Genomic DNA, 55,800 nt, shown 5'->3' with positions numbered 1-55,800 from the left:
GGCGCTCGCCGTCGAACCCGAACTGCTGATCATGGACGAGCCGATGGCGGGCGTGGACCTGGGCAACCAGGAGGTCCTGGCGAAGGCCGTGCGCCGCCAGGTGGAGGCCGGGACCACCGTCCTGCTCGTGCTGCACGAGCTGGGCCCGCTGGAGCCCCTGATCGACCGGGCCGTCGTCCTGCGCGACGGCTGCGTCACGCACGACGGCCCGCCCCCGGAGGCCGTGGGCCAGCACGCCCTGCCCGGGCACGACCACGTACACCCCCACGCGGCGCACGACGCCGAGCCCCTGCGGACGGGACTGCTGAGCTGATGGACCTCCTGAACTACGCCTTCATGCAGCGGGCGCTGATCGCGGCCGCGCTGGTGGGCATCACCGCGCCCGCGATCGGCACGTACCTCGTCCAGCGCCGCCAGGCCGTCATGGGCGACGGCCTCGGCCACGTCGCCATGACCGGTGTCGCGCTGGGCTTCGTCCTGCGGACCAGCCCCGTGTGGATGGCCACCCTGATCGCCGTGGTCGGCGCCGTCGGCATGGAACTGATCCGCTCCCGCGGCAAGACCAGCGGCGACGTGGCCCTCTCGATGCTCTTCTACGGCGGCCTGGCCGGCGGCGTGATGATCATCAACGTCGGTGGCGGCTCCACCACCAGCCTGCTCAGCGCCATGTTCGGCTCGATCACCACCGTCGCGCCCGAGGACCTCACCGCGATGGCGATCCTCGCCGCCTTCGTCCTCGCCGTCACCGTCGGCATGCGCCGCCAGCTCTTCGCCGTGTGCCAGGACGAGGAGTTCGCCCGCGTCACCGGCCTGCCGGTGCGCGCGCTGAACCTGCTGCTCGCCGTCACCGCCGCCGTCACGGTCACCGTCGCCATGCGCATCGTCGGCCTGCTGCTGGTCAGCGCCATGATGGTGATCCCCGTGGCGGCCGCCCAGCGGATCACGCGGGGCTTCGCCGCCACGCTGGGCCTGGCCGTCGCGATCAGCCTCACCGTCTCCCTGGCGGGCACGGCCGTCACGTACGAGATCGACGCGCCGTCGGGCGCCACGATCGTGCTGCTCGCGATCGGCGTCTTCATGGTGATGACGGCCCTGTCCGCCCCGCTGGCCAGGCGCCGCGCGCGGGCCTCCCGGGCCTCGGAGGAGGTCTGCGTCCAGGACGACGTGAAGGTCTAGGGCGGGCGGCCGCCTGGCACAATGGCGGCAGGCCGAAACGAGGAGGAACCGGTGGCGACTGCGCCTGGCGAGACGAATACCGCGCCAGTACGAGGGCGATCCACCCGGCAGCGGGCCGCCGTCGCGGCGGCGCTGGACGAGGTGGACGAGTTCCGCAGCGCCCAGGAGCTGCACGACATGCTCAAGCACCGCGGTGACTCCGTGGGCCTGACCACCGTCTACCGCACCCTCCAGTCCCTGGCGGACGCCGGCGAGGTCGACGTCCTGCGCACCAGCGACGGCGAGTCCGTCTACCGGCGCTGCTCCACGGGCGAGCACCACCACCACCTGGTCTGCCGCAAGTGCGGCAAGGCGGTCGAGGTGGAGGGCCCGGCGGTGGAGAAGTGGGCCGAGTCCATCGCGGCCGAACACGGCTACGTGAACGTCGCCCACACGGTGGAGATCTTCGGCACCTGCGCCGACTGCGCGGCCGCCGGCTAGCTCACGGCAGGCCCTCGGCGCGGACGGCTCAGCCCCAACGGGTCAGGTTCCGGTCGAAGAGCGATCGGATCCGGTCGAGATCGTCGGGCTCCTGGGCGTCCCGCTTGGGCACCCAGCCCAGGTCCCCGTTGATGAACACCAGGACGAACAGGCCCCGGGTCTCGGCCCAGCCCTTGTACTTGTCCCATCGGTAGGCCACCGCCGTCCCGTCGGGACGGTGGTTCTGGATCCCGAGCCCGGTCACCACCAGCCTGTACTCGCGGTGCTCCGAGGCCCACCGGTACATCCGGCGCGCCGTCCGCCACCGCTCCAGCCAGAGGCAGAGCGCGCCCAGGGCCAGCCCCACCCCGCCCGCGAGGGCCAGGGAGGCCGGGTCCACCGCCCGGCCGTGCTGGGCCACGACCAGCGCGGGCGCCACGAGCGGGAGCAGCACCAGCCACAGCAGCAGCTCCTTGCGGCCGGCGGGCACCTTCACCGCACGCCAGCGCAGCACTTCCCACGCGTCGCGGCGGGCCGCCCGGTAGTACAGCTCCACCGCCCGGTCAGTCATGTCCATGGCGGTGGAGCCTAGTGGAGGGATCAGCTCGCCGAGCCCTCGGGCTGGTTCGGGACCGCGCCGCCGAAGCGGCGGTCGCGCTGCGCGTACTCCAGGCAGGCCGCCCAGAGGTTCCGCCGGTCGAAGTCCGGCCACAGCACGTCCTGGAAGACCATCTCGGCGTAGGCGCTCTGCCAGAGCAGGTAGTTGGAGGTGCGCTGCTCGCCGCTGGGGCGCAGGAACAGGTCCACGTCCGGCATGTCCGGGTAGTAGATGTACTTGGCGAAGGTCTTCTCGTTCACCTTCGACGGGTCCAGCTTGCCGGCCGCGACGTCCCGGGCGATCGCCTGTGCCGCGTCCGCGATCTCCGCGCGGCCGCCGTAGTTGACGCAGAAGTACAGGGTCATGGCGTCGTTGTCGACGGTCTGCTCCTGCGCGATCTGGAGCTCCTGGACGACCGACTTCCACATCTTCGGCATGCGGCCGACCCAGCGGATCCGGATGCCCAGCTCGTTCATCTCGTCGCGGCGGCGCCGGATGACGTCGCGGTTGAAGTTCATCAGGAAGCGGACCTCGTCGGGCGAGCGCTTCCAGTTCTCCGTCGAGAAGGCGTAGAGGGAGAGGTTCTTGACGCCCATCTCCAGGCAGCCCTTGAGCACGTCGAGGACGACGCCCTCGCCCACCTTGTGCCCCTCCGTGCGCGGCAGGCCGCGCTCCTTGGCCCAGCGGCCGTTGCCGTCCATGACGATGGCGACGTGGTTGGGGACCAGCTCACCGGGGATCTTCGGCGGACGCGCACCCGACGGGTGCGGCTCCGGAACCTTGTACTCGCGGCGAGAGCGTCCCAGAATCCCGCGTCGTGCCATGTGCCCAGCTCCTATTTCTCGACGTATCGCAGGGAGCGTAGCCCGCGCTCCAGATGCCAGTGCAAATAGGCGGAGACCAGCCCGCTGCCCTCCCGCACGTGACGCGCCTCGCAGGCGTCGGCATGCCCCCAGTCGCCCGTCAGCAGCGCGCTGAGGAGGGCGATGGCCTCCGACGAGGGTACGACGCTGCCGGGCACCCGGCAGTCCCCGCACACCACCCCGCCCGCGGCGACGGAGAAGTGCCGGTTGGGGCCGTGGATCCCGCACTTCGCGCAGTCCTCGAAGCTGGGCGCGTAGCCGTTGACGGCGAGGGAGCGCAGCAGGAAGGCGTCGAGGATCAGGTGCGGCTCGTGCTCGCCGCGCGAGAGCGTGCGCAGGGCGCCGACCAGCAGCAGGTACTGCTGTACGGAGGGCTCGCCCTCGTTCTCGGTGAACCGCTCGGCGGTCTCCAGCATGGCCGTGCCGGCGGTGTAGCGGGCGTAGTCGGTGACGATGCCGTTGCCGTAGGGGGCGATGATCTCGGTCTGGGTGCACAGCGGCAGGCTGCGGCCGATCAGCTCGCTGCCGCGGGCGAAGAACTGCACGTCGGCGTGGGAGAAAGGTTCCAGCCGGGCGCCGAACTTGGACTTCGTACGCCGCACCCCGCGGGCGACGGCCCGGACGCGGCCGTGGCCGCGGGTGAGGAGCGTGATGATGCGGTCCGCCTCACCCAGCTTCTGGGTGCGCAGCACGATGCCGTCGTCGCGGAACAGACTCATGGCCCCATTGTCCCCTGAGCGCGGACAGCACCGACCCCCGTCCGGGACCGGAGCCCGGACGGGGGTCGGCACCCCTTGGGAGGATCAGGAGGCGGGCGCGTCGCCGGCCTTCACGGCCGCCTTCGCGCCGGCCTTCTCGGCGCCGTCCGGCGCCGCCGCCGGCTGGGCGGGGAGCCCGGCCAGGGCTTCGGACCCGGCGGCGGGCTCCGGCTCGTCCTCGGCGGCTGCCTCGTCCTTGGCGGCGGTCACCGGCTCGGCCACGGTCTCTGCCTCTGCCTCTGCCTCTGCCTCGGTGGCGGCCTCGGCCTCGGGCTCGGCAACGGCGTCATCCGCAGGAGCGGCAGCGGCCTCAGCGTCCTCCGCGGAAGCGGCCTCGGCAGCGGCCTCGGTCCCGGCACCGGGCTCGACGGCCCGGATCGCCGTCTGCACGGCCGGCTGGGTCGCCGTCCGGACGTCGTCCGCGGCCATGCCGTTGAACACCAGGTTGAGCACGATGGCGGCCGTGGCACCGAGGGTGACACCGCTGTTGAGGAGGGAGGACAGGTCCGGGTCCATGTGCTTCGAGAAGAGGACCGGGACGGTGGCCGGGAGCAGGGCGAAGGCGAGGGAGACGCCGACGACCAGCGCGTTCTTCTCCTCCTTCAGGTCCACCTTGCCGAGGGTCTGGATACCGGCCAGGGCGACCATCGCGAACATGACGGTGGCGGCGCCGCCGAGCACTCCGTGCGGGACGGCGGCGACGATCGCGGCGGCCTTGGGCAGCAGACCCAGGATGATCATGAAGACACCCGCGGCGACGACCACGAAGCGGCTCTTGACCTTGGTCATCCGCACCAGGCCGACGTTCTCCGCGAAGGCCACGTACGGGAAGGAGTTGAGGATGCCGCCGAGGGCGGTCGCCGCGCCGTCGGCACGCAGGGCGCGGGCCACGGTCTCGCTGTCGACCTCCTTGCCGACGATGTCGCCGACCGCGTAGGTGTCACCGGTCGTCTCGACCATGGTGATCAGCATGACGATCAGCATCAGGACGATCGGGAACCACTCGAACTTCGGGACGCCGAAGTGGAAGGGGGTGCTGACGCCGATCCAGCCCGCGTTGCCGACGTCGCCGAACTTCGCGTCGCCGAGGGCGAACGCGGCGGCGGTGCCGACGACCAGGCCGAGGAGGATGGAGATGCTGGACAGGAACGGCTTGCCCAGCTTCATCAGGACGAGGATGAAGAGCATCGTGCCGCCGGCGTAGGCGAAGTTCTTCGGCTCGCCGAAGTCGGGGCTGCCGAGACCGCCGGCCGCGTCGTTGAGGCCGACCGGGATCAGGACGATGCCCAGCACCGTGATCACGGTGCCGGTGACCACCGGCGGGAAGAGCCGCATCACCGTCCGGAACGCCTTGGCGGGCAGCCAGGCGAAGGCGAAGGTGGCGAGGCCGGCCGTGATGACCGCGCCGTAGATGACCAGCAGCGCGGCGGTGCCGCCGCCGGCGCCGAGGCCTATGGCGATCATCGGGGAGACGGCCGTGAAGGTCACGCCCTGGATCAGCGGCAGCCGCGCGCCGATCCGGCCGATGCCCCAGGCCTGGATGATCGAGGCGATGCCGCAGGTGAAGAGGTCCGCGTTGATCAGGTAGACGAGCTGTTCAGGGCTCAGCTTGAGTGCGCTGCCCACGATGATCGGGACGATCACCGCGCCGGCGTAGAAGGCGAGTACGTGCTGGAAGCCGTACAGCGCGAGCTTGGGGAGGGGGAGCACCTCGTCGACCGGGTGCGAGCTCTGCTCTCCGTTGGCGGAAAGCCGGGCGGCGACACGTGCCATCTCTGCCTTGCCCTTCAATGAGGTAGGTAACTGAGAGGAATCTGGGGGCCCTGGTCGGAGTGGGTCGCTAACCCGTTGGTCCGCCGGGGTCGTCCGTACGAATACGCGGAGCGAAGCGCCCGGATGTTTCCGGCGGCGTCTCCTCGTGTGACCGGAATTGAACGCCTGTGGAAGTGCTCACAGATATCGTCGACTTCTACAAAGAGTTGACGCACAGGGGCCCTCGATCTAGAGCTTCCTCCAGTGGCGGACCCGCCCGCAGCGGGGGTATGGGCGGAGGATCGGCGATGCGGCTTGCCTGCTGCGCAGCTGCGAAGTTTCCCGCCCAGACGCGCCCCTACCGGGTTCACACGTATTCGGCCACGCAAATCCGAGGGCCCATTCCGGCTGTCCGAAATGCGGAACTTTTGTACGGAAGAGCGGGCTCCACACCCTTGCACGGATGCGGGGGCGTCCCGGTTCACCCCCGTGAGGCCGGATCGTTACCTCCCCCGCGCCCCTTTCGGGCCGGTTTCGGCGCCCGGAACGCGGCCGGGCCCGGCGAAATCCCGCCGGGCCCGGACCTCCGTACGCGTTCCCCTTAGGGCGCCCGGACCGCCGACAGCAGTTCCGCCACCTCGTCCGTACCCATCCGCAGCGCCGCGCCGACGGTGGCCAGCACCTCGCGCTCGGCCGGGATGTACGGCCCGTCCGCGAGGGCGATCCGCGCACCCTGGAGCAGGATCGATTCCCGCCCCGGCCCCGCCAGGTGCGGGGCGAGCGGCTCGAGCGCCTCGTGGAGCTCGATCGACAGCGCGGCCCCGCAGCACTCGGGCCCGTCGTACAGCCCCAGCCGGCCCTCGTCGGTGGCCAGCGCGTCCACCAGGGACTCCAGCTGCTCCGCGGTGCAGTCCGTGAACCCGGCGGCCCGTACGGCCGACACGGCGGCCTCCAGCGCGCTGCGCGAGGCGGTGCCGCCCGCCGCGAGCACGGCCAGCGCCACGGTGTGCACGGCGTCGCGCAGCAGCGCCGAGAAGCGGGTGGTGGTCAGGTGGTCCAGCACGTCGGTGTCGAAGCGCTGCCGGCAGCCCTGGCATTCGACGACGGGCCCGGCCTGGCCGCGCGGCAGCAGCGGCACGCCGAGCACGGTGAAGCGCCTGCGTCCGGTGCGCCGGCGGTAGTTGCGGTCACCGCCGCACCCGGGGCAGAAGAACTCCCCGTCGCCCACGGTGCTCCAGGTGGTACGGATGCCCCAGACCGTCAGCTTCCGGCCGTCCCCACCCCGAACTGGCAGCACGTCGCACCTCCGTAGCTCCCCCGTGGCCCTGCGGGCACGGGCGGGACCCCCACCGGCAGCACCGCCGGGTGGGCGTGATGTTAGCCACATCGGTGAGGCTGCGTCAGTCGTGCGACAAGACAACATCGTGCGGGGGCGCGAGTTGGCCGAAGTGCGCCCCCGCCGCCGCCCCGGCTTCCCCTCCCGGTGGAGCGGGCGGCCCACGGGATCCGCGTCAACGCGGTGGCCCCCGGGACCATCCGTACGGAGCGGGCGCCGGCCCTGGAGACGGCCGCCTGGCCCGCCGAGCGGCCCCGGGAACGGCGGAACCCCGCCCCTCCGGAAGGAGGGGCGGGGTTCCGGTGCGCGCGGTCAGCGGCCGGCGCGGTTGACGGCGGAGATGACCGCCTTCAGGGAGGCGCGGGTGGTGTTGGCGTCGATGCCGATGCCCCACAGGACCCGGCCGTCGATCGCGCACTCGATGTACGAGGCGGCCACGGCGGAGGCTCCCTCGCTCATCGTGTGCTCGGTGTAGTCCAGCAGGCGGGCGTCGACGCCGATGCCGGCCAGCGCGTCGAAGAAGGCCGAGATCGGACCGTTGCCGGTACCGTTCAGGACCGTCTCCACGCCGTCCACGACCGCCTCGACGGTCAGCGTGTCGGTGCCGTCCTTGTCGGTGGCGGTCGAGCCGGAGCGCAGCTGGATGCGGCCCCACGGGTTCTCGGGGTTGGGCAGGTACTCGTCCGAGAAGACGTCCCAGATCGCCTTCGGCGTGACCTCGCCGCCCTCGGCGTCGGTCTTGGCCTGGATGATCCGCGAGAACTCGATCTGCATGCGGCGCGGCAGGTCCAGCTTGTGGTCGTTCTTCAGGACGTACGCGATGCCGCCCTTGCCGGACTGCGAGTTGACCCGGATGACCGCCTCGTAGGAGCGGCCGACGTCCTTCGGGTCGATGGGCAGGTAGGGGACCGCCCACTCGATGTCGTCGACGGTCTTGCCCTGGGCGGCCGCGTCGGCCTCCATGGCGTCGAAGCCCTTCTTGATGGCGTCCTGGTGGGAGCCGGAGAAGGCGGTGTAGACCAGGTCGCCCGCGTAGGGGTGGCGCGGGTGGACCTCCATCTGGTTGCAGTACTCGCTGGTGCGGCGGATCTCGTCGATCTGCGAGAAGTCGATCTGCGGGTCGATGCCCTGCGAGAACAGGTTCATGCCCAGCGTGATCAGGTCGACGTTGCCGGTGCGCTCGCCCTGTCCGAACAGGCAGCCCTCGATGCGGTCGGCGCCGGCCATCAGCGCCAGCTCGGCGGCGGCGACGGCGGTGCCGCGGTCGTTGTGGGGGTGCACGGAGATGCAGACGTGCTCGCGGCGGGTCAGGTTGCGGGCCATCCACTCGAAGCGGTCCGCGTGCGTGGAGGGCGTCGAGCGCTCCACGGTGGCGGGCAGGTTCAGGATGATCTCGCGGCCCTCGGCCGGCTGCCAGACGTCACAGACGGCCTCGCAGACCTCCAGGGCGAAGTCCAGCTCGGTGTCGGTGAAGATCTCCGGGCTGTACTGGTAGCCGAAGACGGTCTCGGGGCCCAGCAGCTTGTCGGCGTACTCCATGACCAGGCGGGTGCCGTCGACGGCGATCTGCTTGATCTGCTCCTTGGAGCCGCGGAAGACGACCCGGCGGAAGGTCGGGGCGGTCGCGTTGTACAGGTGCACGGTGGCGCGCTTGGCGCCGACCAGCGACTCGACGGTCCGCTCGATCAGGTCCTCGCGGGCCTGGGTCAGTACGGAGATGGTGACGTCGTCCGGGATCGCGCCCTCTTCGATGATGGAGCGCACGAAGGCGAAGTCGGTCTCGCCGGAGGACGGGAAGCCGACCTCGATCTCCTTGTAGCCCATGCGTACCAGCAGGTCGAACATCTCGCGCTTGCGGGCGGGGGTCATGGGGTCGATCAGCGACTGGTTGCCGTCGCGCAGGTCGGTGGAGAGCCAGCGCGGGGCCTTGGTGACGCGGGCGTCCGGCCAGGTGCGGTCCGGGATGTCCACCTGCTCGTACCGGCCGTACTTGTGGATCGGCATCCCGGAGGGCTTCTGGGTGTGGGTCGCGTTGGTGATGGGCGTGGGACGACCGACAAAAGGCTGCTGGCTCATGGCGTTGGGCTCCTCGCGTGTCCGCGTGTAGTTCGCTGAACGGCCGACGGCGGTCGTAAAAACCGCAACACCAAACTCCGCGGGGAGGGGGCCGGCCTACGACTACAGACCCTCGCCGCGGCAGCTAAGGAGAAGCAGCCCGAAACGCATGATGGGCCGAGCCTAACCGAGCCGCGCCGTATCGCGAGGACCTGTTTCAGTATGCAAGACCCGAGGGTCCGATTTGCACCCTTTGTGGCCTATGACTCTTTCACCGCGTCCAGGTCAGGGTGATCCGTCAACGCGGCGCCGCGCATTTGAGACAACCGAATGAATCATGGTTGCAGGTAGTGACAGCGTCATGACCCACTGCCACATTTCGTCCATGAATGCCTTCCTTTCCCCAGGCCACAGCCCTAACCGCCCCGTCCTGTGCACGGTGGTGCCGCCCCACCTGCTGCGCAAGGCCGCCCAGTCCCCGGACCCCGCGCGGGCCGATGCCGCCCTGCGGACCCTCGAGCACGACGGCGCCCTGCGCGTACGGCGGCAGGTCAGCGCGCTGCGGGGCATCGTCCCCGATCTCGCCGACGCACCCGCCGAAGGGCCGGCGCGGACGGTCTACGACGCCCAGCACCGCACGCGGCTGCCCGGGAAGAAGGTCCGCGGGGAGGGCTCCGAACCGGTCGGGGACGCCACCGTCAACCGCGCCTACGCCGGGCTGGGAGCGACGTACGAGCTCTTCCTCAAGGCCTTCGGGCGGCACTCCATCGACGACTCCGGCCTGCCGCTGGACGCCACCGTCCACTACGGCGAGGACTACAACAACGCCTTCTGGGACGGCCGGCAGATGGTCTTCGGCGACGGTGACGGCGACCTGTTCCTCGATTTCACGGTGTCGGTGGACGTCATCGGACACGAGCTGGCCCACGGCGTCACCCAGTACACGGCCAACCTCGACTACCACGGCCAGTCCGGAGCGCTCAACGAGTCGATGTCGGACGTCTTCGGCTCGCTGATCAAGCAGTACTCCCTCGGGCAGACCGCCGACCAGGCGGACTGGCTGATCGGAGCGGGGCTGCTGGGGCCCAACGTGACCGGGGCCGCGCTGCGCTCGATGAAGGCGCCCGGCACCGCGTACGACGACGACGAGCTCGGCAAGGACCCGCAGCCCGCGACGATGGACGACTACGTCGACACCACGCGCGACAACGGCGGCGTCCACATCAACTCCGGGATCCCCAACCACGCCTTCTACATCGCGGCGACCGAGCTGGGCGGCAAGGCCTGGGAGCGGGCCGGGCAGATCTGGTACGACACGCTGACCGGCGGGCAGCTGGGCGAGAGGGCGGACTTCACGGACTTCGCCCGGCTGTCGGTGGCCGCGGCGGTCGCCCGGTACGGGGAGGGCGGCGCGGAGCACCGGGCGCTCCAGAAGGCCTGGTCCGCCGTCGGCCTCGGCTAGGCCGACGGCGGGCCTTGGCCGGCGGCGCGGTTGCGGGTAGAAGGGGCACCATGCGGATCGAAGTGGTGCGGACGGGCGGTTTCGCGGGGATCGAGCGCCGGGCCGAGGTGGACACCTCGGGCCGGCCCGACGAGGAGGAGTGGCAGGCGCTGGCCCTGCTGGCCCTGCGGCCCGATCCCCGGGCCGCCCAGGGGCACGACGGGGTGCGGGACGGGTTCGCGTACCGGATCACGGTGGACGGGCGGACGGTGTCCTGCCACGACCCGCACCTGTCGGACGCCCAGCGCGACCTGGTCTCGCGGGTGCTGAAGGAAGGCGCCTAGGGGGCCGGGCCCGGGGCAAACCACGTGCCGCTTCGGGGCGGCTTTGCTTTGATGGCCGGATGACCTCAACGATCTTGGCCGCCCTGGAGCAGTACTACGACACCGTCCCCCGCAGGGGCGGGGCGCGGAGCGAGGACTTCGGGCCGCTGACCCTCTTCGTACAGGAGGGGCTCGGCTGGCAGTACTACGCACGGCCCGCGCTGGGCGGTGCCTCCGGTGCGACCGCCGCGGACGTGCGGAAGGTGCTGGAGAGGCAGCGGGAACTGAAGGTGCCCGAGTCCTTCGAGTGGGTGGCCGAAACCAGCCCCTCACTGCGGGCCGTCGTCGAGGAAGCGGGCCTCCACGTGCACGCGCACCCGCTGATGGCGCTCAAGGAGGACGCCGAACCGCTGCCGCCGCATCCCGAGGTGCGGCTGCTCGGCGCCGACGACCCGCTGCTGCGGGCCGCCGTGACCGTGCCGGCGCTGGCCTTCGGCGAGCCGGGCACGGCCCTGGGCGCGGCGGGACCGGCGGAGCTCGCCGCGGCGCTGGAGGACCCGGCGTCCGAGGAGCACCGGGCCCGGGTCTCGGCGATGCTCGCGGACGGGCGCACCGCGATGGCCGCGGCCGTGCGCGACGGGCTCGTGCTGTGCTCCGGCCAGTACAACCCGGTCGGGGACGTCGCCGAGGTCGTCGGCGTCGGCACCCTGCCCGCGGCGCGGCGCCAGGGGCTGGCCCTCGGGGTGACGGCGGCGCTGGTCGCCGAGGCCCGCGCCCGCGGGGCCCGCACGGTCTTCCTCTCCGCCGGGGACGAGGACGTGGCCCGGATCTACGCCCGGGCCGGCTTCCGCCGGGTGGGGACGGCCCTGATCGCCGAACCGGCGGCCTGAGGCCCGGCGGGTTTGCCGGAACGGCAACGGAAGTTGCCCGGGCGGTGGGCGCGGAGCAGCATCGGCCGGGCCGGCGGACCCGTAGCCGTGCCGGCGGACCCGTAGAGGAAGAGGCCCCCATGTCCGGACACCACCACCAGGACCAGCCCGCGGGCGAGGAGTTCTGGGACGCCCGCTACCGCGAGAGCAGCCGCATCTGGAGCGGCAGGGCCAACGAGGTGCTGGTGCGCGAGGTGTCGGGCCTCACCCCCGGCCGCGCCCTCGACCTCGGCTGCGGCGAGGGCGCCGACGCGGTGTGGCTGGCCCGCCGGGGCTGGCACGTCACCGGGACCGACATCTCCGGGGTGGCCCTGGAGCGGGCGGCCGAGCACGCCGCCGAGGCGGGGATCGCCGGCCGCGTCGCGCTGGAGCGGCACGACCTGGCGGAGTCCTTCCCCGGCGGGGAGTTCGACCTGGTCTCCGCGTGCTTCCTGCACTCCTACGGGGACTTCCCGCGCGAGCGGATCCTGCGCAGGGCCGCCGCGGCCGTGGCCCCCGGCGGGGTCCTGCTGGTCGCGGGCCACGCGGGCGGGCCGTCCTGGGACCCGGACGCGCACCGCGACCTGCACTTCCCGACCGCCGAGGAGGTCCTCGCCGGGCTGGAGCTGCCGCGGGGCGGCTGGGAGGTGCTGCTCGCGGCCGAGCACGTCCAGGCCCTGACCGGCCCGGACGGCCGGCCGGGGACCCGCCCGGACAACGCGCTGAAGGTACACAGGCTGCGCTAGGGGGTGTCCGCAAAGTCCCGCCTGCCCTGCGACGCCTGGCACCGCACCTCGCCGCGTTGTCGGGCCCGCCCGAGTACGTCCAGTACACGGGCGGCCCTCCGCCTTGCGATGCACGGCACCAGACGCCGCAGGGCCCGCCCTTCGGGCGGCCGGCGCTACTGTGCGGACACCCCCTAGAAGCCGAGCTTGCGGAGCTGCTTGGGGTCGCGCTGCCAGTCCTTGGCGACCTTCACGTGCAGGTCGAGGAAGACCGGCGTGCCGAGCAGCGCCTCGATGTGCTTGCGCGACTTCATGCCGACCTCCTTCAGGCGGGAGCCCTTCGGGCCGATGATGATGCCCTTCTGGCTGGGCCGCTCGATGTAGACGTTGGCGTGGATGTCCAGCAGCGGCCGGTCCGCGGGCCGGTTCTCGCGCGGGATCATCTCCTCGACCACGACGGCGATGGAGTGCGGCAGCTCGTCGCGTACGCCTTCCAGCGCGGCCTCGCGGATCAGTTCCGCGACCATCACCATCTCGGGCTCGTCGGTGAGGTCGCCCTCCGGGTACAGCGGCGGGCTCTCGGGCAGCAGCGGTGCGATCAGGTCCGCCAGCAGCTGGACCTGGGTGTCGCCGACCGCCGAGACGGGGACGATCTCGGCCCACTCGATGCCGAGTTCGGCGCCGAGCTGGTGGACGGCGAGGAGCTGCTCGGCGAGGGCCTTGGACTCGACCAGGTCGGTCTTGGTCACGATGGCGATCTTGGGGGTCTTCTTGATCCCCGCGAGCTCCTTGGCGATGAACTTGTCGCCGGGGCCGAGCTTCTGGTCGGCGGGCAGGCAGAAGCCGATGACGTCGACCTCGGCCCAGGTGGTCCGCACGACGTCGTTCAGCCGCTCGCCGAGCAGCGTGCGCGGCTTGTGCAGGCCCGGCGTGTCGACCAGCACCAGCTGCGCGTCCGGGCGGTGCACGATGCCGCGGACGGTGTGGCGGGTGGTCTGCGGCCGGTTGGAGGTGATCGCGACCTTGGTGCCCACCAGCGCATTGGTCAGGGTCGACTTGCCCGCGTTGGGGCGGCCGACGAAGCAGGCGAAGCCCGCGCGGTGCGGGGCGGTGGGCTCGGGGGAACGATCGCTCATACGGGCCATTCTCCCCGATGCGGCCCCCGGCGCCGACCAGCCCCGCCCCGGGGGCCCTCCCGCGCGGCGGCGGCCCCCGCCGCGGGAGCCGTCAGCGGGCGGCCTCCGTCGCCCGGAAGGTCCGCCGGTAGGACGTGGGGCTGACCCCCAGCGCCGCCTGCACGTGCTTGCGCAGCGACTGCGCCGTCCCGAAGCCCGCCTCCCGCGCCACCGCCTCGATCGGCAGCTCCGTCCGCTCCAGCAGCTGCCGGGCCCGCTCCACCCGCCGGCCGGTGATCCACTCCCCGGGGCTCACCCCGCACTCCTCGCGGAACCGGCGCGTGAAGGTCCGTACCGACATGGCCTCCTGCCGGGCCAGGTCGCTCAGCCGCAGGGGCTCGTGCAGCCGGTCCAGCACCCAGGCCCGCGCGGCCGTGGTGCTGGACCGCTGCGGCTCGGGCACGGGCCGCTTGACGAATTGCGCCTGCCCGCCTTCGCGGTGCGGCGGTACGACGGTCCGCCGGGCGGTCTCGTTGGCGATCGCCGCACCGTGGTCGCGGCGCACGATGTGCAGGCACAGGTCGATGCCCGCGGCGACTCCGGCGGAGGTCAGCACGTCCCCGTCGTCGGTGTAGAGCACGTCCGCGTCGACCCGGACGGCGGGGAACAGCCGCTGGAAGTGTTCGGCGGAGGCCCAGTGCGTGGTCGCCGGGCGGCCGTCCAGGTACCCCGCCGCGGCCAGGACGTAGCCGCCCGAGCAGATGGACACCAGCCGGGTGCCGGGCCGGATGTGGGCGAGGGCGGCCGCCAGCGCCTCGGTCAGCCGCCCCTCCTCGTAGACCGGCCCCAGCTCGTACGAAGCCGGCACCACCACGGTGTCGGCCGTGGCGAGCAGCTCCGGTCCGTGCTCGACGTGCACGGCGAAGTCGGCGTCGGTGGGCACCGGGCCGGGGGCGAGTGCGCAGGTCAGGATCGTGTAGAGGGGGCGCCCGGCCGCGTCCGCGGCCCGCCCGAAGATCCGGTGCGGGATGCCGAGCTCGAAGGGGAGCAGCCCGGCGAGCGCGAGCACGACGACCCGGTGCGGCGCCGGTTCCGGGGTGTCCGAGAGGGTCGGCGCGTCCGAGGGGGCCGGCGCGTCCGAGGGGGCCGGCGCGTCCGAGGGGGCCGGGACGCGCGAAGGGGCCGGGGCCTGCGGGGCTTCCATGGCCCGATCGTATCGAAGCATGACAGCCAGGCCACTGTCGTACGGTCCTCCCCGGGCCGGAAGCTGTCGGCGTGACACAGACAGCCCCCACCTCCCCCTTCACCGCCGCCCCCGGGACCCCCCGCCGGCCCGGACGCATCCACCGCGCCTGGTTCGCCGCCGCCGTGGCCTTCGTGACGATCATCGGCGCGGCCGCCTTCGCCTCCCTCCCCGGCCAGCTCATCGAGCCGCTGCACGAGGAGTTCGACTGGTCGCGCGGCACGATCGGCTTCGCGGTCTCCGTCAACCTGGCGCTCTACGGACTCACCGCGCCCTTCGCCGCCGCATTGATGGACCGTTTCGGCATCCGCAGGGTCGTCGCGCTGGCCCTGACCGTCATCGCGGGCGGCTCGCTGGCCACGGTGTGGATGACCGCAGCGTGGCAGCTGGTGCTGTGCTGGGGCGTGCTGGTGGGCCTCGGCAGCGGTTCGATGGCGCTGGCCTTCGCGGCGACGGTGACCAACCGCTGGTTCACCGCCCGGCGCGGCCTCGTCACCGGCATCCTGACCGCGGCGGGCGCCTCCGGGCAGCTGGTCTTCCTGCCGCTGCTGTCCTGGCTGGTGGAGAACCACGGCTGGCGCCCGGCGGCCGTCACCGTGTCCCTGGCCGCCCTGGCCGTCGTCCCCTTCGTGTGGCTCCTGCTGCGCGACCACCCCGCCGATGTGGGCCTCGCCCCGTACGGCGGCACCTACGAGCCCAAGCCCGCCCCCGCCGCCGGAGCCGCCCGGCGGGCGGTGACCGTGCTCTTCCGGGCGGCCCGCACCGGCCCCTTCTGGCTCCTGGCGGGCACCTTCGCGATCTGCGGGGCCTCGACGAACGGGCTGGTGCGCACGCACTTCACACCGGCGGCGCACGACCACGGCATGCCGGTGACGGCCGCCGCGGGGCTGCTCGCGGTGATCGGCGTGTTCGACGTACTCGGCACCATCGCCTCCGGGTGGTTCACCGACCGCTTCGAGGCGCGCCGGCTGCTGGCCGTGTACTACGCCCTGCGGGGGGTCTCCCTGCTGTTCCTGCCGATGCTGCTGGCGCCGACCGTGCACCCGCCGATGGTGTTCTTCATCGTCTTCTACGGGCTGGACTGGGTCGCGACCGTCCCGCCGACCATCGCCCTGTGCCGGGAGCACTACGGGGCGGACAGCGCGATCGTCTTCGGCTGGGTCCTGGCCTCGCACCAGGTCGGGGCGGCCGTGGTGGCCTTCCTCGGCGGTGTGGCCCGCGACGCCCTCGGCTCGTACGACCTGGTCTGGTACGCCTCGGGCGGCCTGTGCGCGGTGGCCGCGCTGATGGCGATGGTCATCCGCCGCCGCACGGCCCGGCCGGCCACGGCGGCGGCGTGAGCCGTACGCGCAGCCGGCGGGCGCGGTCCACGGCCCCGGCACCGGCCCGGGGTGCCCCCCACGGGCCGGGGACCCGTCGGCGTCAGGCCCCGGCGGGGGTCGTGGACTTGAGGGTGCCGTCCGGACCGGCCAGCAGTACCGGGGTGGACGGGCCGCCCAGGTCGCGCACGGCCGCGCGGTCGGCGTCGGCGGGGGCGTCCGCGGCGCTCACCACGGCCGCCGCCTCCAGGGAGCGGGCGCCGCTGGCCACCGCCATGGCGACGGCCGTCTGGAGCGCGCTGAGCTTCAGGGAGTCCAGCTCCACGGTCCCGGCGACGTAGGTGCGGCCGGTCTCGTCCCGCACGGCCGCGCCCTCGGGGACTCCGTTGCGGGCCCGGGCGCTGCGCGCCAGGGTGATGATCTTGCTGTCCTCGGGGTCGATCCCCGCTCCCACGCTGCTCTCGGTCATAGGCGAAAGCATAGGGAGCGCCCCGGCGGAGCCGTGCAACGACCCCGCCGGGGCGCTCCGAGGCGCTTCAGGGCCGGTCGAGCCGCAGCCGCTCCGCCCGCGGCAGCCCCGCGACGACCAGGTCGTACGAGTCCTCCACCAGCTCGCGCACCAGCGCGTCCGGCAGGCCGCCCACGGTCACGGTGTTCCAGTGCCGCTTGTTCATGTGCCAGCCCGGCACGACCGCCTCGTACTCGGCCCGCAGCCGCACCGCGGCCTCCGGTTCGCACTTGAGGTTGACCTTCAGCGGTTCGGCGTCCAGCGCCGTCAGGGCGAACACCTTCCCCAGCACCTTGAACACCGAGGTCTCCGGGGTGAAGGGGAACTCCTCCACCGCCGCGTTGAAGCCCAGGCAGAAGGCGCGCAGCTCCGCCGGCGTCACTCGCCCTCCTCCCCCGCGGCGTGCGCCTCGGCCACGGGCTCCACGAGCACCGTCACGATCTTGTTCCGGCGACCCGCCGGGGACTCGGCCGTCAGCCGCAGCGGACGCCCGTCCGGCAGGTCCACCACCGCCGAGGCACCGGCGATCGGCACCCGGCCCAGCGCCTTCGCCAGCAGGCCGCCGACCGTCTCCACGTCCTCGTCGTCGAAGGCCAGGGCCCCGAACAGCTCACCGAGGTCGGTGATGTCCAGCCGCGCCGTGACCCGGTAGGAGTCCCCGCCCAGCTCCTCCACGGGCGCGATCTCCCGGTCGTACTCGTCGGTGATCTCGCCGACGATCTCCTCCAGGATGTCCTCGATCGTGACGATGCCGGCCGTGCCGCCGTACTCGTCGATGACGACGGCCACGTGGTTGCGCACCGACTGCATCTCGCGCAGCAGGTCCCCCGCGTTCTTCGTGTCGGGCACGAAGACGGCCGGCCGCATCACCGTGGAGACCAGGTCGGATTCGGCGTCCCGGTTGATGTGCGTCCTGCGGACGAGGTCCTTCAGGTACACGATGCCGACGATGTCGTCCTCGTTCTCCCCCGTGACCGGGATCCGCGAGAAACCGGAGCGCAGCGCCAGCGTCGTCGCCTGACGTATCGTCTTGTACCGCTCGATGCAGACCAGGTCGGTGCGCGGCACCATCACCTCGCGCACGAGGGTGTCCCCCAGTTCGAAGACCTGGTGCACCATCCTGCGCTCGTCGTCCTCGATCAGCGATTCCTTCTCCGCGAGGTCCACCATCGCGCGCAGCTCGGCCTCGGAGGCGAAGGGGCCCTTGCGGAAGCCCTTGCCGGGCGTGAGCGCGTTGCCGATCAGGATCAGCAGCTGCGGCACCGGGCCCATCACCCGCGCCAGCGGTACGAGGACGTACGCGGCCGCCGTCGCGGTGTTCAGCGGGTGCTGGCGGCCGATCGTACGGGGGGACACGCCCACCGCCACGAACGACACCAGCACCATCACGCCGATGGCGACGAGCAGCGCGGTCCAGTGGTCGCCGAAGCCGTCGAGGCAGACGTACGTGACGAGCACCCCCGCCGCCATCTCGCAGGTCACCCGCACCAGCAGGGCGACGTTGACGTAGCGGGTGGGGTCGGCGGCGACCTGGGCGAGCTTCGCGCTGCCGCGCCGGCCCTCGCGTACGGCCTGTTCGGCGCGGAAGCTGGAGACGCGGGCGATGCCCGACTCGGCGCACGCCGCGAACCAGGCGACCACGACCAGCAGGACCGCCCCGGTGATCAGCTGGGGGGCGCCGGTCACGAGACGGTCGGGGCCGGGGAGGGACCGGTCATGCCGCGCTCGGCGCGCCAGCCGTCGACGATGGCGGCCTGGAGCCCGAACATCTCGGCCTTCTCGTCCGGCTCCTCGTGGTCGTACCCCAGCAGGTGCAGCACCCCGTGGACGGTCAGGAGCTGGAGCTCCTCGTCCATGGAGTGCTGCGTGGGCGCGTCCTCACCCTGCCTCTTCGCGACCTCGGGGCAGAGCACGATGTCGCCGAGGAGCCCCTGCGGGGGCTCCTCGTCGTCCTTCGCCGGCGGCCGGAGCTCGTCCATCGGGAAGGACATGACGTCGGTCGGGCCGGGGAGGTCCATCCACTGGATGTGGAGCTGCTCCATCGCGTCCTCGTCGATGACGATGACGGAGAGCTCGGACAGCGGGTGGATCCTCATCCGGGTGAGCGCGTAGCGGGCGATGTCGAGGATCGCCTGCTCGTCGACCTCGGTTCCGGACTCGTTGTTGACGTCGATCGACATGGTGCGCTGGGTTCTACTTCCGCTGGTGGCCGTTCGGGGCCTGGTGGGCGTCGTCGTACTTCTCGTACGCGTCGACGATACGGCCGACCAGCTTGTGCCGGACGACATCCTCGGACGTGAGCCGCGAGAAGTGGATGTCGGGCACTCCGTCGAGGATCTCCTGGACCTGGCGCAGACCGCTCTTGGCGCCGCCCGGCAGGTCGATCTGGGTGACGTCACCGGTGACGACGATCTTGGAGTCGAAGCCGAGCCTGGTCAGGAACATCTTCATCTGCTCGACGGTGGTGTTCTGCGCCTCGTCCAGGACGACGAAGGCGTCGTTGAGCGTGCGGCCACGCATGTAGGCCAGCGGGGCCACCTCGATGGTCCCGGCGGCCATCAGCCTCGGGATGGAGTCCGGGTCGATCATGTCGTGCAGGGCGTCGTACAGCGGGCGCAGGTACGGGTCGATCTTGTCGAACAGGGTGCCGGGCAGGAAGCCGAGCCGCTCGCCCGCCTCGACGGCGGGGCGGGTCAGGATGATGCGGCTGACCTGCTTGGACTGCAGCGCCTGGACGGCCTTCGCCATCGCGAGGTAGGTCTTGCCGGTGCCCGCGGGCCCGATGCCGAAGACGATCGTGTTCCTGTCGATCGCGTCGACGTACCGCTTCTGGTTGAGGGTCTTGGGACGGATGGTGCGGCCGCGGCTGGAGAGGATGTTCTGGGTGAGCACCTCGGCCGGGGTCTCCGGGTCACCGCCCGGGCTGCCGTTCGCCTTGAGCATGGCGATCGAGCGTTCCACTGCGTCCTCCGTCATCGGCTGCCCGGTGCGGAGCACCAGCATCATCTCGTCGAACAGGCGCTGGATCAGTGCGACTTCCGCCGCCGACCCGACCGCGCTGACCTGATTGCCCCGAACGTGGATGTCGGCCTTCGGGAAAGCCTTCTCGATCACGCGCAGCAGCGCGTCGCCCGAGCCGAGTACGGTCACCATCGGGTGCGTCGCCGGGACGGTGAAGTGGGCTCGCGCCTGGCCCGGCGCCGGGGTGTGGGCTGTCGGTGTCTGAGTCATGGGCCGGCACTGTGGCCTGCGCATACCTCCCGCTGAGGGGCCGCGCGGATCGTCGACCTCCGGAGTACCAAGGGTACGTCCACCCCGGGGCCATCCCGAGGGGTTTTCCGGGCCGATCTAGACCGGGTGCCGGAAGCCGATGGTCGGGACGGCCCTGCGGCGCGGGGAGGGGGCCGCGCCGGGCGGTACGAGGGCGTCCAGGAAGGCGTAGCGGTCCCGCAGGGCGTCGGGGGCGGTGCGCCACCAGTGGGCCACCTCCGGCCAGCCCGGGGCCGAGAGGGAGCCGCCGAACTCCTGGACCGAGAGGGCGGCGGTCAGCCCGGCGAAGGCCAGCCGGTCGGCCAGGGGCCACCCCGCCAGGCTGCCCGTGACGAACCCGGCCACGTACACGTCCCCGGCCCCCGTGGGGTCCAGGGCGTCTACGGCGATGGCGGGGGCCTGCGCGGTCTCCCCCGTGCGGCTGTCGACCGCGTACGAGCCCTCCGCTCCCATGGTCACCACCGCGACCGGCACCTTCTCCGCGAGGGCCCGGGCCGCGGCGCGCGGACACTCGGTCCGGGTGTAGCGCATCGCCTCTCCCGCGTTGGGCAGGAACGCCTCGCAGTGCTGGAGGTCGGCCAGGGCGCCGAGGTCCCAGCGGCCCGTCTCGTCCCAGCCGACGTCCGCGAAGATCCGCGAGCCCCGGCGGGCCGCCTCCGAGATCCAGTCCTCGGTCTGGCCGGCGCCGAGCGAGGCCACCGCCGCGCGCGCCTTCGGCGGACACCAGGGGAAGGGGCCGGGGCCAGCCGGGGGCGGGGCCTCGTGGCCGTGGGAGACCATCGTGCGCTCGCCCTCGTACGCCATGGAGACCGTGACGGGGCTGTGCCAGCCCGGAATGGTGTGTGACATGGACAGGTCGATGCCCTCGCCCTGTTCGAGGGCGTCCCAGCAGTACTCCCCGTAGTGGTCGTCCCCGAAGGCGGCGGCCAGCGAGGTGCGCAGGCCCAGCCGCGCGAGGGCGGTGGCCATGTTGGCGACGCCGCCGGGGCTGGAGCCCATGCCGCGCGCCCAGGACTCCGTACCGCGCACCGGGGCCGAGTCGAGGCCGGTGAAGATGATGTCGAGGAACACCGTGCCGGTCAGGAAGACGTCGCAGCCCGGCTCTTGGGGATCGCGCACCGGTCCGAGCGGGTCGAGGGTGATGCGGCTGTCCCGACTGATCACGGTGTGCTCCCCGTTGAAATGTCGTTTCTGCTTACGGGCTGGAGAGAGGCCGGTCCTGCCCGGGTCCGGCAGGGCCAAACCCAGTGTGACGCACATCACCGGAGCCCTGCTCTCCTCCTCCCCCAGCGCCACTCGAGAAACACCCGGCCCTAGCGCTTGGGCAGGGCCACCCGTCCCAGGTCGGCCGCGATCGTCAGCTCCCCCTCGAACCCGGCCGCACGGGCCTCGCGTTCGAACTCCGACGGATCCCCGTAGCGCTGCGAGAAGTGCGTCAGCACCAGGTGCCGTACGCCCGCCTCCCGCGCCACCCGCGCCGCCTGCCCGGCGGTGAGGTGGCCGTGGTCGGTCGCCAGCCGGACGTCCGCGTCGAGGAAGGTCGACTCGATGACCAGCATGTCGCAGCCCTCCGCCAGCGCGTCCACGCCTTCACACAGCCGGGTGTCCATGACGAAGGCGAACCGCTGCCCCGGCCGGTGCTCGCTGACCGCCTCCAGCGTGACCTCGCCCAGCGGCCCCGCCAGCCGGCCCTCCCGCTGGATCCGGCCGACGTCCGGCCCCGCGATCCCGTGCCGCGCGAGCAGCGCGGGAACCATCCGGCGCCCGTCGGGCTCGGTCACCCGGTAGCCGAACGACTCCACCGGATGCGAGAGCCGGCGCGCCTCCAGGACGTACGGGGGCCCGCTCGCGAGCACCCCGTCCCCGGCCACCGGCTCCTCCCGGAGCCGCACCGTCTCCCGGTAGGCGGTGGCGTACCGCAGCCGGTCGAAGAACCGCTGCCCCGAGGCCGGGTAGTGCGCGGTCACGGGGTGCGGGACCTGGTCGAGGTTGATCCGCTGGATCACCCCGGCCAGGCCGAGGCTGTGGTCGCCGTGGAAGTGCGTGATGCAGATCCGGTTGATGTCGTGCGCCGCGACCCCGGCCCGCAGCATCTGCCGCTGGGTGCCCTCGCCCGGGTCGAAGAGGATGCCCTCGCCGTCCCAACGCAGCAGGTAGCCGTTGTGGTTGCGGTGCCGGGTGGGGACCTGGCTGGCGGTGCCGAGGACCACGAACTCGCGTACGGACACGGCTTATCCGGGCGGCCACTGGAGGCCGCGGCCCCCGAGGACGTGCGCGTGGGCGTGGAAGACGGTCTGGCCGGCGCCGGCCCCGGTGTTGAACACGACCCGGTAGCCGCCCTCTTCGACCTTCTCGTCGGCGGCGACGCGGGCGGCCTCGCGCAGGACATCGGCGGCCACGTCCGGCGCGCCGGCGGCGAGGGTGGCGGCGTCGGGGTAGTGCACCTTGGGGATGACGAGCACGTGGGTCGGCGCCTGCGGGTTGATGTCCCGGAAGGCGACGGTGGTCTCGGTCTCGCGGACCACCGTCGCCGGGACGGCGCCCGCGACGATCTTGCAGAACAGGCAGTCCGCCTGCGGTTCCCCGGCCATTGCTGCGCCTCCCGTGACGATGATCGGTCGGGGCATGCTACCCGCCGCCTGCCGGTGGACACCGCTGCGCGGAGCGGGTCCCCTCCCCTCCCCGCCCTTCCCCCGGGCGCTGCCCGGCCCCGCGCCTCAAACGCCGGCGAGGCTGCAAGACCCTGGGGCTCCGCCCCAAACCCCGCGCCTCAAACGCCGGCGGGGCTGGGTTGGGCTGCGACACGGAGGGGTCGGGGGCGGGGTGGGGTGTCGTCCGGGACTAAAACGAGATGAATTCGGCGCGCGGCACCGCCCGGCAAAACCACTCAGGCTCAGGCGCCGAACATCGAAGCCCGTCCCGGACGACACCCCACCCCGCCCCCGACCCCGGCCCACAACACCCCGGCACCCACACCCGGCCCCGCCAACGCACCACCGGTCCGCCGGGACACCGCCAAGCCACACCCCCGCCCGGCCAGGGCACCGGCACCCGCACCCCGCCCGGCCAGGGCAAGGGCTACGACCAGCGCCCCGACCGCGCCAACAGCACCGCCGTGGCCGCCGTGCCCGCGGTCGAGGTGCGGAGCACCGAGCGGCCCAGGCGGTACGGCCGCGCACCCGCCTCCGCGAAGACCGCCAGTTCCTCCGGCGAGACCCCGCCCTCGGGGCCGACCACCAGCACCACGGACCCCTTCTCCGGCAGCGCCGCCGTCGCCAGCGCCGCCGAGGCCGTGTCCCGGTCCTCGTGCAGCACCACCGCCAGATCGGCCTGCGCCAGCAGAGCGGCCACCTGCTTCGTGGACATCACCCCGGCCACCTCAGGGAAACGCACCCGGCGCGACTGCTTCCCCGCCTCCCGGGCCGTGGAACGCCACTTGGCCAGGGACTTCTCACCCCGGTCCCCGCGCCACTGCGTGATGCACCGCGAGGCCTGCCACGGCACGATGGCGTCGACGCCGGTCTCCGTCATCGTCTCGACCGCCACCTCGCCCCGGTCACCCTTGGGCAGGGCCTGCACCACCGTGATCCGCACGTCGGGCTCCGGCTCCTCGCTCACGGACTCCAGGTCCATGAGCACCAGGCGGTCCTTGCCCTCCGCCGCCTTGACCACGCCTTCGGTCCACCGGCCCCGGCCGTCGGTGAGGATCACGTCCTCGCCCGGGTTCAGCCGCTTCACGGACACGGCGTGCCGCCCCTCGGGGCCCTCCAGCACGAACTCCGGGCCCGCCGGAACCTCTTCGACCACGAACACGGGGGCCGTCATGACGTTCTCCTCATCTCAACACCTGCAACGCGTTCTGCGCCTCGGCCAGTTCCGCCGCCAGCACTTCCACCAGCTGCCCGGCCGGTAGCGCCCGGGCCAGCCGGTGGCCCTGCCCCGCCCACAGGGACATGCCCTGCGGGTCCCCGGCCGCGGCGGCCGCCTTGCGCAGTCCCGCGGTCATGTGGTGGACCTGCGGGTAGGCGGCCGGGGCGTACGGCCCGTGCTCCCGCATGAAGCGGTTGACCAGGCCCCGGGCCGGCCGGCCCGAGAAGGCCCGGGTCAGTTCCGTGTGGGCGAACATCGGGTCGGTCAGGGCCTTCTTGTGCAGCGGGTGCGCCCCGGACTCCGGGCACACCAGGAAGGCCGTGCCGAGCTGCGCCGACTCCGCGCCCGCCGCCAGCAGCGCCGCGATCTGCGCGCCGCGCATCAGACCGCCCGCCGCGATGATGGGCAGGGCCACGGCCTCCCGTACCTGCGCGACCAGCGCGAGCAGGCCGACGCCGGCCGTGCCGTCGGTCTGCGGGTCGTCCCGGTGGGTGCCCTGGTGGCCGCCGGCCTCGACGCCCTGGACGCAGACGGCGTCGGCGCCGGCGGCCTGCGCGGCCCGGGCCTCGTCGACCGAGGTGACGGTGACGACGGTGTGCGTACCGGCCTTGCGCAGGCGCGCGAGCACCTCGGGCGCGGGGGTGCCGAAGGTGAAGGAGACCACCGGGACGGGGTCCTCCAGCAGGATGGCCAGCTTCGCTTCGTAGCCGTCGTCGCTGGTGCCGATGATGTCCTCCGCGGCGAGCGAGACCGCGTACCAGTTGGCCTCGCCGGCCAGCTGCCCGCGGTAGGCCTCGACGGCGGTCTGGTCGACGGGGCCGGTCTGCGGCATGAGGAGGTTCACGCCGAAGGGCCGCCGGGTGAGGCCGCGCGTCTGCTTGATCTCCTGGTACATCCCGTCGGCGGTCTTGTAGCCGCCGGCCAGGTAGCCGAGCCCGCCGGCGTCGGACACGGCGGCGACGAGCGGCGGGCAGGAGACGCCGCCCGCCATGGGAGCCTGCACGATCGGGTACCGGTGGAGACCGTTCGGCGCGGAGGACATGGACTGCATCGTGCCACGTCCCGACCACCGGGCCGAATCACCGCATTCGCCTGGCATAGTCCGCTTCCCCGGCACTGTCCTCGCATCGCCGGGGGCGGTGGGGCGGGAAGCACGGAGCCCGGTCCGGGACGCCCCGGACCGGGCTCGTACGAGGCCTTCGGGGCCGCTCAGGTGCGGCCGTTGAACGCGTCCTTCAGGCGGCTGAACAGGCCCTGCTGGCCGGGCGCGAACTGGCCCGTCGGCCGCTCCTCGCCGCGCAGCTTCGCGAGCTGGCGCAGCAGCTCCTCCTGCTGGGCGTCCAGCTTGCCGGGGGTGGTGACCTCGACGTGGACGATCAGGTCGCCCCGGCCGCCACCGCGCAGGTGGGTGACGCCCCGCCCGTGCAGGGGGATGGCCTGGCCGGACTGGGTGCCGGGCCGGATGTCGATCTCCTCCATGCCGTCCAGCGTCTCCAGCGGGCACTTGGTGCCCAGGGCCGCGGCCGTCATGGGGATGGTGACCGTGCAGTGCAGGTCGTCCCCGCGCCGCTGGAAGGTCGGGTGCGGCAGCTCGTGGATCTCCACGTACAAGTCGCCGGCGGGGCCGCCGCCGGGGCCGACCTCGCCCTCGCCCCCGAGCTGGATCCGGGTGCCGTTCTCGACGCCGGCCGGGATCTTGACCGTGAGGCTGCGGCGGGAGCGGACCCGGCCGTCGCCCGCGCACTCGGGGCAGGGGGTCGGGACCACGGTGCCGAAGCCCTGGCACTGCGGGCAGGGGCGCGAGGTCATGACCTGGCCCAGGAAGGACCGGGTGACCTGCGAGACCTCACCGCGGCCGCGGCACATGTCACACGTCTGCGCCGAGGTGCCGGGGGCGGCGCCCTCGCCGGAGCAGGTGGTGCAGACGACGGCCGTGTCGACCTGGATGTCCTTGGTCGTGCCGAAGGCGGCCTCGTCCAGTTCCAGGTCCAGGCGGATCATGGCGTCCTGGCCGCGGCGGGTCCGCGAGCGCGGGCCGCGCTGCGAGGCCTGGCCGAAGAAGGCGTCCATGATGTCGGAGAAGTTGCCGAAGCCGCCCGCGCCGAAGCCGCCCGCGCCGCCACCGCCGCCCGAGGAGGACAGCGGGTCGCCGCCGAGGTCGTAGACCTGCTTCTTCTGCGGGTCCGAGAGCACCTCGTAGGCCGCGTTGATCTCCTTGAAGCGCTCCTGCGTCTTCGGGTCCGGGTTCACGTCCGGGTGGAGTTCACGCGCGAGGCGGCGGAAGGCCTTCTTGATCTCGTCCTGCGATGCGTCGCGGCGTACGCCGAGTACGGCGTAGTAGTCCGTGGCCACTTACGACTCCGCCAGGATCTGTCCGACGTAACGTGCCACTGCGCGTACCGCTCCCATCGTTCCGGGGTAGTCCATGCGGGTCGGTCCGACCACGCCGAGTTTGGCGACTGCTTCGCCGCCCGAACCGTAGCCGACGGACACGACCGACGTGGAGTTGAGCCCCTCGTAGGCGTTCTCGTGCCCGATCCGTACGGCCATCCCCGACTCACCGGCCTCGCCGAGCAGCTTGAGGAGCACGACGTGCTCCTCGAGTGCTTCGAGCACCGGCCTGATCGTCAGGGGGAAGTCATGTCCGAAGCGCGTGAGGTTGGCGGTGCCGCCGATCATCAGCCGCTCCTCCGCCTCCTCCGCCAGCGTTTCGAGAAGGGTCGCGATGACGGCCTTGACGGTCGCCCTGTCGTCGATCTCGAACGACTCCGGAAGGTCCTGCACCAGCTGCGGCACGTCGGTGAACCGACGGCCGACGACCCTGCTGTTGAGCCGCGCCCGCAGGTCGGCGAGGGAGTTCTCGCCGAAGGGGGTCTGGGTGTCGACCATGCGCTGCTCGACCCGGCCGGTGTCGGTGATCAGTACGAGCATCAGCCGGGCCGGGGCCAGCGACAGCAGCTCGACGTGCCGGACGGTGGAGCGGGTCAGCGAGGGGTACTGGACGACGGCGACCTGGCGGGTGAGCTGCGCGAGCAGCCGTACCGTGCGGCCGACGACGTCGTCGAGGTCGACGGCGCCGTCCAGGAAGTTCTGGATGGCGCGGCGCTCGGGCGTCGACAGCGGCTTGACGCCCGCCAGCTTGTCGACGAACAGCCGGTAGCCCTTGTCGGTGGGGATCCGGCCGGCGCTGGTGTGGGGCTGCGCGATGTAGCCCTCCTCCTCCAGCACGGCCATGTCGTTGCGCACGGTGGCGGGCGAGACGCCGAGGCGGTGGCGTTCCGTGAGGGCCTTGGAGCCGACGGGCTCCTCCGTCCCGACGTAGTCCTGGACGATGGCGCGCAGTACCTCGAGTCTGCGTTCACTGAGCATCGCGCACACCTCCGGATGCGAGTCGGTCTCGGTCGTGGCCGCCGTGGCCGGTCCTGGCTGGCTGGCACTCAGCGGGTGGGAGTGCCAGAGATCCCCCGGTCAGTGTACGGCCGGGTAGTAGTCCGGGGGCAAGGGCGGCCCGCCAGGGTAGCGTCGCCGCATGGACGTGCGTTGGGAAGAGGCGGGCTGGGAACGGGTCACCGGACGGGTCGGCCGGCGGCGGCTTCCGGTGTGGGACTGCACCGTGGGGCTGGTGGTGGGGGACGATTCGGTGCTGCTGGTCGACCCCGGATCGGGTGTGCGCGAGGGCGCGGGGGTGCGGGCCGAGGCGGAGCGGCTGACGGGCCGGCGCGTGACCCATATCGCATTCACCCACGGACATTTCGACCACGTACTGGGCGGTGCGGCCTTCGCCGGCGCCGAGTTCTACGGTGCGGTCGGCCTGGACCGGCAGCTGTCGACCCCGACGGGCCGCGAGGAGGTACGGGCGAGCGCGGTCCGGCACGGGCTGGCGGAGGCGGAGGCCGCCGAGGCGGTGGACCTGCTCCAGGCGCCCCGGCACCTGGTGTCGGGCGAGTGGACGCTCGAGCTGGGCGGGGTGCAGGTGCTGCTGGCCAACGTGGGGCCCGCGCACTCCCAGCACGACCTGGCCGTCTTCGTGCCGGGCGAGCGGGAGGCGGTGTTCTGCGGGGACCTGGTCGAGGAGTCGGGCGAGCCCCAGGCCGGCGGGGACGCGGTGCCGGGCCAGTGGCCCGCCGCGCTGGACCGGCTGCTGGCCCTGGGCGGCGACGACGCGGTGTACGTGCCGGGTCACGGAGCGCTGGTCGACGCGGGCTTCGTGCGTGCGCAACGCGCCACACTGGCGGCCCGGTTCGGCGTGTCGCGGGCGTGAGGGCGGCGGCTCTCCTAGGGTCGGCCGGATGCGTGAGTACTCCCCCGACCTGACCCCGCAGTGGAAGCGCGCCAAGGCCGTGCCGGAGGTGCCGGCCGACCCGGACCTGGTGGTCGAGGTGGCGGGTACGGACTTCTGCGGCGCGGTGGTGGCCTGCGAGGCGGGCACGGTGACCCTGGAGGACCGGTTCGGCAAGCGGCGCGTGTTCCCGCTGGAGCCGCGCGGCTTCCTGCTGGACGGCGCGGTGGTGACCCTGGTGCGCCCGTCACGGGCGCCCGCCACGCCCGCCAGGACGGCCTCGGGCTCGGTGGCCGTCCCGGGTGCGCGGGCCCGGGTGGCGCGGGCCGGGCGGATCTACGTGGAGGGGCGGCACGACGCCGAGCTGGTCGAGCGGGTGTGGGGCGACGACCTGCGGATCGAGGGGGTGGTCGTGGAGTACCTGGAGGGCGTCGACGACCTCGCGGCGGTGGTCGCGGAGTTCGCCCCGGGTCCGGACGCCCGGCTGGGGGTGCTGGTGGACCACCTGGTGCCGGGCTCGAAGGAGTCCCGCATCGCGGCCTCGGTGACCGGGCCGGACGTGCTGGTCGTGGGCCACCCGTACGTGGACGTCTGGCAGGCGGTGAAGCCGTCCGCGCTGGGCATCCGGGCGTGGCCCGAGGTGCCGCGCGGCCAGGACTGGAAGACGGGCGTCTGCCGGGCCCTGGGCTGGCCGCCGAACACGGGGGCCGCCTGGCAGCACATCCTGTCGCGGGTGTCCTCGTACCGGGACCTGGAGCCGACGCTGCTCGGCCGCGTCGAGGAGCTGATCGACTTCGTCACGGCGCCCTGAGGCGCGGCGCGCCGAGGGCACCGCACTGAGGCACGGCACGCAGAGGCACGGCACGCCGAGTCACCGCGCACCGCCGGACTCGCCCACCTTCGAGTGACAGTGCGTGTGCGGAGCGCCACGAAGGGCAAGGGTGCTCACCATGATCACCTTTGCTCTGCGGCAGCGCGCCGTCCTCGCCGCGACCGTGCTCGCCGCCGCCCTGCTCCCGCCCGCCTCCGCCTCGGCCACGGCGCAGGCCGCCCCGGCGAACTCCTGTCCGCGGGTGACCGACCACCTCTTCGCCGCGGCGGACAAGACCGTCGTGGTGGAGCGCATCACCCCGTCGCCGTCCTGGCGGATCAACTGCAAGCAGCTCTACCGCTCCGACGGCCGTCCGCCGTCGGTGGTCTTCGAGGAGGGCTTCAAGCCGAAGGCGCCCCTGGACGGCCAGTACGACATCGAGCAGTACGTGCTGGTCAACCAGCCCTCCCCGTACGTGTCGACCACCTACGACCACGACCTGTACAAGACCTGGTGGAAGAGCGGCTGGAACTACTACATCGACGCCCCGGGCGGGGTGGACGTCAACCAGACCATCGGCGACACCCACAAGTACGCCTCCCAGGCGGAGGTCGCCTTCCCCGGCGGCATCGACCGCTCCTTCATCGTCGCGGTGTGCCCGGTCGACAAGACCTCCAAGACCGAGATCATGGACGAGTGCCAGGACAACCCGCACTACAAGCCCTGGCGCAACAGCTGGCCGAGCTGACCCCGCCCGTCCGCCGGGACCTGGTCAGTCGACCAGGTCCCGCACCACCGCGTCGGCCAGCAGCCGCCCGCGCAGCGTCAATACCGCCCGCCCCGCCCCGTACGGTCCAGCCTCCAGGAGGCCGTCGGTGAGGGCGCGGCGGGAGGCTGCGAGGCCCGTCGGGGCCAGCAGGGACAGCGGGACGCCGTCCACCAGGCGGAGCTCCAGCAGGATCCGCTCCACGCGCCGGTCCTCCGCCGACAGCAGCTCGCGTCCCGCGCCCGGCGAGCGGCCCTCGGCCAGGGCGGCCGCGTACGCACCGGGGTGCTTCACGTTCCACCAGCGCACCCCGCCCACGTGCGAGTGCGCTCCGGGGCCCGCGCCCCACCAGTCGGCGCCGCGCCAGTACAGCTCGTTGTGCAGGCACCGCCCGGCCTCGGAGGTGGCCCAGTTCGACACCTCGTACCAGGAGTACCCGGCTGCGGCCATGACGGAGTCGGCGATCAGGTACCGGTCGGCGTGGACGTCGTCGTCCGTCATCGGGACCTCGCCGCGGCGGATGCGGCGGGCCAGCTGCGTGCCCTCCTCGACGATCAGGGCGTAGGCGCTGATGTGGTCGGGGCCGGCGCCGAGCGCGGCCTCCAGGGAGGCGCGCCAGTCGTCGTCGGACTCGCCCGGGGTGCCGTAGATCAGGTCGAGGTTGACGTGCTCGAAGCCGGCCGCGCGGGCCTCGGCGACACAGGCCTCGGGGCGACCGGGGGTGTGCGTGCGGTCCAGCACCTTCAGGACGTGCTGCTTCGCGCTCTGCATGCCGAAGGAGATCCGGTTGAAGCCGCCGGCGCGCAGCTCCGCCAGGTACGCCGGGTCCACGGACTCCGGATTGGCCTCGGTCGTGACCTCGGCGTCCTCGGCCAGCCCGAACTCGTCGCGGATCGCAGCGAGCATGCGGACGAGGTCCCGGGCGGGCAGCAGCGTGGGCGTGCCGCCGCCGACGAAGACGGTCCGCACGGCGCGCGGGTCGTCCCCGAGCACCTTGCGGGCCAGGCGGACCTCGTCGATCAGGGTGTCGGCGTAGTTCTCCCGGGAGGCGAGGACGCCGCCGGTGCCGCGCAGCTCGGTGGCGGTGTAGGTGTTGAAGTCGCAGTACCCGCAGCGCGTGGCGCAGTACGGGACGTGCAGGTAGAACCCCAGCGGCCGCGCCCCGGCGCCCTCCAGGGCGTGCGACGGCAGGGAGCCGTCTTCGGGCATGGGTTCACCGTCGGGCAGTGCGGAAGGCATGCGCCCATTGTCCCGCACCGCCCCATGGTCGTTTACGCCTCGGGCTACGCCTCCCTGGAGCCCTCGTACATCTCCTCGATGAGGTGCTTGAACTCACGCTCGACGACGGGCCGCTTCAGCTTGAGGCTGGGGGTGAGGTCTCCGTGCTCGACGTCGAGGTCGCGCGGCAGGATGCGGAACTTCTTGATCGTCTGCCAGCGCTGGAGGCCCTCGTTGAGGGTCTGGACGTAGGTCTCGATCAGCCGGTCGGTCTCCGGGGCCGCGAGGACCTCGGCGTACGTCCTGCCCTCCAGGCCGTTCTCGACGGCCCAGCCCAGGATCGCGGGCTCGTCGAGGGCGATCAGGGCGGAGCAGAAGTTCCGGTCGGCTCCGTGGACGACGATGGTCGACACGTACGGGCAGATCGCCTTGAACTGGCCCTCGATCTCCGCCGGGGCGACGTACTTGCCGCCGGAGGTCTTGATCAGGTCCTTCTTGCGGTCGGTGATGCGCAGGTAGCCGTCCGGGGACAGCTCGCCGATGTCGCCGGTGTGCAGCCAGCCGTCGCTCTCCAGGACCTCGGCGGTCTTCTCGGGCTGGCCGTGGTAGCCCTGCATGATGCCGGGGCCGCGCAGCATGACCTCGCCGTCGTCGGCGATGCGGACCTCGGTGCCGGGGAGCGGCTTGCCGACGGTGCCGGTGCGGTAGGCCTCGCCCGGGTTGACGAAGGAGGCCGCGCTGGACTCGGTCAGCCCGTAGCCCTCCAGGATGTGGATGCCGGCGCCGGAGAAGAAGTAGCCGATCTCGGGTGCCAGGGCGGAGGCGCCGGAGACGGCGGCGCGCAGCCGGCCGCCGAAGGCCTCGCGGAGCTTGGAGTAGACGAGGGCGTCCGCGATCTTGTGCCTGGCGGTGAGGGCGAGGGGGGCGGTCGCCCGTCCGGTGCGGCGGTAGTTGTCCTGGGTGACCTTGGCGTACTCGCGGGCGACGCCGACCGACCACTGGAAGATCTTGTACTTGGCTCCGCCGCCGGACCGGGCCTTGGCGGCGACGCCGTTGTAGACCTTCTCGAAGATGCGCGGGACGGCCGCCATGTAGGTGGGCTGGACGACCGGCAGGTTCTCGATGATCTTGTCGATGCGGCCGTCGACGGCGGTGACGTGCCCGACCTCGATCTGGCCGGAGGTGAGCACCTTGCCGAAGACGTGGGCCAGCGGCAGCCACAGGTACTGGACGTCGTCCGCGTGGATCATGCCGGTGGCCACGGTGGCCTTGGCCATGTACGACCAGTTGTCGTGCGGCAGGCGGACGCCCTTGGGGCGGCCGGTGGTGCCGGAGGTGTAGATGAGGGTGGCGAGCTGGTCGGGGGTGATGGCCGCGATCCGCTCCTTGACCGCCGCGGGGTGCTTGGCGAGGTACTCCTTGCCGCGTTCCTCCAGCTCGGCGAGGGAGAGCACCCAGCCCTCCGGATCGCCCTCGGCGGGGACGGCGTCGGCCGCCTCCAGAACCACCACGTGGGCGAGTTCGGGCAGGTCGGCGCGGCGCTCGCGGGCCTTGGCCAGCTGGGCGGCGTCCTCGGCGATCAGCACCCGGCTCTCGGAGTCCGCGAGGATGAAGGAGGACTCCTCGGCGTTGGTGCTCGGATAGATGGTGGTCACGGCGCCGCCGGCGCACATCACGCCGAGGTCGCACAGGATCCACTCGACGCGGGTGTTGGAGGCGAGCGCGACCCGGTCCTCGGCGTGCAGGCCCAGTCCGATGAGGCCGGCGGCGATGGCGAAGACCCGGTCGGCGGCCTGGCCCCAGCTGAGCGACTTCCAGTCGTCGGGACCGCCCTCACGGCCCGCCGCGGCCACGGGGAAGCGGTAGGCCTCCGCGTTCGGCGTGGCGGCGACGCGGTCAAGGAAGAGGGCCGCCACGGTGGGCGGGCGGTTCTCGATCAAGGTCTGTGTGTCGCTCACGGACGTCCTCCGGACCACGCGGCAGGGCCTGTTCGGGCATGACTTCAGGCATGACTTCGGGCTTGTAACTGGCGAGTAACCAGTGTTCAGAGTAGGGGGCGTGCGGCTGGCGCGTAAGGGCCACCCGGCGGCCGATTCATAACGAAACAGGCCCCCGAGCGTACGCTCGGGGGCCTGTTTCGCATACGGCGCTACTTCTTCTTGCCGCCGGACTCGTCGCTGGACAGGACGGCGATGAAGGCCTCCTGCGGGACCTCCACGGAGCCGACCATCTTCATCCGCTTCTTGCCTTCCTTCTGCTTCTCCAGCAGCTTCCGCTTGCGGGAGATGTCACCGCCGTAGCACTTGGCGAGGACGTCCTTGCGGATGGCGCGGATCGTCTCGCGGGCGATGACGCGGGAGCCGACGGCGGCCTGGATCGGCACCTCGAAGGCCTGCCGCGGGATGAGCTCGCGCAGCTTGGCCACCAGGCGCACGCCGTAGGCGTAGGCGGCGTCCTTGTGGCAGACGGCGGAGAAGGCGTCGACCTTGTCGCCGTGCAGCAGGATGTCGACCTTGACCAGGCTGGAGGACTGCTCGCCGGTGGGCTCGTAGTCGAGGGACGCGTAGCCGCGCGTCTTGGACTTCAGCTGGTCGAAGAAGTCGAACACGATCTCCGCGAGGGGGAGCGTGTAGCGGATCTCGACGCGGTCCTCGGAGAGGTAGTCCATGCCGAGCAGGGTGCCGCGGCGGGTCTGGCAGAGCTCCATGATCGCGCCGATGAACTCGCTGGGCGCGAGGATCGTGGCCCGTACCACCGGCTCGAACACGTCCGAGATCTTGCCCTCGGGGAATTCGCTCGGGTTGGTGACGGTGACCTCCTTGCCGTCCTCCAGCACCACCCGGTAGACCACGTTGGGCGCGGTGGCGATCAGGTCGAGGCCGAACTCGCGCTCCAGGCGCTCGCGGACCACGTCCAGGTGCAGCAGGCCGAGGAAGCCGACGCGGAAGCCGAAGCCCAGCGCCGCCGAGGTCTCGGGCTCGTAGACCAGCGCGGCGTCGTTGAGCTGGAGCTTGTCCAGGGCCTCGCGCAGGTCCGGGTAGTCCGAGCCGTCCAGCGGGTACAGGCCCGAGAAGACCATCGGCTTCGGGTCCTTGTAGCCGCCGAGGGCCTCGGTCGCACCGTTGTGCAGGCTGGTGATCGTGTCACCGACCTTGGACTGCCGGACGTCCTTCACGCCGGTGATGATGTAGCCCACCTCGCCGACGCCGATGCCGTCGGCCGGCGTCATCTCCGGGGAGGAGACGCCGATCTCGAGCAGCTCGTGGGTGGCGCCGGTGGACATCATCCGGATGCGCTCGCGCTTGTTGAGCTGGCCGTCGACGACACGGACGTAGGTGACGACGCCGCGGTAGGAGTCGTAGACCGAGTCGAAGATCATCGCGCGGGCGGGGGCGTCCTTGACGCCGACCGGGGCCGGGACGGTGGCGACGACCTTGTCGAGCAGGGCGTCCACGCCCATGCCCGTCTTCGCCGAGACGCGCAGGACGTCGTCCGGGTCGCAGCCGACCAGGTTCGCCAGCTCCTCGGCGAACTTCTCCGGCTGGGCGGCCGGCAGGTCGATCTTGTTGAGCACCGGGACGATCGCGAGGTCGTTCTCCATCGCCAGGTACAGGTTGGCGAGGGTCTGCGCCTCGATGCCCTGGGCGGCGTCCACCAGCAGGATCGTGCCCTCGCACGCCGCGAGGGAGCGCGAGACCTCGTAGGTGAAGTCGACGTGCCCGGGGGTGTCGATCATGTTCAGGATGTGCGTGCTGCCCTTGCCCGGCCCCTCCGTGGGCGCCCAGGGCAGACGGACCGCCTGCGACTTGATGGTGATGCCGCGCTCACGCTCGATGTCCATGCGGTCGAGGTACTGGGCGCGCATCTGCCGCTGGTCGACCACACCGGTCAGCTGGAGCATCCGGTCGGCGAGGGTCGACTTGCCGTGGTCGATGTGCGCGATGATGCAGAAATTACGGATCAGCGCCGGGTCGGTACGGCTCGGCTCGGGCACGTGGCTGGGGATGGCGGGCACGCAGTGTCCTGATTCTCGGGTCGCTGTCGGAGCTGCTGTCGGAACGGTACGCAGCCTCCATGGTCCCATGGACCTGGCGATGCGCTCGGTTTGGGCCGGTCGAAGCGCGCCTGGTAGCCTGGGTGGCTGTGTCTCGCATGCCCTCTCAGCAGACGGGACACATCCGGAAAATTCTCTGAACCTGAAAAGGCTCTTTCGTGGCGAACATCAAGTCCCAGATCAAGCGGAACAAGACCAACGAGAAGGCTCGCCTTCGCAACAAGTCGGTCAAGTCCGAGCTGCGCACCTTCATCCGCAAGGCCAACGAGGCGATCCTCGCCGGCGACGCGGAGAAGGCCACCGCTGCGGCCCGCCTGGCTTCCAAGAAGCTGGACAAGGCCGTCTCGAAGGGTGTCATCCACAAGAACGCCGCCGCCAACAAGAAGTCGGCGCTGGCCTCCAAGGTTGCCTCCATCTGAGCTCCGCACTCGATGTGATCGCCGGGACGGACCCAGCGGGCCCTCTCTCCCGCTCCTGACCGGCACCCCGCGCCGCACGCGGCCTGCGTTCGCCACGCGGGTGCGGCGCAACCAAGCAGTGACCGAAGGCCCCGGCCTCCGCCCTTCCCCAGGGCGGCGGCCGGGGCCTTCGCGTGTCCGCATGGCGTCCGTGCGGGACTTTGCGGACACCCCCCTAGCGGCGCTGGGGCCGGGCCGCGCGGGCGACCGCCACGACCGCCTTCTCCAGGGCGTACTCCGGGTCGTCCCCGCCGCCCTTCACACCGGCGTCGGCCACGGCCACGGCACGCAGCGCGTCGGCGACGCCGTCCGCGGACCAGCCCCGCATCTGCTGCCGGACCCGGTCGATCTTCCACGGCGGCATGCCGAGGTCCCGGGCGAGGTCGCCCGGCCGGGCGCCGCGGGGGGCGGAGGCGAGCTTGCCGATCGCGCGGACCGCCTGGGCGAGCGCGCTGGTGATCAGCACGGGCGCCACGCCGGTCGACAGGGACCAGCGCAGGGCTTCGAGGGCTTCGGCGGCCCGGCCCTCGACCGCCCGGTCGGCGACCGTGAAGCTGGAGGCCTCGGCCCGGCCCGTGTAGTAGCGGCCGACCACGGCCTCGTCGATCGTGCCCTCGACGTCCGCGCACAGCTGCGCCGCGGCGCTGGCCAGCTCCCGCAGGTCGCTGCCGATCGCGTCGACCAGTGTCTGGCACGCCTCGGGGGTCGCGGAACGCCCCAGCGTCCGGAACTCCCCGCGCACGAACGACAGCCGGTCCGCCGGCTTGGTCATCTTCGGGCAGGCGACCTCGCGGGCCCCGGCCTTGCGCGCCGCGTCCAGCAGGCCCTTGCCCTTGACCCCGCCCGCGTGCAGGAGGACGACCGTGATCTCCTCGTACGGCGACGCCAGGTACGCCTTGAGCTCCTTGGCCGCGTCCGCGCCCACGTCCTGCGCGTTGCGGACGACGAGGACCTTGCGCTCGGCGAACAGCGAGGGGCTGGTCAGCTCCGCCAGGGTGCCGGGCTGGAGCTGCTCGGAGGCGAGGTCCCGGACGTCGGTGTCGGCGTCGACCGCGCGGGCGGCCGCCACCACCTCCCGTACGGCACGGTCGAGCAGCAGGTCCTCCTGCCCCACCGCGAGGGTGAGCGGGGCGAGCGGATCGTCGGTGGGGTTCTTCCTGGTGGCCATCGCCCCCAGCATCCCACGCCGCACTGACACCGCCCCGCCCCCGGTGCCCGAGAATGGCCGGGTGAACCTGCGACATGTACTGGTACTGCCCGACCGCGACGCCGCCGAGGAGGTGGCCCAGGAGGTCGTCGACCGCTTCGGCCTGCCGGAGGAGCCCCAGCTGGTACGCGACGCCCTCGCCGGCGAGGACGACGCCGAGGACGCCCAGTGGCTGGTGGTCGTCGAAGACCCCCGCGAGCGGCTCGACGCCGCCTCGCTGGACGAACTCGCCGCCGCGTACGAAGGCTGGCTCGAAGCCCCGTAGGAGGGCCCCGCGCCCGCCCCCTCAGGCCTTGTGGACGATCTGTACGTCCAGCTGCACTTCCACGCTCGGCCCGATCGCCGCGATCCCCTGTGCCAGCACCGACTGCCAGTCGAGGGCGAAGTCCGCGCGGTTCAGCTCGGCCGTGGCCCGGCAGGCGGCCCGCGGTTCGCCCTCCAGGCCCGTGCCGTGCCCCAGGTACTGGGTGTCGAGGGTGACCGAACGGCTGACGCCGTGGAGGGTGAGGGCCCCCGCGACCGCCCAGCGGCTGCCGCTGCGGTGGATGAACCGCTCGCTGTAGAACTCCACCGTCGGGTGCCGGGCCGCGTCCAGGAAGTCGGTGGAGCGCAGGTGGTCGTCCCGCCTCCGCATCCCGGTGTCGATGCTCGCCGAGTCGATGATCACGTGCATGGAGGAGTCCTCCATGCGCTCGGCTATCCGCACCGCGCCGGCGAAGGTCGTGAACCGGCCGTGGATCCGCGCGAAGCCGATGTGCCGGGCGGTGAAGGCGATCGACGAATGCGTCGGATCGAGCTCCCAGTGCCCGGGCTGCGGGAGCAGCGGCGGCTCCACGGCGTCCAGGATGATCTCCGCCGTGCCGGGCTGCGGGTCCCCCACCAGCGTCGCCCCGTGGAAGGGCGCGTAGCCCTCGGCGGTGACGGTGAGCCGGTACTCGCCCTCCGGCATCGCCGCCGTGAATCCCCCGTACGGATCGGTCTCCCCGCTGACGACCCGTCGGCCGATCGGATCGGTGACCTCGAACTTGGCCTGGCGGACCGGCTGGTGGACCGTGTCGAGCACGCGGCAGCTCAACAGCCGCGCCGTAGGCGGCAGTGTCACCGTCGCCGATGTCTGCGGACCGGCTCCTGCGGCCGGATCCATCCCCCGTCTGCGACCGAACATGGCTGGTGCACCCCCGTGCTGTGTGGACTTGGACCGTTCTGGCGAAGACGCATTCGATCATGCTGCCGGGTTGTGGGCAAACAGAGCGGTCGCGCCCGGTATGCCCACGCCGATCCGGACGCCGCCTGGCCGGAAAGGCCCTCATCCCCGGGCCGCTCCCGGAGACGGCCACGGAGCCGTCCTCATCGGTGCGCAGCACAGCCGCACCAAGTGCCTTCAACCGTGCGAGCGTACGCGGCGCGGGGTGCCCGTAGCGGTTGCCCGCGCCGACGGGGACGATCGCGAGCCGCGGCCGGATCCGGTCCTGCAGCCCGGGGTCCTGGTGCGCCGAACCGTGGTGGGCGACCTTGAGCACGTCCACCGGCCCCAACTCCGGATGCTCCCTCAGCAGGGCCTGCTGGGACGGCGGTTCGAGGTCGCCGAGCAGCAGCAGCGTCAGGCCCGACGTGCGCACCAGCAGGGCGACGCTCGCGTCGTTGGGTCCCTCCGGCGGCGGACCCGCCGCCGAAGGCCACAGCACCTGCCACTCCAGCGGTCCCGTCCGGCGCCGCTCCCCCGGCGCCGCCGGCACGACCGGCACCCCGGCCCGCGCCGCCGCCCGCCGGACCAGGGCGGCCTGTAGGGGCGGTTCCTCCAGCGTGGTGGTTTCGATCACACCCACCGACCGGCCCCGCAGCACCCCGGACAGCCCTCCCACGTGATCGGCGTGGAAGTGCGTCAGCAGGAGCAGCGGGATCCGGGTCACCCCCAAGGCCCGCAGGCAGGCGTCCACCGGCCCCGGCTCCGGCCCGGCGTCCACCACGACGGCCGTCCCGGGGCCGGCGGCGAGCACGGCGGCATCGCCCTGGCCCACGGCGCACTGCACGTAGCTCCAGTCGGACGGCGGCCAGCCGGTGAGCGTACGGACCAGCTGCGGCGGCCGCAGGACCGCGACGAGCAGCAGCACGGCCACGACGGCACAGGCACCCCGCCGCCGCCCGAACCGCGCACCGAGTCCCACCGCGGCCAGCGTGACCACGACCAGCAGCAGCCCGCCCGCGATCCCGCCCGGCCAGGGCAGCTCCGCACCCGGCAGCCGCGCCCCGGCCCGCGCCACGCCGGCGATCCACCCGGCCGGCACCCCCGCGCACCAGGCGAGCAGCTTCGCCACGGGCATGCACAGCGGCGCCACGGCGAGCGCCGCGAAGCCGAGCACGGTGGCGGGGCCCGCCGCCAGCTCCGCCAGGAGGTTGCACGGCACCGCGACCAGGCTCACCCGCGCGGAGAGCACCACCACCACCGGCGCACACACGGCCTGCGCCGCGGCGGCCGCCCCCAGGGCGTCGGCCAGGCGCGGCGCCACCCCGCGCCGCCGCAGGGCCCCCGCCCAGCGGGGCCCGAGGGTGAGCAGCGCCCCGGTGGCCAGCACGGAGAGGAGGAAGCCGGGGCTCCGGGCCAGCCAGGGGTCGTACAGCACCAGCAGCAGTACGGCTCCGGCCAGCGCCGGGATCAGGGACCTGCGCCGCCCGGTGGCCAGGGCGAGCAGGGTGACCGCCCCGCAGGCGGCGGCCCGCAGCACGCTCGGATCGGGCCGGCACACCACCACGAAGGCCAGCGTCAGTGCCGCCCCGCACAGGGCCGTGGCCCGCAGCGAGAGCCCCAGCCGGGGCGCCAGCCCGCGCCGCTCGACCTGCTGCGCGCGGGCCGGGGGCCCGATCAGCAGGTACAGCACCACGGTCAGGTTGGAGCCCGAGACGGCCAGCAGGTGCAGCAGGTCGGTGGCCCTGAACGCCTCGTGCAGGTCGGGCGGTACCCGGGAGGTGTCCCCGACCACCAGCCCCGGCAGCAGGGCCCTGGCGTCCGGCGCGAGCCCTCCGGTGGCCTCCCGCAGCCCGGCGCGCAGCGTCCCCGCGAGGCGCTGCACCCGGTCGGGGCCGCCCGTCACCCCGGGCGGGGTGTCACCCGCCGGGCGGAGCAGCGCCACGGCCCGCTCCCCGTCCCCCGCCGGCGCCAGCCGGGCCACCACCGCGACCCGGGTCGAGGGCTCCAGCCGCGCCCAGTCCGGATGCCCGGCCAGCACCCGGACCGGGGTCTCCACCCGGGTCCGCGCCCCGTCGGGGCCGCCCACGCCGGTCACCACGGCGTCCAGCACCACCACCGGCGGCCCGCTCCCGCCGCGGGCCACTCGGGGGTCCGAGCCGACGGTGAGCTCCGCGTGCACCCGGGCGTGCTCCCGGGCCAGCCGGGCCACCGGCCCCGCTCGCGCCTCGGCCCGCTCCAGCCCGGCCACCCCCGCCCCGGTGGCGGCGCACAGCAGCGCGGCGGCCACGGCGGGACCGACCCTCGACAGCGGCTGCGCACACCTCGACCCGGCCAACAGCAGGATCCCCGCCGCGGCCACCGCGAGCCCCGCCCCGACGGCGCACCACCCGCCCGGCACCCCGAGCGCCAGGGCCGCCGCACCCCAGGCCGCCACGGCCGGCACCGCCAGCCGCAGATCGAGCGGCTCCGCCCGCTCCGCCCCGGCGCCCTCCCCGGGGCCCTCCACGACGCCGCTCACGGCCGCACCAGCCGGCGCAGTTCGGCGAACCTCCGCTCGCCGATGCCGTCGACCTGCCGGAGGTCCTCCACGGCCCGGAACCCGCCCCGGGCGGTGCGGAAGTCGACGATGTTCCGGGCAAGGACGGGCCCCACCCCGGGCAAGCCGTCCAGCTGCTCCACGGTCGCGCTGCCGAGGCTCAGCGGACCGGCACCGGCACCCGCGCCCCCGCCGGGCGCCGGCCCGCCCGGAGCCGGCTGCGCGGTGGCCCCCACCAGCACCTGCTCGCCGTCCACCAGCACCCGGGCCCGGTTGAGCCCGGTGGTGTCCGTGCCCGGCCGCACTCCCCCGGCGGCGGCCAGCGCGTCCTCCACCCGCGAGCCGCTGGGCAGCCGCCGCACCCCGGGGTCGCGGACCTTGCCGCCGACGTCGACCACGATGCGGGCACCCCCGCCGGCCGGCGCCGCTCCCGGCAGCGACGCCGAAGGGACCGGCGCGGGGCCGACCACGGCGGGCGCCGTCACCGGCTGCGGCCGCCCGGACCAGTACTGCTGGGCGGCGAAGCCGACCGCCACCACCAGCACCACCGCCACGGCGGCCACCGTCCGCGGCTCCACCCCGCACCGGACCTGCACCCACACGGGCAGCCGCTCCCGCAGGGCCAGCCGCCGCGCGTCCCCGGCCCTCAGCCCGCGGCCCTCCACCGGCGCCTCGACCGCCCCGGGTCCCCGTCCCGGCCCCACCGGAACCGGAACGGGCACCGGCCCCTCCGCCTGCGCCTCCGCCTCCCCAACGGCCGGCGGATCCGGCCAGGCCCGCGGATAGGCCCCGAGCCACGGCTCCGCGTCGGGCGGCGGATCGGCCACCCGCAGGGCCCCGGCTGCCTCCTCCCGCACCCCCTCCGGCGGCGGGGAACTCCCCATCAGGGCCTCGGCCCTGCGCCGCACCTCGGCGGGGTCGGGTCGGGGCCTCGCCCGGGCGCCACGGCGGTCCCGGAGCCGGCCGTCGGAGCGGCGCGCCCGCCCGGGCCCGCTGCCGGCCCCGGCGGCGATCGGGAAACGAGAACTGTCTGAGGTACGCGGCGTACGCGTTCGAAGAGTCATGCCACCGACGCTAGATCCGAACCCGGACCACCCGCTCGGAGTCCTCAATTCCGGTGGATGACCGGCCCGTTGTGGATAACCCGGCCACCCGTTCCGGTGATCAGCGGGGCGAGACGACCGCGGCCAGCAGCCCCGGCCCGGTGTGCGCGCCGATCACCGCGCCGACCTCGCTGACGTGCATCTCGCCCAGGGCGGGAATGCGTTCGCGGAGCCGCTGGGCGAGCTTCTCGGCCCGGTCCGGAGCCGCCAGGTGGTGGACGGCGACATCGACGCTGCGCGACCCGGCCCGTTCCACGGCCAGTTCCTCCAGCCGCGCGATGGCCTTGGAGGACGTGCGCACCTTCTCCAGCATCTCGATCCGCCCGCCGTCCAGGGTCAGCAGCGGTTTGACCGCCAGCGCCGAGCCGAGGAGGGCCTGGGCGGCCCCGATCCGCCCGCCGCGGCGCAGGTAGTCGAGGGTGTCCACGTAGAAGTACGCCGACATCTCGGCGGCCCGCTTCTCGGCGGCGGCCACGGCCTCGTCGGCGGACCCGCCGGCTTCCGCCGTCTCGGCCGCGGCGAGCGCGCAGAAGCCGAGGGCCATGGCGACCATGCCGGTGTCGACGACGCGGACCGGTACCGGCGCGGTCCGGGCCGCGACCACGGCGGCGTCGTAGGTGCCGGAGAACTCGGCGGACAGGTGCAGGCTCACGATGGCGGTCGCTCCGGCGTCCGCGGCCGCCCGGTAGGCCCGGACGAACTGTTCGGGGCCGGGGCGGGAGGTGGTGACCGACCGGCGCTTCTGCAAGGCCGCCGCGAGGCTGCGGGCCGAGATCTCGGTCCCTTCCTCCAGGGCCTCGTCCCCCAGGACCACGGTCAGGGGTACGGCAGTGATCCCGTGCCGCGCCATCGCCTGCGGGGGCAGGTAGGCCGTGGAATCGGTGACGATCGCGACATGGCGGGACATGAGCCGGAGGTTACCGGCACAGGCGGTGATCCGGCAGCCCGGGCCCCTCCCACCCGCCGGACCGCCCCACTCAGGCAGCGGACCCCCTCAGGCAGCGGACCCCCTCAGGCACCGGCCCCGCTCAACCGGTGCCCCCTCAGGCGGTCGCCCGCACCAGGCAGTAGCCCCACCAGGCGGTGACCCCCTCAGGCAGTAGCCCCCACCAGGCGGTGCCCACTCCTCAGGTGGTGGCCTCCGGCCGGGGGGCCTTCTGCCAGGGGTAAGCCGCCGCCGGGGCGGAAGGATTCAGCGCCGCCCGGCCGGCCTCCGCCGACCGCCCCGGCTCCTCAGCCTTCGGCGACGGCCCCGCCCCCGAACCCGAATCGGCCCGAGGACCCGCCGCATCCGGGCCCGCCGCGCCCGCCTGAACCGCGTCCCAGGCCGCCGCGGCGGCCGCCAGGTCGTCCACGGACTCCCGGGACCAGTCGCGCAGCGCGCCCGACTCCACCTCGATCTGCTCCGACAGGACCGCCAGGTCGTCGTCCGCGAACCGCCGGGCGCGGTCGCGCGCGGCCCACCGCAGCGAGTCCGCCGACTTCGTGATCTTGAGGGTGCGCTCCCGCAGCTCGGGCAGGCGCTCCGCGATCCGCTTGCGGTCCGGCTCCTGTTCCAGCCGCTTCAGTTCGTCGTCCAGCTCGTGCCCGTGCCGGCTCAGCCGCTCGAAGAGGGCGATGGACTCCTGAAGCGAGCTGTCCGCCTGCACACCCTGGTACAGGGCGGCCTGCGTGGTGCGCATGGAGGAGCGCAGGTCCAGCCGCAGCTGCGCCAGCGCGCCGCTGACCCCGACCTGGCCGAGGCTCCTGGCCTTCAGGGTGGTGTCCTCCACCGTCCGGCGGGCCTGCGTGATCGTCCGGTCCACGCCGCGCTTGGCCGCGCCGACCGCCTTGACCGTGGCCCAGGCGCCCAGCCCCAGGAACGCGAACAGCACCACCAGGGCAAAGATGATGATCAACGCGCCTACCTCCATGAGGTTCCCTTCCCCGGCCGGTTCCCGTCCCCTCCACCGTAAACGCCTCGGGCAGGCCAGGGGTTCCATTCGAACCCCCAACCTGCCCGTACGGGATGTCCCCGATCAGATGACGATGTTCACCAGCTTCGGCGCACGCACGATCACCTTGCGGATCTCCGCGCCGCCCAGGGCCGCGACGACGCCCGCGTCGGTGACGGCCAGCTGCTCCAGGTCGGCGTCGGAGATGCTCGGCGGCACCTCCAGGCGCGCCTTGACCTTGCCCTTGACCTGGACCACGCAGGTGACCGTCTCGTCCACGACGTACGCCGGGTCCGCGACGGGGAAGTCCTGGTGGACGACCGAGTCGGTGTGGCCCAGGCGGTGCCACAGCTCCTCCGCGATGTGCGGCGCCAGCGGGGCGACCAGCAGCACCAGCCGCTCGGCCACGGACCGCTCCAGCGGGCGGCCCGCCTTCGTCAGGGCGTTGTTCAGCTCGGTGATCTTCGCGATCGCCGTGTTGAAGCGCAGGCCCGCCATGTCCGAGCCGGCCCCGTCGATCGCCTTGTGCAGGGCGCGCAGGGTGGCCTCGTCGGGCTCGCCGTCGACGACGGTGACCCGGCCGGTCTCCTCGTCCACGATGTTGCGCCACAGGCGCTGGAGCAGCCGGTACTGGCCGACGACGGCGCGGGTGTCCCACGGGCGCGACACGTCCAGCGGGCCCATCGCCATCTCGTACAGGCGCAGGGTGTCCGCGCCGTACTCCTCGCAGATCTCGTCGGGCGTGACGGCGTTCTTCAGGGACTTGCCCATCTTGCCGTGCTCGCGCTTGACCTGCTTGCCCTCGTGGAAGTACGCGCCGTCCCGCTCCTCGACCTCGGCCGCCGGGACGTACACACCGCGCTCGTCGGTGTAGGCGTACGCCTGGATCATGCCCTGGTTGAACAGCTTGTGGAACGGCTCGGCCGAGGACACGTGGCCCAGGTCGAACAGCACCTTGGACCAGAAGCGGGCGTACAGCAGGTGCAGCACCGCGTGCTCGGCGCCGCCCACGTACAGGTCGACACCGCCGTGCGGCGCGCCCTCGCGCGGGCCCATCCAGTACTGCTCGATCTCCGGGTCCACCAGGGCCGACGCGTTGTTCGGGTCCAGGTAGCGCAGCTCGTACCAGCAGGAACCGGCCCAGTTCGGCATGGTGTTGGTCTCGCGCCGGTAGGACTTGACGCCGTCACCCAGGTCCAGTTCCACGTTGACCCACGCCTCGTTGCGCGACAGCGGGGTCTCCGGCTTGGAGGTGGCGTCGTCGGGCTCGAAGGTGCGCGGGGAGTAGTCCTCGACCTCCGGCAGCTCCAGCGGCAGCATCGACTCGGGCAGGGAGTGGGCGACGCCGTCCTGGTCGTAGACGATCGGGAAGGGCTCGCCCCAGTACCGCTGACGGCTGAACAGCCAGTCGCGCAGGCGGAAGTTGACGGTGCCCTCGCCGATCCCGCGCTCGGTCAGCCACTCGGTGATGGCGGCCTTGGCCTGGACCACGCCCAGGCCGTCCAGCGAGATGCCCTCGCCCGCCGAGTTCACCAGCTCCGCGTCGTGGGAGACGAACGCGTCCTCCCACTCGGCCGGGTCGGTGCCCCGGCCGTCCGTCGGCTGGACGACGCAGCGCATCGGCAGCTCGAAGGCGCGCGCGAACTCGAAGTCGCGGGCGTCGTGCGCCGGGACGGCCATGATCGCGCCGGTGCCGTAGCCCATCAGCACGTAGTCGGCGATGAAGACGGGAACCTTCTCGCCGCTGACCGGGTTGAGGGCGTACTCACCGGTGAAGACGCCGGTCTTGTCCTTGGCCTCGGCCTGCCGCTCCACGTCCGACTTGGAGGCGGCCTGCTTGCGGTACGCGGCCACGGCCTCGGCGGGGGTGGCGTAGCCGCCGGTCCACACGTCGTGCGTGCCCTCGGGCCAGGCGGCGGGGATGAACTTCTCGACCAGCGGGTGCTCCGGCGCCAGCACCATGTAGGTGGCGCCGAACAGCGTGTCGGGGCGGGTGGTGAAGACGGTGACGGCCTCGTCGCCCAGCGCGAAGTCGACGCGCGCGCCCTCGCTGCGGCCGATCCAGTTGCGCTGCTGCAGCTTGATGGCCTCGGGCCAGTCCAGCGCGTCCAGGTCGTCCAGCAGGCGGTCGGCGTAGGCCGTGATCCGCATGTTCCACTGGCTCAGGCGGGACTTGAAGACGGGGAAGTTCCCGCGCTCGGACCGGCCGTCGGCGGTGACCTCCTCGTTGGCCAGTACGGTGCCCAGCCCGGGGCACCAGTTCACGGGCGCGTCCGAGGCGTAGGCCAGGCGGAAGCCGTTCAGCACGTCGGCCCGCTCGGCGGCGCTCAGGCCGGCCCAGGCGCGGCCTCCGGGGACCTCACGGCTGCCGTTCTCGAAGGCGGCGACCAGTTCGGAGATCGGGCGGGCCTTCTGCGCGTCGGTGTCGTACCAGGAGTTGTAGATCTGCAGGAAGATCCACTGGGTCCACTTGTAGTAGTCCGGGTCGATCGTCGCGAAGGACCGGCGCTTGTCGTGGCCCAGGCCCAGCCGGCGCAGCTGGACCTTCATGTTCTCGATGTTCGCCTCGGTCGACACGCGCGGGTGGGTGCCGGTCTGCACGGCGTACTGCTCGGCCGGCAGGCCGAAGGCGTCGAAGCCCAGGGTGTGCAGGACGTTGTGGCCGGTCATCCGCTGATGGCGGGCGAAGACGTCGGTGGCGATGTATCCGAGCGGGTGGCCCACGTGCAGGCCCGCACCGGAGGGGTACGGGAACATGTCCATGATGAACTTCTTGGGCCGGGCGACGACCGCGGGCTCCCCGGCCAGGTCACCGGTCGGGTTCGGCGCCTCGTAGGTGCCCTCCGCGTCCCATACGTCCTGCCAGCGTGCCTCGATGTCGGCGGCCATGGCAGCCGTGTAACGGTGCCCCTCGGCCGCCTCGGGGGCCGGGGTGTTCGTCTCGCTCATGATTTCTGAAGCTCCATCGATCGTCTCTGCCGTCTCTGCCTGCCCAAACGAAAAAACCCCTCGCACAGGAGGGGACGCCGCGCCGATGCCGACCGTCTCGAAGGGTCGGCACTGATCAGCGCGGCTCGGTAAGCAGAAGGCGTACGGCACGCATGGCGTCAGGGTACCGCAGCGGCCCCTACGGGCGCTCGGACGTTCCACCGGCCGGGCACCCGGACCGGCCACCGGAAGACCCGGAGCACGACGAGAAGCGGGCCACCCGATCCGGGTGGCCCGCTTCTTCACTGTGGAGCTAAGGAGAATTGAACTCCTGACCTCCTGCATGCCATGCAGGCGCTCTACCAACTGAGCTATAGCCCCTTGCTTCTCTGCCGCCGGGCCCCTTCTCGGTTTCCCTTGCCGGTTCCCCCTGGCGACATCGAGAACATTACACGGTCATGGCCCCACTCCAAAAATCGGTTTCCCGGGGCCTTCCGAGGGGGCCCGACGCCTGTCCGGTTTGACCGGAATGCTCATGCGCGGGCGAACTGGTAGAAGCGCTTCAGCGTGCAGTGTTCGTCGAGCAGGCGGCCGTAGATCGGCTCGCCCTCCAGCTCCCGGTACGTCTCGATCGGGTCGCCTTTTATGATCAGCGCCCGCGCGCATTCCTCGCACCAGTACTGGTAGTCGGGATTGACCGGTTCCATGTCCCGCACGATCGGCGTGCCGTTGTCGCACCAGTCGCACCGCCGCCGGTGTGCACCCATCCGTCAGCGACTCCCTCCCGCGTCGGGCCGTCGTGTCCCCCTCCGGCGGTCCGATTCTGCCACGTCGGCAGCGCCCGGGGCAGCAAGCGCACAAAGGGGGGCAAACGCAAGGATCCCGCCCCCTGTTGGGGACGGGATCCTGATTGTGGAGCTAAGGAGAATTGAACTCCTGACCTCCTGCATGCCATGCAGGCGCTCTACCAACTGAGCTATAGCCCCGCTCTCCGCCGCGTTCCCCCCGTTTCCGGTGTTCTTCGCTGCGAACAAGAAGAACTCTAGCCTGTGACCAGCCGGAAAGTGAAATCCGGGTCCGAGCCGCCCCCCGCGCCCCTGCGGCACGCCGCGGAAGGCGTCAGTCGTCGTCGCCGAGCACCGGTTCCGGCAGCGTGCCGGCGTTGTGCTCCAGCAGGCGCCAGCCCCGGGCGCCTTCGCCGAGGACGGACCAGCAGCAGTTGGAAAGGCCGCCAAGACCCTCCCAGTAGTACGACTCCAGGCCCAGCAGGCGCCCGATGGTCGTACGGATGGTGCCGCCGTGGCTGACGACGACGAGCGTGCCGCCCTCCGGCAGCCGGTCGGCGTGACCGAGCACCACCGGGGCGGCCCGGTCGGCGACCTCGGTCTCCAGCTCACCGCCGCCGCGCCGGACGGGCTCGCCGCGCTTCCACGCCGCGTACTGCTCGCCGTACTTCTCGAGGATCTCCTCGTGGGTGAGGCCCTGCCACTCGCCGGCGTAGGTCTCGCGCAGCGCCTCGTCGTGCGCCACGGGCAGGCCGGTGACAGCGGCCAGCTCGGCAGCCGTCTTCGCGGCCCGCCGCAGGTCGGAGGCCACGATGGCGTCCGGCTTCAGCGAGGCGAGCAGCCGGGCGGCGCGGCGCGCCTGCGCCACACCCGTCTCGGTCAGCTCGATGTCCGTGGAGCCCTGGAAGCGGCGCTCCAGGTTCCACGAGGTCTGGCCGTGCCGCCAGAGGACGATCTTCCTGCCGGTCTTGCCGGTGGCGGTCGTGCTCAGAACAGATCACCGTCCAGGTCGTCGTCGCCACCCTGTGCCTCGCGCAGCTTCGCGTGCTCCTCGGCCTTGCCGATGGTGAGCTTGGCGTCCTCGGGGAGCTCGATCTCGGGGCAGTCCTTCCACAGGCGCTCCAGCGCGTAGAAGACGCGCTCCTCGCTGTGCTGGACGTGGACGACGATGTCGACGTAGTCGAGCAGGATCCAGCGGGCGTCGCGGTCGCCCTCGCGGCGCACCGGCTTGGCGCCGAGCTCCTTGAGCAGCCGCTCCTCGATCTCGTCCACGATCGACTTGACCTGGCGGTCGTTGGGCGCGGAGGCGAGGAGGAAGGCGTCGGTGATCGACAGCACGTCGCTGACGTCGTACGCGATGATGTCGTGCGCGAGCCGGTCGGCCGCGGCCTGGGCTGCGGTGGTGATGAGCTCGATGGAGCGGTCCGTGGCGGTCACTGGCCATGCTTTCGGGTTGGCGGGCAGATCCCTACAAGGGTCTCATGTACCGCCGACGCCGCCCGCGCTTGACGTACCGCGCGGGCGGGAGGCCCAGGTCAGGACGGCTTGTAGTCCCCGCCCAGGATCACCACGACGTCCGCGTTCACCGCGTTCTCGGCCTTCTTCACGTCCGACTCCGGCAGCCCCAGCGTCTTGGCGACGTCGACCGCCCGGTCCAGCTGGGCGTCGTCCTGGTACGTGATCTGCGAGGTGGCGGCCGTCCGGTCGGCCTTGCCGCCGTCCACGAGGCCGTAGCCGCCGTTCAGCAGCGCCGCCTTCGCCGCGATCTGCGCCTTCTCGCTCCCGGTGGCGTCCTTGAGGCCCACGCGGAGGGCGGCGCCGGGCTGGGCCGCGGTGAAGGAGCCGCCGAGGATCTCCTTGACCACCTTCTTGTTGGCGTCGTCGGTCAGGCCCCCGTCCGGCTTCACGGTGAGCACCTCGGTGCGGTACGCCGCTACCTTGGCGTGCTCGCCGATCCGCGACAGCAGTCCGCCGAGGTTCTGCGCGTCCAGTCCCGGATCGAGGATCTGGCCCATGCTCTCGACCGTCGTGGCCGCCGCCTTCGGATCGCCCGGGATCTTGCGCAGGACCGCGTAGAGGACCTTGCCGGTGCGCTCCAGCTGCCTGGCCTCCGGCTCGCCCTGGGCGCGGTGGGTGGCGTACGCGACGGCCATGGCGCCGGTCAGGCTCTGCCGGGAGCCCTGTCCGACGGCCGGGGTCTTGGCCTGCTCGTCGGCCGGGACGGCGGTGTCGGTGTCCACCTCGATGCCCCCGACCAGCTCGACGAGCCGTTCCAGGAAGGGGGTGTCCAGGCGCCAGGTGCCGCCGATGCGGGTGCCGAGGACGGTGTCGAGGGACTCGCGGGTGCCGAGGCTGCCCTCCTCGACGGCTTTGCCGAGGGAGGTTCCGGTGCCGTCCTGCTTGGGGACGCCGAGGGTGTTGGGGATCAGGACGGTGGCGCCCTGCCGGGTGGTGACGTTGTCCACGAGGAGGGCGGTGGAGCTGCCGCCCCGCTTGGTGTTGTGCAGGTGGACGACGATCATGTCGCGCTTCTGCGCCCCGGCGGCGGCCGCGGCGCCCTGCTTCTGCCCGGGGCCGTCGAGGAACGGCAGCTTGCCCGCGTACCAGAGGTAGCCGGCGCCGCCGACGACGAACAGGGCGAGGACGACGATCAGGGCGACGACCCGGTTGCGGCCGCGCCGGCGGGCCTCCTCACGGCGCTCGGTCCGGCTCTCGGTGAAGGCGAGCCAGTCGATGACCTCGGAGTCCTCGTCGGGCTGGTCGATGAAGGCGAACTGTTCCGTGCGGTAGCCGGGGGCGTCGTCCGCGTCCGGGGTGGCCGGCGCGGACTCCTCCGCGGTGGCCCGGCGCGGCTCGGGCACCTGGGCGGCCGGCGGGGCCGGGGCCGGCGGCTCCTGGGGGGCGCTCTGCTGCGGGATCCAGTGCGGGGGCTGCTGGGTGCCGTACCCGGGGGCGGACGCCTGGGGCGGGTAGGGGTCGTAGCCCTGCCCCTGCGGGTCCTGCGGGTACGGGTACGGGGTCTCGTAGGGCTGCTCGTATCCGGGGTACTGCTGGTGGTCCTGGTAGGGCTGCCCGTACGGGGGCGGGGCGGACTGCGCGGGCACCTGGCCGTACACGGGCCTGCCGTACGAGTCGTAGCCGATGAGCTGCAGCTGGGCGGCGTACGGGTCGTACGGATCCTGTGGGTCGTTCACCGCGGGGCCCCTCTCTCCGGAAGCTCAGGCTCCCCGGTACAGCTCACGCTTGTCGATGTAGCGCACCACACCGTCCGGCACCAGATACCAGACGGGATCGCCCTGGGCGACCCGCGTACGGCAGTCCGTGGAGGAGATCGCGAGCGCGGGCACCTCGACCAGCGAGACCCCGCCCTCGGGGAGTCCGTCGTCGGTGAGGAGGTGGCCGGGCCGGGTCACTCCGATGAAGTGGGCGAGGGAGAACAGCTCGTCCGCGTTGCGCCAGGTCAGGATCTGCGCGAGGGCATCGGCACCGGTGATGAAGAACAGGTCGGCGTCGGCGTTGAGCGCGCTCAGGTCCCGCAGCGTGTCGATGGTGTACGTGGGGCCGCCGCGGTCGATGTCGATGCGGCTCACGGAGAACTGCGGGTTCGAGGCGGTCGCGATGACCGTCATGAGGTAGCGGTCCTCGGCGGGCGACACGGCCCGCTGCGACTTCTGCCACGGTTCGCCCGTCGGCACGAAGACCACCTCGTCGAGGTGGAAGAGGGCGGCCACCTCACTGGCGGCCACCAGGTGTCCGTGGTGGATCGGGTCGAACGTCCCGCCCATCACGCCGAGCCGGCGCTTGACCGGGCCCGTAGGCATTTCCTGCTCTCCCATGAGCGCAGAGCCTACTGGCCCGGTGCCGTGCGCGCGGCGGCCCGGTCGGGTACGGAGCCCGGTCCGGAACGAACCCGGTAGGAGGCGGCCTAGCGGTCGCGGTTCAGGCGGGTGGTCACCCAGAGCATGAGCAGCAGGACGACGAACGCACCGCCACCGGTCAGGTACGGGCTCAGGCTTTCGTGGTTGCCGCCGTGCCCGCCTTCCTCCGCAGCGAGGAGGACCAGGTCGTGGGCGGTGGTGGAGAGGCTCATCAGGCAGGTACCTATCGAGTCGGGGAGCGGGCGGAGACTTCCCTCACATCGTATGCGGGGGCCTCGGGCACGCTCACGCCGACTCAGGCGTTGGAGAGGATGCACGCACGTCACCACAGCCGATCCAGGGGGAGGGCGCCATGACGGACACCGGATCCGAGACGACACCGGCACGCGAGCGGAGGAGGTTCCCCGGAATCTCCTCGCGGGCCTACGAACACCCGGCGGACCGCTCGGCGCTGGTCGCGCTGCGCAGACTCGCCGGATTCGACACGGTGTTCAAGGCCCTCAGCGGGCTCCTCCCGGAGCGCAGCCTGCGGCTGCTGTTCCTGTCGGACTCGGTGCGGGTGGGCGAGACCCAGTTCCCGCACCTGTACGAGATGCTGCGCGACGCCTGTTACATCCTGGACCTGGAGAAGGTCCCCCAGATGTACGTGCAGCAGGACCCGAAGCCCAACGCGATGTGCATCGGGCTGGACGAGCCGATCATCGTGGTGACGACGGCGCTGGTGGAGCTGCTCGACGAGGAGGAGATGCGGGCGGTGGTGGGCCACGAGGTGGGCCACGCGCTGTCCGGGCACTCCGTGTACCGCACGGTGCTGCTGTTCCTGACGAACCTGGCGCTGAAGGTGGCCTGGATCCCGCTGGGCACGGTGGCGGTCACGGCGATCGTGACGGCGCTGCGCGAGTGGTTCCGCAAGTCGGAGCTGTCGGCGGACCGGGCCGGTCTGCTGGTGGGGCAGGACGTGAACGCCTCGATGCGCGGCCTGATGAAGATCGCCGGCGGCAACCACCTGCACGAGATGAACGTCGACGCCTTCCTCGCCCAGGCCGAGGAGTACGAGGAGAGCGGCGACCTGCGCGACTCCGTGCTCAAGATCCTCAACGTGCTGCCGCGGACCCACCCCTTCACCACGGTACGGGCCGCCGAGCTGAAGAAGTGGTCCCTGAGCCGGGACCACCAGCGGATCATGGACGGCCACTACCCGAAGCGGGACGAGGACAAGGACACCTCCGTGACCGACTCCTTCCGCCAGTCCGCGTCGCACTACGCGGAGTCGGTGCGCACCAGCAAGGATCCGCTGATGAAGCTGGTCGGCGACATAGCCGGCGGTGCGGGCGACCTGGGCGGGAAGCTGCGCGACCGCTTCACCGGTACGGGCGGCGCCCCGCGCGACGCCGGCGACGCCAAGGGCTCCCCCGGCCCCACGGGCTCCGCAGGCCCCGCGGGCGCTACCGAAGGGGACTGACGGAGGCCGGCGGGGGCGCCAGCGACTGCGGGGGCGGCTGCGAGGGCGCCGGCGTGCTGCTCGGCGCGGCGGCCGGGGCGAGTACGCCGCACAGCCCGGCGGTGCGCCGGGGGTGGCCGCTCGCGTACGGGTCGCTCGCGGGCGGGCCCACGGTCGTCGGCCCGGCTCCGGCCGGCAGGGGGCGGAAGCCCTCGGCGGGCTCGGTGGCGCAGTCCTGCGGCCCGGCCATCACGTAGGCCGAGGAGACCTCCGCCCGGCGGGTCGTCAGGTCCTCGCGGTCGAAGCGCAGGCGCAGCTCGCGGCGCACGGTGAAGAGCGAGGCCCCGTCGGCGGCGGGCGGGACGGCCGCCGGACGGACGGCGTACACGAAAGTGTGGTCCGTGCTCACCTCCAGCACCTCCGGGTTCACCTCCTGGACGGCGAGGCTGCCGCTCACCCGGACGCGCGGGTCGGCGACGACGGCGGTGCCGGGGTCGAAGCGGACCAGCCAGCCGGTGGCGGCGTGCCGGCCGTCGCCGGAGGGCGCGGCCATGCTCTCGTCGAACTGGGCCAGCTGCCCGGGGTCCAGGAGTACCCGCACGGGCCGGGAGGCCGTCCCGGAGAGCACGTCCGGGTCCAGCGAGGACTGCACCAGGTAGTCCTTGGCGATGGACAGGGCAGCGACGACCTGGCCCTCGGTGAAGTGGTGCGTGCGCCGCGCCGCGGGGAGCGTGATCCCGGCCGCCCCGATGCGGTAGTCGGCCGCCGGGCTGTCCGCGTAGAGGTCGCCCGGCCGGCCGCCGGGCACCTCGGCGGCGGGTGCCAGGGGGACGACGGTGCTGATGAGCGGCTCGGCGTTGCCGCCGGCCGGGGGGACGTACGGGTTGCGCACGCCCATGTAGACGGCGACCGCGAAGGCCGTGGCGATGAGCAGCACGAGCAGCATGCCCTGGCGGGCGCCGCGGCCCGGGGTGCCGGTGCGGGGGCCGGCGGAGCCGCCGCCGGACCAGAGGGAGCGGCTGCGGACGGCCGGGGCGTGCTCGCCCATGCGTTCCTGGGCGGAGAACTCCTGGAGCCGGGCAGCACGGACGAAGTCCTCGTCGAACACCACCGAGCGGTACTCGTCCGGGCGCAGTTCCTCGTCACCCCCGCCGATGCCATCGGGGGTGCCGTTGGGCGGATCTCCTGGAACGGCCATCGCTTCTCCCGCTGTCCCCGCTTCAGAGAAGCCCCCAGCTCCGGCGCAGGAAGTGGGGTCGTACCTTCAGGGTTGGCGGCCGACGGGGTAGGTAAACGCGCCGACGCCGGTGACTTCCCTGAGCGGCGTACTGGCCGGGGCGGGTGCGGGGTCCTGGTCGCCGGAGGCGCTGCGGTAGACGGCGCTGAAGGCCAGCGCGACCATGCCGAGCCCCATCACGACGGCGAGCACCCAGGCGACCGGGCGGAGCCAGGGCGAGCGGCCGCGGTAGGGGCGCAGGGCCCCTCCGTAGGCGCCGTACGGGCCCTCGGCGTACCCGTAGCCGTAGCCGTACGGGCCGGGCTCCCAGCCGGGTTCGTCGAGGCCGTACCCGTCGGGGTGGCCGTAGTCCTCGTCCCCCGCCCAGCCTCCGGCGACCCGGGCGGCCTCGGCCTCGGCGCGCGCCCGGTCGGCTGCGCGCTGGCGCTCGGCCGCGCTGGGTTCATGGATTTCGGCGTTCCGGACGAAGGCCTCGTCGAACACCACGGAGGCGAAGTCGTGATCCGCGCCTCCGCGGTCGTCGTCGGGCTTCCCGTCGTCCGGGAACGGCTTGCCCCCCACGTCGTCCGGCACGGGACCAGCGTAGACCTGGGGGGCGTCTTTGGGCAGGGTGTGAGCCGGTTCCGGCCACACCGTGTCCCTTCCGCGGTTACCGCACGTGACCGTCGCCGGTGACGATGTACTTGGTGGAGGTGAGCTCGGGAAGGCCCATCGGGCCCCGGGCGTGCAGCTTCTGGGTGGAGATCCCGATCTCGGCGCCGAAGCCGAACTGGCCACCGTCCGTGAACCGGGTGGAGGCGTTCACGGCGACCGTGGTCGAGTCGACCAGCTGGGTGAAGCGGCGGGCGGCGGCCTGCGAGGTGGTGACGATCGCCTCGGTGTGACCGGAGGTCCAGCGGCGGATGTGGGCGACGGCGTCGTCGAGGGAGTTCACGACGGCGGCGGCGATGTCGTACGACAGGTACTCCGCGGCCCAGTCCTCGTCGGTGGCGGGCACGGCGGTGGCCTTGCCCCCCTCGGCCGCGGCCAGCACCCGGTCGTCGCCGTGGACGGTGACGCCGGCGTCGGCGAGCGCGTCCAGGGCGCGCGGCAGGAAGGCGGCGGCGATGTCGCGGTGCACGAGGAGGGTCTCGGCGGCGTTGCAGACGGAGGGCCGCTGGGCCTTGGAGTTGATGAGGATGTCCACGGCCATGTCGAGGTCGGCCTCGGCGTCGACGTAGACGTGGCAGTTGCCGGTACCGGTCTCGATGACCGGGACGATGGACTCCTCGACGACCGTCTTGATGAGCGAGGCACCGCCGCGCGGGATGAGCACGTCGACGAGGCCGCGGGCGCGCATCAGTTCGCGGACGGAGTCGCGGGACTCGCCGGGGACGAGCTGGATCGCGTCGGCGGGCAGGCCGGCGTCCTCGATGGCGTCGCGCAGGATGGCGACGAGCGCGGTGTTCGAGGCGTAGGCGGAGGAGCTGCCGCGGAGCAGGACGGCGTTGCCGGACTTCAGGCAGAGCGCGGCGGCGTCGACGGTGACGTTGGGGCGGGCCTCGTAGATGATGCCGACGACCCCGAGGGGGACGCGGATCTGGCGGAGGTCGATGCCGTTGGGGAGGGTGGAGCCGCGGACGACCTCGCCGACGGGGTCGGGCAGGGCCGCCACGTCCCGTACGTCGGAGGCGATGGCGCGGACGCGCTCCGGGGTGAGGGTCAGGCGGTCGATGACGGTTTCGCTGGTGCCGGCCGCCCTGGCCTTCGCGGTGTCCTCGGCGTTGGCCTCGACGATCTCGGCGGTACGGGCCTCCAGCGCGTCCGCGATGGCCAGCAGGGCCGTGTCCTTGGCGGACCGCGGCAGTGGGGCGATGGCGGCGGCGGCGGTACGGGCCGCCTGCGCGGTGGCGGTGACGGGGGAGGTGGCGGTGGCGTCGTCGAGCGAGGTCATGCGGCCCAGGGTAATCCCCGCCCCGCCGGCTGCCGCCGGGGTTCCACCCCCCGAGACGGCCCCTCCTCGACCCACCGGCCTCGCGCCGCCGCGCCGGACTCCGTCCCGGGGCGGGGCCGGTACGGCCGGGGCCGCCGGGTCGCGTGCGGGTGGGTGCGGGTGCGGGCGGGCCGGGTGCGGTGCGGGCGGTGTGCCGCTGCGCGGAGCGAGGTCCCCTACCCGCCCTTCGCCCGTTCCCCGGGGCTCCGCCCCGGACCCCGCGCCTCAAACGCCGGCGAGGCTTGGATGTGCCGGCTGTCGCCCGGCGGGGCTGGAGTGCGCGCAGCG

52 protein-coding genes, 2 tRNA genes and 1 pseudogene (1 of these 55 only partly in view) are annotated in these 55,800 nt (G+C 72.6%); 14 read left to right on the top strand and 41 right to left on the bottom strand.

Annotated features, from left to right (window positions below; translation table 11 throughout):
• The 3 genes in view from AB0D45_RS18915 to AB0D45_RS18905 are tightly spaced (at most 51 nt apart) and all read left to right on the top strand, a layout consistent with a single transcriptional unit that may run on beyond the window.
• Positions 1–313: the 3' end of a metal ABC transporter ATP-binding protein gene (locus AB0D45_RS18915; RefSeq protein ID WP_362460302.1), read on the top strand. 479 nt of this gene lie to the left of the window's left edge; 313 of the gene's 792 nt are visible here — the last part of the coding sequence; the start codon falls outside the window, past its left edge; the stop codon is at positions 311–313.
• The gene (locus AB0D45_RS18910) at positions 313–1,176 is read left to right on the top strand and encodes a metal ABC transporter permease (protein WP_362460260.1); all 864 of its coding nucleotides are present in this window, start codon (positions 313–315) and stop codon (positions 1,174–1,176) included. The genes AB0D45_RS18915 and AB0D45_RS18910 overlap by 1 nt, the downstream gene beginning before the upstream one ends.
• A gap of 51 nt (positions 1,177–1,227) precedes the next feature.
• Positions 1,228–1,656 (top strand): transcriptional repressor, encoded by a 429-nt coding sequence (locus tag AB0D45_RS18905; protein WP_361603930.1) that lies wholly within the window; start codon positions 1,228–1,230, stop codon positions 1,654–1,656.
• Positions 1,657–1,684: 28 nt separating this feature from the next.
• Here the strand turns inward: AB0D45_RS18905 and AB0D45_RS18900 are convergent, their stop codons facing one another.
• The 6 genes from AB0D45_RS18900 to leuA form a co-directional block, all read right to left on the bottom strand.
• On the bottom strand, positions 1,685–2,212 hold the full coding sequence (locus AB0D45_RS18900) for a YcxB family protein (protein WP_362460257.1): 528 nt from the start codon (positions 2,210–2,212) through the stop codon (positions 1,685–1,687).
• Between the two features lie 23 nt (positions 2,213–2,235).
• Positions 2,236–3,057: an isoprenyl transferase gene (locus AB0D45_RS18895; RefSeq protein WP_362460254.1), complete on the bottom strand. Its 822-nt coding sequence runs from the start codon at positions 3,055–3,057 to the stop codon at positions 2,236–2,238.
• Positions 3,058–3,068: 11 nt separating this feature from the next.
• Complete coding sequence (gene recO / locus AB0D45_RS18890; protein ID WP_361603939.1) at positions 3,069–3,815, bottom strand: DNA repair protein RecO; 747 nt, start codon at positions 3,813–3,815, stop codon at positions 3,069–3,071.
• An 84-nt stretch (positions 3,816–3,899) separates the two neighbouring features.
• A complete protein-coding gene (locus AB0D45_RS18885) occupies positions 3,900–5,627 on the bottom strand; it encodes a nucleobase:cation symporter-2 family protein (RefSeq protein ID WP_362460251.1) in 1,728 nt (575 codons plus the stop codon).
• A gap of 580 nt (positions 5,628–6,207) precedes the next feature.
• Positions 6,208–6,903, bottom strand: a complete 696-nt coding sequence (locus AB0D45_RS18880; RefSeq protein ID WP_361605983.1) for a TerB family tellurite resistance protein — start codon at positions 6,901–6,903, stop codon at positions 6,208–6,210.
• 351 nt (positions 6,904–7,254) lie between these two features.
• Positions 7,255–9,018 (bottom strand): 2-isopropylmalate synthase, encoded by a 1,764-nt coding sequence (leuA, locus tag AB0D45_RS18875; protein WP_361605980.1) that lies wholly within the window; start codon positions 9,016–9,018, stop codon positions 7,255–7,257.
• Positions 9,019–9,382: 364 nt separating this feature from the next.
• On the opposite strand from leuA, the gene AB0D45_RS18870 reads away from it, so the two are divergent.
• From AB0D45_RS18870 to AB0D45_RS18855, 4 genes are all read left to right on the top strand, one after another.
• Entirely contained in the window at positions 9,383–10,459 is a 1,077-nt protein-coding gene (locus AB0D45_RS18870) for a M4 family metallopeptidase (RefSeq protein ID WP_362460248.1), read from the top strand.
• Positions 10,460–10,509: 50 nt separating this feature from the next.
• The gene (locus tag AB0D45_RS18865; protein WP_361605974.1) at positions 10,510–10,782 is read left to right on the top strand and encodes a protealysin inhibitor emfourin; all 273 of its coding nucleotides are present in this window, start codon (positions 10,510–10,512) and stop codon (positions 10,780–10,782) included.
• 59 nt (positions 10,783–10,841) lie between these two features.
• On the top strand, positions 10,842–11,651 hold the full coding sequence (locus tag AB0D45_RS18860) for a GNAT family N-acetyltransferase (protein ID WP_362460245.1): 810 nt from the start codon (positions 10,842–10,844) through the stop codon (positions 11,649–11,651).
• 119 nt (positions 11,652–11,770) lie between these two features.
• Positions 11,771–12,415, top strand: a complete 645-nt coding sequence (locus AB0D45_RS18855; protein WP_362460242.1) for a class I SAM-dependent methyltransferase — start codon at positions 11,771–11,773, stop codon at positions 12,413–12,415.
• A gap of 173 nt (positions 12,416–12,588) precedes the next feature.
• On the opposite strand, the gene era is transcribed toward AB0D45_RS18855, so the two are convergent.
• Both era and AB0D45_RS18845 read right to left on the bottom strand, forming a co-directional pair.
• Positions 12,589–13,530 (bottom strand): GTPase Era, encoded by a 942-nt coding sequence (gene era, locus AB0D45_RS18850; protein WP_362460239.1) that lies wholly within the window; start codon positions 13,528–13,530, stop codon positions 12,589–12,591.
• 91 nt (positions 13,531–13,621) lie between these two features.
• Positions 13,622–14,713 carry a helix-turn-helix domain-containing protein gene (locus tag AB0D45_RS18845; protein ID WP_362460237.1) on the bottom strand — a complete coding sequence of 364 codons (1,092 nt, stop codon included), beginning with the start codon at positions 14,711–14,713 and terminating at the stop codon, positions 13,622–13,624.
• A gap of 71 nt (positions 14,714–14,784) precedes the next feature.
• Between AB0D45_RS18845 and AB0D45_RS18840 the strand changes: the two genes are divergently transcribed.
• The gene (locus tag AB0D45_RS18840) at positions 14,785–16,092 is read left to right on the top strand and encodes an MFS transporter (protein ID WP_362460234.1); all 1,308 of its coding nucleotides are present in this window, start codon (positions 14,785–14,787) and stop codon (positions 16,090–16,092) included.
• Positions 16,093–16,174: 82 nt separating this feature from the next.
• Here the strand turns inward: AB0D45_RS18840 and AB0D45_RS18835 are convergent, their stop codons facing one another.
• The 12 genes from AB0D45_RS18835 to hrcA form a co-directional block, all read right to left on the bottom strand.
• Complete coding sequence (locus tag AB0D45_RS18835; protein ID WP_361605956.1) at positions 16,175–16,540, bottom strand: cytidine deaminase; 366 nt, start codon at positions 16,538–16,540, stop codon at positions 16,175–16,177.
• A gap of 67 nt (positions 16,541–16,607) precedes the next feature.
• Positions 16,608–16,961 carry an MmcQ/YjbR family DNA-binding protein gene (locus AB0D45_RS18830; protein WP_362460231.1) on the bottom strand — a complete coding sequence of 118 codons (354 nt, stop codon included), beginning with the start codon at positions 16,959–16,961 and terminating at the stop codon, positions 16,608–16,610.
• A complete protein-coding gene (locus tag AB0D45_RS18825) occupies positions 16,958–18,265 on the bottom strand; it encodes a hemolysin family protein (protein WP_362460228.1) in 1,308 nt (435 codons plus the stop codon). Before AB0D45_RS18825 ends, AB0D45_RS18830 begins: the two co-directional genes overlap by 4 nt.
• Entirely contained in the window at positions 18,262–18,759 is a 498-nt protein-coding gene (gene ybeY / locus AB0D45_RS18820; protein ID WP_215019474.1) for an rRNA maturation RNase YbeY, read from the bottom strand. The genes AB0D45_RS18825 and ybeY overlap by 4 nt, the downstream gene beginning before the upstream one ends.
• A gap of 13 nt (positions 18,760–18,772) precedes the next feature.
• Positions 18,773–19,810 carry a PhoH family protein gene (locus AB0D45_RS18815; protein WP_361605946.1) on the bottom strand — a complete coding sequence of 346 codons (1,038 nt, stop codon included), beginning with the start codon at positions 19,808–19,810 and terminating at the stop codon, positions 18,773–18,775.
• 117 nt (positions 19,811–19,927) lie between these two features.
• Complete coding sequence (locus AB0D45_RS18810; protein WP_361605989.1) at positions 19,928–21,010, bottom strand: PfkB family carbohydrate kinase; 1,083 nt, start codon at positions 21,008–21,010, stop codon at positions 19,928–19,930.
• Positions 21,011–21,162: 152 nt separating this feature from the next.
• A complete protein-coding gene (locus tag AB0D45_RS18805; protein WP_362460224.1) occupies positions 21,163–22,077 on the bottom strand; it encodes a ribonuclease Z in 915 nt (304 codons plus the stop codon).
• A 3-nt stretch (positions 22,078–22,080) separates the two neighbouring features.
• Positions 22,081–22,440, bottom strand: coding sequence for a histidine triad nucleotide-binding protein (locus AB0D45_RS18800; RefSeq protein ID WP_361605940.1), 360 nt, complete (start codon positions 22,438–22,440; stop codon positions 22,081–22,083).
• A gap of 487 nt (positions 22,441–22,927) precedes the next feature.
• Positions 22,928–23,674 carry a 16S rRNA (uracil(1498)-N(3))-methyltransferase gene (locus AB0D45_RS18795; protein WP_362460222.1) on the bottom strand — a complete coding sequence of 249 codons (747 nt, stop codon included), beginning with the start codon at positions 23,672–23,674 and terminating at the stop codon, positions 22,928–22,930.
• A gap of 10 nt (positions 23,675–23,684) precedes the next feature.
• On the bottom strand, positions 23,685–24,761 hold the full coding sequence (locus AB0D45_RS18790; RefSeq protein ID WP_361601716.1) for a nitronate monooxygenase: 1,077 nt from the start codon (positions 24,759–24,761) through the stop codon (positions 23,685–23,687).
• Between the two features lie 167 nt (positions 24,762–24,928).
• Positions 24,929–26,071: a molecular chaperone DnaJ gene (gene dnaJ / locus AB0D45_RS18785; RefSeq protein WP_361601719.1), complete on the bottom strand. Its 1,143-nt coding sequence runs from the start codon at positions 26,069–26,071 to the stop codon at positions 24,929–24,931.
• The gene (hrcA, locus tag AB0D45_RS18780) at positions 26,072–27,088 is read right to left on the bottom strand and encodes a heat-inducible transcriptional repressor HrcA (protein WP_361601722.1); all 1,017 of its coding nucleotides are present in this window, start codon (positions 27,086–27,088) and stop codon (positions 26,072–26,074) included.
• Between the two features lie 160 nt (positions 27,089–27,248).
• On the opposite strand from hrcA, the gene AB0D45_RS18775 reads away from it, so the two are divergent.
• From AB0D45_RS18775 to AB0D45_RS18765, 3 genes are all read left to right on the top strand, one after another.
• Positions 27,249–27,980 carry an MBL fold metallo-hydrolase gene (locus AB0D45_RS18775; RefSeq protein ID WP_362460218.1) on the top strand — a complete coding sequence of 244 codons (732 nt, stop codon included), beginning with the start codon at positions 27,249–27,251 and terminating at the stop codon, positions 27,978–27,980.
• 28 nt (positions 27,981–28,008) lie between these two features.
• Positions 28,009–28,809 carry a DUF3097 domain-containing protein gene (locus AB0D45_RS18770; RefSeq protein ID WP_362460215.1) on the top strand — a complete coding sequence of 267 codons (801 nt, stop codon included), beginning with the start codon at positions 28,009–28,011 and terminating at the stop codon, positions 28,807–28,809.
• A 139-nt stretch (positions 28,810–28,948) separates the two neighbouring features.
• Positions 28,949–29,557 (top strand): ADP-ribosyltransferase, encoded by a 609-nt coding sequence (locus AB0D45_RS18765; RefSeq protein ID WP_362460212.1) that lies wholly within the window; start codon positions 28,949–28,951, stop codon positions 29,555–29,557.
• A 24-nt stretch (positions 29,558–29,581) separates the two neighbouring features.
• Here AB0D45_RS18765 and hemW read toward each other — a convergent pair whose 3' ends face one another.
• From hemW to lepA, 3 genes are all read right to left on the bottom strand, one after another.
• On the bottom strand, positions 29,582–30,814 hold the full coding sequence (gene hemW / locus AB0D45_RS18760) for a radical SAM family heme chaperone HemW (RefSeq protein WP_362460209.1): 1,233 nt from the start codon (positions 30,812–30,814) through the stop codon (positions 29,582–29,584).
• Positions 30,815–30,858: 44 nt separating this feature from the next.
• Positions 30,859–32,751 (bottom strand): long-chain fatty acid--CoA ligase, encoded by a 1,893-nt coding sequence (locus tag AB0D45_RS18755; RefSeq protein WP_362460206.1) that lies wholly within the window; start codon positions 32,749–32,751, stop codon positions 30,859–30,861.
• A gap of 191 nt (positions 32,752–32,942) precedes the next feature.
• Positions 32,943–34,808, bottom strand: a complete 1,866-nt coding sequence (gene lepA / locus AB0D45_RS18750; protein ID WP_361601740.1) for a translation elongation factor 4 — start codon at positions 34,806–34,808, stop codon at positions 32,943–32,945.
• Between the two features lie 197 nt (positions 34,809–35,005).
• On the opposite strand from lepA, the gene rpsT reads away from it, so the two are divergent.
• Positions 35,006–35,266, top strand: a complete 261-nt coding sequence (gene rpsT, locus AB0D45_RS18745; RefSeq protein WP_079426863.1) for a 30S ribosomal protein S20 — start codon at positions 35,006–35,008, stop codon at positions 35,264–35,266.
• A 214-nt stretch (positions 35,267–35,480) separates the two neighbouring features.
• On the opposite strand, the gene holA is transcribed toward rpsT, so the two are convergent.
• Positions 35,481–36,473, bottom strand: a complete 993-nt coding sequence (gene holA / locus AB0D45_RS18740) for a DNA polymerase III subunit delta (RefSeq protein WP_362460202.1) — start codon at positions 36,471–36,473, stop codon at positions 35,481–35,483.
• Between the two features lie 61 nt (positions 36,474–36,534).
• On the opposite strand from holA, the gene AB0D45_RS18735 reads away from it, so the two are divergent.
• Positions 36,535–36,777 carry a hypothetical protein gene (locus AB0D45_RS18735; RefSeq protein ID WP_361601746.1) on the top strand — a complete coding sequence of 81 codons (243 nt, stop codon included), beginning with the start codon at positions 36,535–36,537 and terminating at the stop codon, positions 36,775–36,777.
• Between the two features lie 21 nt (positions 36,778–36,798).
• Here AB0D45_RS18735 and AB0D45_RS18730 read toward each other — a convergent pair whose 3' ends face one another.
• The 14 genes and pseudogenes from AB0D45_RS18730 to AB0D45_RS18665 form a co-directional block, all read right to left on the bottom strand.
• Positions 36,799–37,656, bottom strand: a complete 858-nt coding sequence (locus tag AB0D45_RS18730; RefSeq protein WP_362460299.1) for a YceI family protein — start codon at positions 37,654–37,656, stop codon at positions 36,799–36,801.
• 157 nt (positions 37,657–37,813) lie between these two features.
• A pseudogene (locus AB0D45_RS18725) lies at positions 37,814–40,216 on the bottom strand (ComEC/Rec2 family competence protein); the annotation flags it as partial.
• Positions 40,213–41,298, bottom strand: coding sequence for a ComEA family DNA-binding protein (locus AB0D45_RS18720; protein WP_362460199.1), 1,086 nt, complete (start codon positions 41,296–41,298; stop codon positions 40,213–40,215). The gene AB0D45_RS18720 and the pseudogene AB0D45_RS18725, both read right to left, overlap by 4 nt.
• Before the next feature lie 100 nt (positions 41,299–41,398).
• The gene (locus AB0D45_RS18715; RefSeq protein WP_362460196.1) at positions 41,399–42,244 is read right to left on the bottom strand and encodes a DegV family protein; all 846 of its coding nucleotides are present in this window, start codon (positions 42,242–42,244) and stop codon (positions 41,399–41,401) included.
• A 220-nt stretch (positions 42,245–42,464) separates the two neighbouring features.
• A complete protein-coding gene (locus tag AB0D45_RS18710) occupies positions 42,465–43,250 on the bottom strand; it encodes a hypothetical protein (protein ID WP_362460192.1) in 786 nt (261 codons plus the stop codon).
• A gap of 105 nt (positions 43,251–43,355) precedes the next feature.
• Positions 43,356–46,220 (bottom strand): leucine--tRNA ligase, encoded by a 2,865-nt coding sequence (gene leuS / locus AB0D45_RS18705; protein WP_362460189.1) that lies wholly within the window; start codon positions 46,218–46,220, stop codon positions 43,356–43,358.
• A 287-nt stretch (positions 46,221–46,507) separates the two neighbouring features.
• A tRNA-Ala gene (locus AB0D45_RS18700) sits at positions 46,508–46,580 on the bottom strand.
• A 152-nt stretch (positions 46,581–46,732) separates the two neighbouring features.
• Positions 46,733–46,966 (bottom strand): hypothetical protein, encoded by a 234-nt coding sequence (locus AB0D45_RS18695; protein WP_266577344.1) that lies wholly within the window; start codon positions 46,964–46,966, stop codon positions 46,733–46,735.
• A gap of 146 nt (positions 46,967–47,112) precedes the next feature.
• Positions 47,113–47,185, bottom strand: a tRNA-Ala gene (locus AB0D45_RS18690).
• A 133-nt stretch (positions 47,186–47,318) separates the two neighbouring features.
• Complete coding sequence (locus AB0D45_RS18685) at positions 47,319–47,975, bottom strand: histidine phosphatase family protein (RefSeq protein WP_361601790.1); 657 nt, start codon at positions 47,973–47,975, stop codon at positions 47,319–47,321.
• The gene (rsfS, locus tag AB0D45_RS18680; protein ID WP_361601763.1) at positions 47,972–48,421 is read right to left on the bottom strand and encodes a ribosome silencing factor; all 450 of its coding nucleotides are present in this window, start codon (positions 48,419–48,421) and stop codon (positions 47,972–47,974) included. The genes AB0D45_RS18685 and rsfS overlap by 4 nt, the downstream gene beginning before the upstream one ends.
• A gap of 98 nt (positions 48,422–48,519) precedes the next feature.
• Positions 48,520–50,178 (bottom strand): LytR C-terminal domain-containing protein, encoded by a 1,659-nt coding sequence (locus AB0D45_RS18675; protein ID WP_362460185.1) that lies wholly within the window; start codon positions 50,176–50,178, stop codon positions 48,520–48,522.
• Between the two features lie 24 nt (positions 50,179–50,202).
• On the bottom strand, positions 50,203–50,820 hold the full coding sequence (gene nadD / locus AB0D45_RS18670; RefSeq protein ID WP_361601769.1) for a nicotinate-nucleotide adenylyltransferase: 618 nt from the start codon (positions 50,818–50,820) through the stop codon (positions 50,203–50,205).
• An 89-nt stretch (positions 50,821–50,909) separates the two neighbouring features.
• Positions 50,910–51,074, bottom strand: a complete 165-nt coding sequence (locus AB0D45_RS18665; RefSeq protein ID WP_361601772.1) for a hypothetical protein — start codon at positions 51,072–51,074, stop codon at positions 50,910–50,912.
• A 140-nt stretch (positions 51,075–51,214) separates the two neighbouring features.
• Here AB0D45_RS18665 and AB0D45_RS18660 point away from each other — a divergent pair, with 140 nt between their 5' ends.
• Positions 51,215–52,324, top strand: coding sequence for a M48 family metalloprotease (locus AB0D45_RS18660; protein WP_362460181.1), 1,110 nt, complete (start codon positions 51,215–51,217; stop codon positions 52,322–52,324).
• Here the strand turns inward: AB0D45_RS18660 and AB0D45_RS18655 are convergent.
• From AB0D45_RS18655 to AB0D45_RS18645, 3 genes are all read right to left on the bottom strand, one after another.
• On the bottom strand, positions 52,308–53,501 hold the full coding sequence (locus AB0D45_RS18655) for a hypothetical protein (protein WP_362460178.1): 1,194 nt from the start codon (positions 53,499–53,501) through the stop codon (positions 52,308–52,310). The genes AB0D45_RS18660 and AB0D45_RS18655 overlap by 17 nt on opposite strands.
• Before the next feature lie 66 nt (positions 53,502–53,567).
• A complete protein-coding gene (locus tag AB0D45_RS18650) occupies positions 53,568–54,113 on the bottom strand; it encodes a hypothetical protein (protein WP_361601781.1) in 546 nt (181 codons plus the stop codon).
• 76 nt (positions 54,114–54,189) lie between these two features.
• Positions 54,190–55,473 carry a glutamate-5-semialdehyde dehydrogenase gene (locus AB0D45_RS18645; RefSeq protein WP_362460175.1) on the bottom strand — a complete coding sequence of 428 codons (1,284 nt, stop codon included), beginning with the start codon at positions 55,471–55,473 and terminating at the stop codon, positions 54,190–54,192.
• Positions 55,474–55,800: the final 327 nt, after the last annotated feature.

Origin of the sequence: Streptomyces sp. NPDC048352, assembly GCF_040651895.1 — a bacterium.
GTDB lineage: Bacteria > Actinomycetota > Actinomycetes > Streptomycetales > Streptomycetaceae > Streptomyces.
This window is presented reverse-complemented; position numbering and strand designations above follow the sequence as displayed.

Excerpts from the sequence above, each read along its gene's own strand:
- AB0D45_RS18910 (WP_362460260.1), top strand. The coding sequence starts at position 313 with ATGGACCTCCTGAACTACGCCTTCATGCAGCGGGCGCTGATCGCGGCC.
- AB0D45_RS18900 (WP_362460257.1), bottom strand. The coding sequence starts at position 2,212 with ATGGACATGACTGACCGGGCGGTGGAGCTGTACTACCGGGCGGCCCGC.
- AB0D45_RS18895 (WP_362460254.1), bottom strand. The coding sequence starts at position 3,057 with ATGGCACGACGCGGGATTCTGGGACGCTCTCGCCGCGAGTACAAGGTT.
- recO (WP_361603939.1), bottom strand. The coding sequence starts at position 3,815 with ATGAGTCTGTTCCGCGACGACGGCATCGTGCTGCGCACCCAGAAGCTG.
- AB0D45_RS18885 (WP_362460251.1), bottom strand. The coding sequence starts at position 5,627 with ATGGCACGTGTCGCCGCCCGGCTTTCCGCCAACGGAGAGCAGAGCTCG.
- leuA (WP_361605980.1), bottom strand. The coding sequence starts at position 9,018 with ATGAGCCAGCAGCCTTTTGTCGGTCGTCCCACGCCCATCACCAACGCG.
- AB0D45_RS18870 (WP_362460248.1), top strand. The coding sequence starts at position 9,383 with ATGAATGCCTTCCTTTCCCCAGGCCACAGCCCTAACCGCCCCGTCCTG.
- AB0D45_RS18865 (WP_361605974.1), top strand. The coding sequence starts at position 10,510 with ATGCGGATCGAAGTGGTGCGGACGGGCGGTTTCGCGGGGATCGAGCGC.
- AB0D45_RS18860 (WP_362460245.1), top strand. The coding sequence starts at position 10,842 with ATGACCTCAACGATCTTGGCCGCCCTGGAGCAGTACTACGACACCGTC.
- AB0D45_RS18855 (WP_362460242.1), top strand. The coding sequence starts at position 11,771 with ATGTCCGGACACCACCACCAGGACCAGCCCGCGGGCGAGGAGTTCTGG.
- era (WP_362460239.1), bottom strand. The coding sequence starts at position 13,530 with ATGAGCGATCGTTCCCCCGAGCCCACCGCCCCGCACCGCGCGGGCTTC.
- AB0D45_RS18845 (WP_362460237.1), bottom strand. The coding sequence starts at position 14,713 with ATGGAAGCCCCGCAGGCCCCGGCCCCTTCGCGCGTCCCGGCCCCCTCG.
- AB0D45_RS18835 (WP_361605956.1), bottom strand. The coding sequence starts at position 16,540 with ATGACCGAGAGCAGCGTGGGAGCGGGGATCGACCCCGAGGACAGCAAG.
- ybeY (WP_215019474.1), bottom strand. The coding sequence starts at position 18,759 with ATGTCGATCGACGTCAACAACGAGTCCGGAACCGAGGTCGACGAGCAG.
- AB0D45_RS18815 (WP_361605946.1), bottom strand. The coding sequence starts at position 19,810 with ATGACTCAGACACCGACAGCCCACACCCCGGCGCCGGGCCAGGCGCGA.
- AB0D45_RS18800 (WP_361605940.1), bottom strand. The coding sequence starts at position 22,440 with ATGGCCGGGGAACCGCAGGCGGACTGCCTGTTCTGCAAGATCGTCGCG.
- AB0D45_RS18795 (WP_362460222.1), bottom strand. The coding sequence starts at position 23,674 with ATGACGGCCCCCGTGTTCGTGGTCGAAGAGGTTCCGGCGGGCCCGGAG.
- AB0D45_RS18790 (WP_361601716.1), bottom strand. The coding sequence starts at position 24,761 with ATGTCCTCCGCGCCGAACGGTCTCCACCGGTACCCGATCGTGCAGGCT.
- hrcA (WP_361601722.1), bottom strand. The coding sequence starts at position 27,088 with ATGCTCAGTGAACGCAGACTCGAGGTACTGCGCGCCATCGTCCAGGAC.
- AB0D45_RS18775 (WP_362460218.1), top strand. The coding sequence starts at position 27,249 with ATGGACGTGCGTTGGGAAGAGGCGGGCTGGGAACGGGTCACCGGACGG.
- AB0D45_RS18770 (WP_362460215.1), top strand. The coding sequence starts at position 28,009 with ATGCGTGAGTACTCCCCCGACCTGACCCCGCAGTGGAAGCGCGCCAAG.
- AB0D45_RS18765 (WP_362460212.1), top strand. The coding sequence starts at position 28,949 with ATGATCACCTTTGCTCTGCGGCAGCGCGCCGTCCTCGCCGCGACCGTG.
- hemW (WP_362460209.1), bottom strand. The coding sequence starts at position 30,814 with ATGCCTTCCGCACTGCCCGACGGTGAACCCATGCCCGAAGACGGCTCC.
- holA (WP_362460202.1), bottom strand. The coding sequence starts at position 36,473 with ATGGCCACCAGGAAGAACCCCACCGACGATCCGCTCGCCCCGCTCACC.
- AB0D45_RS18730 (WP_362460299.1), bottom strand. The coding sequence starts at position 37,656 with ATGGATCCGGCCGCAGGAGCCGGTCCGCAGACATCGGCGACGGTGACA.
- AB0D45_RS18720 (WP_362460199.1), bottom strand. The coding sequence starts at position 41,298 with ATGACTCTTCGAACGCGTACGCCGCGTACCTCAGACAGTTCTCGTTTC.
- AB0D45_RS18715 (WP_362460196.1), bottom strand. The coding sequence starts at position 42,244 with ATGTCCCGCCATGTCGCGATCGTCACCGATTCCACGGCCTACCTGCCC.
- AB0D45_RS18710 (WP_362460192.1), bottom strand. The coding sequence starts at position 43,250 with ATGGAGGTAGGCGCGTTGATCATCATCTTTGCCCTGGTGGTGCTGTTC.
- leuS (WP_362460189.1), bottom strand. The coding sequence starts at position 46,220 with ATGAGCGAGACGAACACCCCGGCCCCCGAGGCGGCCGAGGGGCACCGT.
- AB0D45_RS18695 (WP_266577344.1), bottom strand. The coding sequence starts at position 46,966 with ATGGGTGCACACCGGCGGCGGTGCGACTGGTGCGACAACGGCACGCCG.
- nadD (WP_361601769.1), bottom strand. The coding sequence starts at position 50,820 with ATGGGAGAGCAGGAAATGCCTACGGGCCCGGTCAAGCGCCGGCTCGGC.
- AB0D45_RS18665 (WP_361601772.1), bottom strand. The coding sequence starts at position 51,074 with ATGAGCCTCTCCACCACCGCCCACGACCTGGTCCTCCTCGCTGCGGAG.
- AB0D45_RS18660 (WP_362460181.1), top strand. The coding sequence starts at position 51,215 with ATGACGGACACCGGATCCGAGACGACACCGGCACGCGAGCGGAGGAGG.
- AB0D45_RS18655 (WP_362460178.1), bottom strand. The coding sequence starts at position 53,501 with ATGGCCGTTCCAGGAGATCCGCCCAACGGCACCCCCGATGGCATCGGC.
- AB0D45_RS18645 (WP_362460175.1), bottom strand. The coding sequence starts at position 55,473 with ATGACCTCGCTCGACGACGCCACCGCCACCTCCCCCGTCACCGCCACC.